At 70.6% G+C, this 57671-nt stretch carries 45 protein-coding genes and 1 pseudogene (1 of these 46 running past the window's edge); 12 read left to right on the plus strand and 34 right to left on the minus strand.

From position 1 onward, the window contains the following. Nucleotides 1-192: 192 nt before the first annotated feature. Both EV375_RS28415 and EV375_RS28420 read right to left on the minus strand, forming a co-directional pair. Nucleotides 193-1542, minus strand: coding sequence for a TRAM domain-containing protein (locus EV375_RS28415; protein WP_130302764.1), 1350 nt, complete (start codon nt 1540-1542; stop codon nt 193-195). Between the two features lie 181 nt (nt 1543-1723). Beyond that, entirely contained in the window at nt 1724-3811 is a 2088-nt protein-coding gene (locus tag EV375_RS28420; RefSeq protein WP_130302945.1) for an APC family permease, read from the minus strand. A gap of 78 nt (nt 3812-3889) precedes the next feature. On the opposite strand from EV375_RS28420, the gene EV375_RS28425 reads away from it, so the two are divergent. Then, on the plus strand, nt 3890-4558 hold the full coding sequence (locus tag EV375_RS28425; protein WP_130302765.1) for a potassium channel family protein: 669 nt from the start codon (nt 3890-3892) through the stop codon (nt 4556-4558). 34 nt (nt 4559-4592) lie between these two features. Continuing rightward, on the plus strand, nt 4593-5261 hold the full coding sequence (locus EV375_RS28430) for a potassium channel family protein (RefSeq protein ID WP_130302766.1): 669 nt from the start codon (nt 4593-4595) through the stop codon (nt 5259-5261). A 59-nt stretch (nt 5262-5320) separates the two neighbouring features. Here the strand turns inward: EV375_RS28430 and EV375_RS28435 are convergent, their stop codons facing one another. From EV375_RS28435 to EV375_RS28455, 5 genes are all read right to left on the minus strand, one after another. Beyond that, nucleotides 5321-6238, minus strand: coding sequence for a DUF3159 domain-containing protein (locus EV375_RS28435; RefSeq protein WP_130302767.1), 918 nt, complete (start codon nt 6236-6238; stop codon nt 5321-5323). Between the two features lie 3 nt (nt 6239-6241). Next, nucleotides 6242-6652, minus strand: a complete 411-nt coding sequence (locus EV375_RS28440) for an OB-fold nucleic acid binding domain-containing protein (RefSeq protein ID WP_130302768.1) — start codon at nt 6650-6652, stop codon at nt 6242-6244. Between the two features lie 210 nt (nt 6653-6862). Then, entirely contained in the window at nt 6863-7648 is a 786-nt protein-coding gene (locus EV375_RS28445) for a DUF3710 domain-containing protein (RefSeq protein WP_130302769.1), read from the minus strand. Nucleotide 7649: 1 nt separating this feature from the next. Beyond that, on the minus strand, nt 7650-8171 hold the full coding sequence (gene dut / locus EV375_RS28450; protein WP_207228497.1) for a dUTP diphosphatase: 522 nt from the start codon (nt 8169-8171) through the stop codon (nt 7650-7652). Beyond that, the gene (locus EV375_RS28455; RefSeq protein WP_130302947.1) at nt 8168-8782 is read right to left on the minus strand and encodes a PaaI family thioesterase; all 615 of its coding nucleotides are present in this window, start codon (nt 8780-8782) and stop codon (nt 8168-8170) included. Before EV375_RS28455 ends, dut begins: the two co-directional genes overlap by 4 nt. A 110-nt stretch (nt 8783-8892) precedes the next feature. Between EV375_RS28455 and EV375_RS28460 the strand changes: the two genes are divergently transcribed. Next, the gene (locus EV375_RS28460) at nt 8893-9372 is read left to right on the plus strand and encodes a DUF3093 domain-containing protein (RefSeq protein ID WP_130302770.1); all 480 of its coding nucleotides are present in this window, start codon (nt 8893-8895) and stop codon (nt 9370-9372) included. A gap of 71 nt (nt 9373-9443) precedes the next feature. On the opposite strand, the gene EV375_RS28465 is transcribed toward EV375_RS28460, so the two are convergent. The 4 genes from EV375_RS28465 to EV375_RS28480 form a co-directional block, all read right to left on the minus strand. Continuing rightward, nucleotides 9444-10244, minus strand: a complete 801-nt coding sequence (locus tag EV375_RS28465) for a hypothetical protein (protein ID WP_486588852.1) — start codon at nt 10242-10244, stop codon at nt 9444-9446. Between the two features lie 31 nt (nt 10245-10275). Further along, the gene (locus tag EV375_RS28470) at nt 10276-10575 is read right to left on the minus strand and encodes a DUF4193 domain-containing protein (RefSeq protein WP_016470291.1); all 300 of its coding nucleotides are present in this window, start codon (nt 10573-10575) and stop codon (nt 10276-10278) included. 451 nt (nt 10576-11026) lie between these two features. After that, on the minus strand, nt 11027-12310 hold the full coding sequence (locus EV375_RS28475) for a sensor histidine kinase (RefSeq protein ID WP_130302771.1): 1284 nt from the start codon (nt 12308-12310) through the stop codon (nt 11027-11029). A gap of 5 nt (nt 12311-12315) precedes the next feature. Beyond that, nucleotides 12316-12969, minus strand: a complete 654-nt coding sequence (locus EV375_RS28480; protein WP_055487927.1) for a response regulator transcription factor — start codon at nt 12967-12969, stop codon at nt 12316-12318. 337 nt (nt 12970-13306) lie between these two features. Between EV375_RS28480 and EV375_RS29305 the strand changes: the two genes are divergently transcribed. Beyond that, nucleotides 13307-13480: a hypothetical protein gene (locus EV375_RS29305; RefSeq protein WP_165434865.1), complete on the plus strand. Its 174-nt coding sequence runs from the start codon at nt 13307-13309 to the stop codon at nt 13478-13480. 158 nt (nt 13481-13638) lie between these two features. Here EV375_RS29305 and EV375_RS28485 read toward each other — a convergent pair whose 3' ends face one another. After that, on the minus strand, nt 13639-14448 hold the full coding sequence (locus tag EV375_RS28485) for an inositol monophosphatase family protein (RefSeq protein WP_130302772.1): 810 nt from the start codon (nt 14446-14448) through the stop codon (nt 13639-13641). 77 nt (nt 14449-14525) lie between these two features. Beyond that, the gene (locus tag EV375_RS28490) at nt 14526-15689 is read right to left on the minus strand and encodes a ferrochelatase (RefSeq protein ID WP_130302773.1); all 1164 of its coding nucleotides are present in this window, start codon (nt 15687-15689) and stop codon (nt 14526-14528) included. A 162-nt stretch (nt 15690-15851) separates the two neighbouring features. On the opposite strand from EV375_RS28490, the gene EV375_RS28495 reads away from it, so the two are divergent. Both EV375_RS28495 and sepH read left to right on the plus strand, forming a co-directional pair. Continuing rightward, complete coding sequence (locus EV375_RS28495) at nt 15852-17210, plus strand: D-arabinono-1,4-lactone oxidase (protein WP_130302774.1); 1359 nt, start codon at nt 15852-15854, stop codon at nt 17208-17210. Between the two features lie 682 nt (nt 17211-17892). Next, on the plus strand, nt 17893-18957 hold the full coding sequence (gene sepH / locus EV375_RS28500) for a septation protein SepH (RefSeq protein WP_130302775.1): 1065 nt from the start codon (nt 17893-17895) through the stop codon (nt 18955-18957). Between the two features lie 146 nt (nt 18958-19103). Here the strand turns inward: sepH and EV375_RS28505 are convergent, their stop codons facing one another. Further along, nucleotides 19104-19946: a sulfurtransferase gene (locus EV375_RS28505; RefSeq protein WP_130302776.1), complete on the minus strand. Its 843-nt coding sequence runs from the start codon at nt 19944-19946 to the stop codon at nt 19104-19106. Between the two features lie 243 nt (nt 19947-20189). On the opposite strand from EV375_RS28505, the gene EV375_RS28510 reads away from it, so the two are divergent. Next, entirely contained in the window at nt 20190-20975 is a 786-nt protein-coding gene (locus tag EV375_RS28510; RefSeq protein WP_486588853.1) for a VOC family protein, read from the plus strand. 259 nt (nt 20976-21234) lie between these two features. Here EV375_RS28510 and EV375_RS28515 read toward each other — a convergent pair whose 3' ends face one another. From EV375_RS28515 to EV375_RS28535, 5 genes are all read right to left on the minus strand, one after another. Then, on the minus strand, nt 21235-22776 hold the full coding sequence (locus EV375_RS28515; RefSeq protein WP_130301611.1) for an IS1182 family transposase: 1542 nt from the start codon (nt 22774-22776) through the stop codon (nt 21235-21237). Nucleotides 22777-22882: 106 nt separating this feature from the next. Further along, nucleotides 22883-23551: a thymidine kinase gene (locus tag EV375_RS28520; RefSeq protein ID WP_130302778.1), complete on the minus strand. Its 669-nt coding sequence runs from the start codon at nt 23549-23551 to the stop codon at nt 22883-22885. 81 nt (nt 23552-23632) lie between these two features. Further along, nucleotides 23633-24826, minus strand: a complete 1194-nt coding sequence (locus tag EV375_RS28525) for an alkaline phosphatase family protein (RefSeq protein WP_130302779.1) — start codon at nt 24824-24826, stop codon at nt 23633-23635. Next, the gene (locus tag EV375_RS28530) at nt 24826-25410 is read right to left on the minus strand and encodes a DUF5998 family protein (protein ID WP_028437403.1); all 585 of its coding nucleotides are present in this window, start codon (nt 25408-25410) and stop codon (nt 24826-24828) included. The genes EV375_RS28525 and EV375_RS28530 overlap by 1 nt, the downstream gene beginning before the upstream one ends. Nucleotides 25411-25438: 28 nt before the next feature. Continuing rightward, complete coding sequence (locus tag EV375_RS28535) at nt 25439-28447, minus strand: GNAT family N-acetyltransferase (protein ID WP_130302780.1); 3009 nt, start codon at nt 28445-28447, stop codon at nt 25439-25441. Nucleotides 28448-28583: 136 nt separating this feature from the next. Here EV375_RS28535 and EV375_RS28540 point away from each other — a divergent pair, with 136 nt between their 5' ends. After that, the gene (locus tag EV375_RS28540) at nt 28584-28868 is read left to right on the plus strand and encodes an HPr family phosphocarrier protein (protein WP_130302781.1); all 285 of its coding nucleotides are present in this window, start codon (nt 28584-28586) and stop codon (nt 28866-28868) included. Between the two features lie 279 nt (nt 28869-29147). On the opposite strand, the gene EV375_RS28545 is transcribed toward EV375_RS28540, so the two are convergent. The 3 genes from EV375_RS28545 to EV375_RS28555 form a co-directional block, all read right to left on the minus strand. Then, nucleotides 29148-29966, minus strand: coding sequence for a M23 family metallopeptidase (locus EV375_RS28545; RefSeq protein WP_130302782.1), 819 nt, complete (start codon nt 29964-29966; stop codon nt 29148-29150). A 613-nt stretch (nt 29967-30579) separates the two neighbouring features. Continuing rightward, a complete protein-coding gene (locus tag EV375_RS28550; RefSeq protein WP_130302948.1) occupies nt 30580-31950 on the minus strand; it encodes a M16 family metallopeptidase in 1371 nt (456 codons plus the stop codon). Nucleotides 31951-32009: 59 nt separating this feature from the next. Then, nucleotides 32010-33356, minus strand: a complete 1347-nt coding sequence (locus EV375_RS28555; RefSeq protein WP_130302783.1) for a M16 family metallopeptidase — start codon at nt 33354-33356, stop codon at nt 32010-32012. Between the two features lie 296 nt (nt 33357-33652). On the opposite strand from EV375_RS28555, the gene EV375_RS28560 reads away from it, so the two are divergent. Continuing rightward, a complete protein-coding gene (locus EV375_RS28560; protein WP_130302784.1) occupies nt 33653-36097 on the plus strand; it encodes a DNA topoisomerase IV subunit A in 2445 nt (814 codons plus the stop codon). Between the two features lie 100 nt (nt 36098-36197). On the opposite strand, the gene EV375_RS28565 is transcribed toward EV375_RS28560, so the two are convergent. Further along, nucleotides 36198-37460, minus strand: coding sequence for a CobW family GTP-binding protein (locus EV375_RS28565; RefSeq protein WP_486588854.1), 1263 nt, complete (start codon nt 37458-37460; stop codon nt 36198-36200). A gap of 441 nt (nt 37461-37901) precedes the next feature. On the opposite strand from EV375_RS28565, the gene EV375_RS28570 reads away from it, so the two are divergent. After that, on the plus strand, nt 37902-39536 hold the full coding sequence (locus EV375_RS28570; protein ID WP_486588884.1) for an ATP-binding protein: 1635 nt from the start codon (nt 37902-37904) through the stop codon (nt 39534-39536). Between the two features lie 71 nt (nt 39537-39607). Here the strand turns inward: EV375_RS28570 and EV375_RS28575 are convergent, their stop codons facing one another. From EV375_RS28575 to EV375_RS28590, 4 genes are all read right to left on the minus strand, one after another. Continuing rightward, entirely contained in the window at nt 39608-40468 is an 861-nt protein-coding gene (locus EV375_RS28575) for a glycoside hydrolase family 16 protein (protein ID WP_130302786.1), read from the minus strand. A 288-nt stretch (nt 40469-40756) separates the two neighbouring features. After that, nucleotides 40757-42343 (minus strand): sodium/solute symporter, encoded by a 1587-nt coding sequence (locus EV375_RS28580; protein WP_130302787.1) that lies wholly within the window; start codon nt 42341-42343, stop codon nt 40757-40759. Further along, nucleotides 42340-42885 (minus strand): DUF485 domain-containing protein, encoded by a 546-nt coding sequence (locus tag EV375_RS28585; RefSeq protein ID WP_130302788.1) that lies wholly within the window; start codon nt 42883-42885, stop codon nt 42340-42342. Before EV375_RS28585 ends, EV375_RS28580 begins: the two co-directional genes overlap by 4 nt. 146 nt (nt 42886-43031) lie before the next feature. Next, nucleotides 43032-45179, minus strand: a complete 2148-nt coding sequence (locus EV375_RS28590) for a DNA topoisomerase IV subunit B (protein WP_486588855.1) — start codon at nt 45177-45179, stop codon at nt 43032-43034. Between the two features lie 425 nt (nt 45180-45604). On the opposite strand from EV375_RS28590, the gene EV375_RS28595 reads away from it, so the two are divergent. After that, complete coding sequence (locus tag EV375_RS28595) at nt 45605-45832, plus strand: DUF7455 domain-containing protein (protein ID WP_055487912.1); 228 nt, start codon at nt 45605-45607, stop codon at nt 45830-45832. A gap of 221 nt (nt 45833-46053) precedes the next feature. On the opposite strand, the pseudogene EV375_RS28600 reads toward EV375_RS28595, so the two are convergent. The 7 genes and pseudogenes from EV375_RS28600 to EV375_RS28630 all read right to left on the minus strand — a co-directional run bounded on the left by EV375_RS28600 (nt 46054) and on the right by EV375_RS28630 (nt 57416). After that, nucleotides 46054-46886 (minus strand): annotated as a pseudogene (locus tag EV375_RS28600) (S1 family peptidase). Between the two features lie 170 nt (nt 46887-47056). Beyond that, nucleotides 47057-48679, minus strand: coding sequence for an RNA polymerase sigma factor (locus EV375_RS28605; RefSeq protein WP_207228501.1), 1623 nt, complete (start codon nt 48677-48679; stop codon nt 47057-47059). A gap of 403 nt (nt 48680-49082) precedes the next feature. After that, the gene (locus EV375_RS28610; protein ID WP_130302789.1) at nt 49083-50075 is read right to left on the minus strand and encodes a FadR/GntR family transcriptional regulator; all 993 of its coding nucleotides are present in this window, start codon (nt 50073-50075) and stop codon (nt 49083-49085) included. A 132-nt stretch (nt 50076-50207) separates the two neighbouring features. Beyond that, nucleotides 50208-52913 carry an ATP-binding cassette domain-containing protein gene (locus tag EV375_RS29475; protein ID WP_207228508.1) on the minus strand — a complete coding sequence of 902 codons (2706 nt, stop codon included), beginning with the start codon at nt 52911-52913 and terminating at the stop codon, nt 50208-50210. A 122-nt stretch (nt 52914-53035) separates the two neighbouring features. After that, nucleotides 53036-53788, minus strand: coding sequence for an NUDIX hydrolase (locus EV375_RS28620; RefSeq protein ID WP_130302790.1), 753 nt, complete (start codon nt 53786-53788; stop codon nt 53036-53038). 104 nt (nt 53789-53892) lie between these two features. After that, nucleotides 53893-55851, minus strand: coding sequence for a glycogen debranching N-terminal domain-containing protein (locus EV375_RS28625; protein WP_486588856.1), 1959 nt, complete (start codon nt 55849-55851; stop codon nt 53893-53895). A 317-nt stretch (nt 55852-56168) separates the two neighbouring features. Further along, nucleotides 56169-57416, minus strand: a complete 1248-nt coding sequence (locus EV375_RS28630) for a DUF4192 domain-containing protein (RefSeq protein ID WP_130302791.1) — start codon at nt 57414-57416, stop codon at nt 56169-56171. Nucleotides 57417-57556: 140 nt separating this feature from the next. Between EV375_RS28630 and EV375_RS28635 the strand changes: the two genes are divergently transcribed. Beyond that, nucleotides 57557-57671, plus strand: the 5' portion of a protein-coding gene (locus tag EV375_RS28635; RefSeq protein ID WP_130302792.1) for a RecQ family ATP-dependent DNA helicase. It continues 2078 nt past the right edge of the window; 115 of the gene's 2193 nt are visible here — the first part of the coding sequence; it begins with the start codon at nt 57557-57559; its stop codon lies beyond the right edge, outside the window.

Raw genomic sequence — 57671 nt, forward strand, 5'->3', positions numbered from 1 at the left:
CAGCACCTTGCGGACGCACCTTCACCGGCGACGGCCGCCCGTCCCCAGCGAGAGCTGCGGTGACACCGCTGTCCGCCCGACCGTTACCGCAACACAAAACTGCAGGTCACACCGTTTTCGTAGATGGACCGCCATCGGCTCATCGGGCTTCCGGAACCGGCCGATCGGCACACGCAGCCGCGAACTCGCAGGTCAGCGCGCCTTCCCCACCGGCTCCAGGATCGCCACGCACTCCATGTGGTGCGTCATCGGGAAGAGGTCGAAGGCGCGCAGGAAGCGCGGCACGTAGCCGGCGTCCTTGAAGTACGCCAAGTCCCTCGCCAGCGCCGCCGGATCACACGCCACGTAGCCGATCCGCCGCGGTCCGAGGCCCGCGATATGGCGCACGGTCTGTTTGCCCGCGCCCGCGCGCGGCGGGTCCAGCACGACCAGGTCGGCCTCCGTGATTCCCGTGCGCGGCAGCACGGACTCGACCTTGCCCTGCTCGATCCGGACCCGCGGGAAGTCCGCGAGGTTGTGCCGGGCGTCCTCGACGGCGCGCTTGGACGACTCGATGCCGAGGACGGCGCCGCTCTCGCCGATGCGGTCGGCGAGAGCGCCCGCGAAGAGGCCGACGCCGCAGTACAGGTCGAGCGCCATCTCGCCCTTGCGCGGGGTCAGTCCGCGCATCAGCGCGTCCACCAGCAGCTCCGGCGCCTGCGGGTGCACCTGCCAGAACCCGCCGGCACCGATGCGCCACGTGCGGTGGTCGGCCCGCTCGCGCACGAAGTCGCGGCCGTGCACGCGGTGCAGGCGGCCCTTGTCGCTGCCCCGCTCCCCCACCCTCAACACCGAGACGGGACGGTCCAGTTCGACGATGGGGAGCCGCCCGCCGGGCTTCGGTGCGAGGACCACCTGCCGGTCCTGCGAGCCGGTGGCGGCGGTCGCCTCGATGCCCGCGATCTGCGGCCACTCGCGTCGCTCGACGCCGAGTGCCTCGACTTCCGGAGCGGCGATCAGGCAGTGGTCGACGGGCTCGACCTCGTGAGAGCGGTGCCGGCGCAGCCCTACGCGCCCTTCGTCGTCGACGGCGAACTGCACGCGGGTCCGCCACCCCGGCACCTCGCCCGCGGGCACCTTGTCTCCCGGCGCCGGTTCGACGGTGCCGTCCCACGCGACGTCCTCCGGCGTCAACTGGGCCAGCCGCCACAGCTGTTCGGTCAGCACCTCGCCCTTCAGGCGCCGCTGCGCCCCCGGCTTCACGTGCTGCCAGTCGCAGCCGCCGCAGCGTCCCGGACCGGAGAAGGGGCAGGGGGCGGGGATGCGGTCCTTCGCGGCCTCCAGCACGCGCACGGCGTCCGCACGCAGGAAGCGGGAGTCCTCCCGGCCCTCGGTGACGCGGGCGACGACGCGCTCTCCGGGCAGTGTGTGCCGTACGAACAGCACCCGCCCCGCCTCCGTACGGGCCACGCAGTGGCCGCCGTGTGCGACGGGGCCGATCTCGACCTCGTACTCCTCACCGACCAGCGTGGGGGCGGGAGCGTCTGCGGGGGCATCGGGCATGGCGGGTGAACTCCAGAGGTGCGGAATCGCGGCGGCGGGCAGCGGATCGTGTGGTCGGGACGTCGGGCGGTCGGGAATTCCGTGCGGGCACGGCCCGAACGGTGGCCGCCCCGTAGGCGGGGCGGTCCTCGGCGAGGCCCTCGGCCGAGGCCGGCAGCCTGTCCGGTGCCGACCGTGCAGTCTACTTCCCGTTCCCGCCCGGCTTCCCGGCGCTCGGGCCCCCGCCGCTGCCCTTCTTGCCGCCGCGGCCCCCGCCCGGCCGTGCCGCCGGCCCTCTGCGCACGGCGCCCGGCGCGCTCCACTCCGCTCGCTTCCTGAGGCGCTTGCGCGCCAGTTCGGAGGACTCCAGCTGCCAGGGCACGGAGGTCACCATGACTCCGGGTGTGTAGAGCAGCCGGCCCTTCAAGCGCAACGCGCTCTGGTTGTGCAGCAGTTGCTCGTACCAGCGGCCGACGACGTACTCCGGGATGTAGACGCTGACGAGGTCCCGGGGGTTCTCCTTGCGCAGCCGCTTCACATAGTCGATGACGGGCCGCGTGATCTCGCGGTAGGGCGAGTCGAGGATCTTCAGCGGGACGTCGATGCCGGCGGCCTCCCACTCCTTGCGAAGGGCTGCGGTCTCCTGCGCGTCCACGCTGATGGTGAGGGCCTCGAGGGAGTCCGAGCGCATCAGCTTCGCGTACGCGAGCGCGCGCAGCGTCGGCTTGTGCGTCTTGGAGACGAGCACGATGGAGTGCACACGGGAGGGCCGGACACGCTCCTCCTTTGGATCGTCTGCCGCGAGTTCCTGGCCGACGAGGTCGTAGTGGCGGCGGATCGCGGTCATCACGCCGTAGAAGAGCACCATGCCCAGCAGCGAGACCCAGGCGCCGTGCGAGAACTTCGTCACCAGCACGACGACCAGGACGAGCCCGGTGAAGAAGGCCCCGAACGCATTGATGGTACGGGAGCGGTGCATGCGGCGGCGCGCTGCCGGGTCGGTCTCCTCGGCCAGCAGGCGGTTCCAGTGCCGGACCATGCCGGTCTGGCTGAGCGTGAAGGAGACGAAGACGCCGACGATGTAGAGCTGGATGAGGCGGGTCGAGTCGGCGTCGTAGATCACGACGAGTATGGCTGCGGCGCCCGCCAGCAGCACGATGCCGTTGGAGAAGGCGAGGCGGTCGCCGCGGGTGTGCAACTGCCGTGGCAGATAACGGTCCTGGGCGAGGATCGAACCGAGCAGCGGGAAGCCGTTGTACGCGGTGTTGGCGGCCAGGAAGAGCACGAGGGCCGTCGCGGCAGCGAGGAAGACGAACGGCAGGGTGCCGCTCCCGAAGACCGCGGCCGCCACCTGCGAGATGACGGGGTTCTGGTTGTAACCCGAGCCCGCCGGGTGGCCGTTGATGAGCAGATCCGACGCCGGGTTCTCCGCCATCTTCACGTCCGTGGCCAGCGCCAGGGCGATGATGCCGGCGAACATCACGGCCGCGATGAGGCCCATCATGGCGAGGGTGTTGGCCGCGTTGCGGGACTTGGGCTTGCGGAAGGCCGGTACGCCGTTGCTGATCGCCTCGACCCCCGTGAGGGCCGCACAGCCGGAGGAGAAGGCACGCAGCAGCAGGAAGGCGAGGGCGAACCCCGCGAGCCCGCCGGACTCTTCGGTCCTGATCTCGAAGTCGGCCGTGGGCGCCCGCATCTCCTCGTCCAGCACGGCCCCGCGTATGACGCCCCAGACGATCATCCCGAACACGCCGGCCACGAAACAGTAGGTGGGGACGGCGAAGAGCTTGCCCGACTCCCGTACGCCGCGCAGGTTCATCAGCGTCAGCAGCACGATGGTGAGTACGGCGACGAGGGTCTTGTGCTCGACGACGAACGGCACCGCGGAGCCGAGGTTCTCCACCCCGGAGGAGATCGACACGGCGACGGTCAGCACGTAGTCGACGAGCAGGGCGCTCGCGACGGTCAGGCCGGCCCGGCGCCCCAGGTTCGTCGTGGCGACCTCGTAGTCGCCGCCTCCGGACGGGTAGGCCCGGACGTTCTGCCGGTACGAGGCTACGACCGTGAACAGCAGAATCACCACGGCGAGGGCGATCCACGGGCTGAAGTGGTATGCGGAGATCCCCGCCACCGACAGCACGAGGAGAACCTCTCCGGGTGCATAGGCCACCGACGACAGCGGGTCGGAGGCGAACACGGGCAGCGCGATCCGCTTCGGCAGCAGTGTCTCCGCGAGCCGGTCGCTGCGAAGCGCACGCCCGAGCAGAAGTCGCTTCGGTAGATGGGTCATCCTTGGCACGGGGAGGATCGTATGCGGTCAGCCGTGCGATCCTGAGACGGCCCGCTGTATGTGACGAGAGGGACGGGCGTGCATGTTGTGATCATGGGCTGCGGCCGGGTTGGCGCTGAGCTCGCGCAGGCGTTGGAGCAGCAGGGCCACACCGTCGCGGTCGTGGACCAGGACCCGACGGCCTTCCGCCGGCTGGGCTCCGGCTTCGGCGGGCGCAGAGTCTCAGGGGTCGGCTTCGACCAGGACACCCTGCGCGAGGCCGGGATCGAGGAGGCCGGAGCGTTCGCCGCGGTCAGCAGCGGTGACAACTCCAACATCATCGCGGCGCGGGTGGCGCGGGAGATGTTCGGCATCGAGCACGTCGCGGCGCGCATCTACGACCCGAAGCGGGCCGAGGTCTACCAGCGCCTCGGCATCCCCACGGTGGCCACGGTGCGCTGGACGGCCGACCAGATGCTGCGCCGGCTGCTGCCCTCCGGTGCGGAGCCGCTGTGGCGGGACCCCAGCGGCGGCGTCCAGCTCGCGGAGGTGCACACGTCCCCGGACTGGGTGGGCCACCGGGTCAGCAGACTCCAGGAGGAGGCCGGGGTCCGCGTCGCCTTCCTCACCAGGGTGGGCGAAGCGATGCTGCCGACCTCGCAGACGGTGCTGCAGGAAGGCGATCTGGTGCATGTGATGATGCGCTGCGATCAGATCGACGAGGTGGAGGCCGTCTTCGCGACAGGCCCCGAGGAGGGGCGCTCGTGACCGGCGTACGCACAGCGAACAGGGGACTCGGCCGATGAGGGTAGCTATTGCGGGGGCCGGTGCCGTGGGCCGCTCCATCGCGGGCGAGCTGCTGGAGAACGGCCACGAAGTGCTGCTCATCGACAAGGCGCCGACGGCGATCTCGGTGGAGCGCGTGCCGCAGGCGGAGTGGCTGCTGGCCGACGCCTGCGAGATCACCTCGCTCGACGAGGCCGCGCTGGAGCGCTGCAACGTGGTGATCGCGGCCACCGGTGACGACAAGGTCAACCTGGTGGTCTCGCTTCTCGCCAAGACGGAGTACGGCGTTCCGAGGGTCGTCTCGCGGGTCAACAACCCGAAGAACGAATGGCTGTTCAACGAGTCGTGGGGTGTCGATGTCGCCGTCTCGACGCCGCGTCTGATGTCGGCCCTCGTCGAGGAGGCCGTGAGCGTCGGCGACCTGGTGCGGCTGCTGCGCTTCTCGCAGGGCGACGCGAACCTGGTGGAGCTGACGCTGCCGCCCGAGGCGGCGCTGGCCGGGACGCGTGTGGGCGATGTGACGTGGCCCGAGGACACCGCTCTGGTCACCATCATCCGGGGCAACCGGGTACTGGTGCCGGACGGCGACGACGCGCTGGAAGTGGGCGACGAGCTGCTGTTCGTGGCGGCTCCGGCGCGCGAGGAACAGCTGGAGGACCTGCTCTCCATGCGTGGCGGCGGGTAGCCGTCGCGCGGGTACGCCGCGCGACGGAGCCCCGCAGCGGGAGATGCCGCGAGCACGCCTCAGCGGCGGTGCCGTCCGCCCTGGCCGGGGCGGTGGCCGTCGGCGCCGGAGGGGTCGTCACGGAGCCGTTCGGAATCGGCGAGCAGCGCGCGTGACGCATCGTCGGCGAACTCCCCGCCGATCGTGTCGAGCGTCCTCCGCTGAGCCTGTTCCCGCTCGTCCCGCTGCTCGCGTTCCTGCTCGGCCTTCTCCTCCGCCTCCATCTCCGCGATGACGTTGATGGGGGCGGGCGCCTTGGCGAGGAAGATCCACGTCAGATAGACGGCGAGCAGGAACGGCGGGATCTTCAGCGCCATCGTCACCCAGCCGAACTTCGTCGTGTCCCCCCACAGATACAGCGGGAAGAGGACGGCGCACTTGCCGAGCAGGATGAGGCCCCATGCGTAACTGGCCTTTGTGTACGCCTTCTTGCGCCCCGGGTTCCTCTTGCGCCAGGAGAGGTTCTCCTTGAAGACCGGCCCCAGCACCAGGCCCAGCAGGGGCACACCGGCCGCGGCCGTGACGAGGTACGCGACCGCCAGCCCGAGCGTGTAGAACATGCCCGGCAGATAGAAGTCCTTGGCGTTGCCGGTCATCATCGCGAAGAGCACGCCGAAGGCGACGCCGAAGACTCCGCTGAAGGCGTGCTTGACCGTGTCACGGCGGACCAGCCGCGTCACGCCCAGCACGGCCGAGATCGCCAGGGCCGTCAGCGCCGCGGCGTGGATGTCCTTGTTGACCGTGTAGATCGTGATGAAGACCAGACCGGGAAGGGTCGTCTCCACCAGTCCGCGGAATCCGCCGAAGGCTTCGAAGAGCGCTGCTTCGGTGACGGCGCGCGAGGCAACCGCCTCTCCGTCGGCCCCGGTTCCGGAATCGGGACCTGTTCCGGTCCCTGCTCCGGTTCCGTCCGCGGTCGGCTTGTCGAGGGGGGTCACCCACTACTCCTGTCCGAGGGGTCGCAACTCGTACTTGGGGTTGAACATCACCGGTCGGCCGTGGTTCATCGAGATCCGCCCCCATGCGGTGAGGCCGCGGCCGGGTTCGATGCCGGCGATGGCACGGCGGCCCAGCCAGACCACGTCGAGAGGGGCGGACCCGTCGAACAGTTCCGCCTCCAGCGTCGGCACCCCGGCCCGTGGGCGCAGGGTGACGGTGCGCAGCGTACCTGTCACGCGCACGATCTGACGGTCACCGCAGGCAGCGATGCGGGTGCAGCCCGTGCTGTCGGCCTCCTGCTGCAGCTCCTGCGAGTGCAGTTCCTCCTCGGAGGAGGACAGCCGTTCCAGAAATCGCTTGAACCGCCCGCCTCCGCCGCGCTGTGCCTTGTCTGCTCGGGTGGCGCCAGTCATGTTGCCAGCGTACCGGTGAGGGCGCCCCGCGGCGGCGGCCGATCCGAGTACGGAGAAGGCGGGCAGGGGCTGCGCGGAGACGGCCGGGCGCGGCCTGGCCGGAACAGGAACGCCCGGGGCCCCGGAAGACGCCATGTGCGCGACGAGCCGCCGGCGGCCCGCTCCCGGCGGGCACGCACGGCGGCTCGTTGACGTCTGCGAACCGTAGCGTCAGCGCACCTCGGTGATCTCGGGGCCGCGCTGCAGCTTGTCGAGGCCGCCCGCGAAGCGCGAGCCCTCCTCGACGGTCTCCTGCTGGACCCCGTCCGGCACCATCTGCGCGTCCTCCGGGAGCTTGAGGACGATCGGGTCGCGGGGCGCCATCGGGGACTCGCCGCGGACGATGACCGTGTCCCGGAAGACCTGCTCCAGCAGTCCGCCCATCTGCGGCTGCACCGCGCCCTGGCCGGAGATCACCCCGCGCAGGAACCAGCGCGGGCCGTCGACGCCGACGAAGCGCACGACCTGCACTCCGTTCGTGCCGTCCGGCAGCTGCACCGGGACCTGGGCCCGCAGCTCCCAGCCCAGCGGGCCCTCGACCTCGTCGATCACGCCGCCCTGCTTGGTGATGCCGGTCGCGATCTCCTCGCGTACCTCTTCCCACAAACCCTCGCGCTTGGGAGCGGCGAAGGCCTGCAGCTGGAGGGCGCTGTCCTGGACGACGAGAGTGGCCGCGACGATCGACTCTCCCGCGACCTCGACCCGCAGTTCCATGCCCTCCACGCCCGGCACGTACATGCCGCCGAGGTTGACCCTGCCGTTGCCGGGGTCGGAGACCTCGCTCACGTCCCATGGGCCGTCGGGACGCGGCGCCGGCGGCAGCTTCACACGCGTCGCTTCGGCGTCCGCGACCGCATCGGCGGGAAGGGGCTCCTCTCCGTCCTGCGGGTACGAGCCGAAGTCGTCCGAGGTGCCCGTCTCAGGCTCTTCGCTCTTGTTGCGACGACGTCCGAACACGTCACTGTCCTCTCAGGTCGGAATGCCGGTCGGCTCCGACCGGAACGTTGTCATTCTGATGTGCGGCGGCCTGGCTGTGACCGCCTGTGGAGCCGAATCCCCCCGCGGCCCGCGCCGAGCCCGGCAACTCCGCCACCTCGTGGAAACGCACCTTCTCCACCTGCTGGACGACGAGTTGGGCAATGCGGTCGAGACGCTCGAACCGCACGGTCTCGCGCGGATCAAGATTGGCCACAACCACCTTGATCTCTCCACGGTACCCGGCGTCGACCGTTCCGGGTGCATTGACCAAGGAGATGCCCCGGCGAGCTGCGAGGCCCGAGCGGGGGTGCACGAACGCCGCGTAGCCCTCGGGCAGAGCGATGGAGATCCCCGTGGGCAGCACGGCGCGCTCCCCCGGCGCCAACTCGGCCGCTTCGGTGGTCACCAGGTCGCAGCCCGCGTCGCCGGGATGGGCGTACGCGGGGACCGGGACGTCGGGGTCCAGACGCCGCAGCATGACGTCGACGGGCGGGCGGCTCACGGGTTCACCTCGAACGCCCGGGCCCGCCGGACCTGGTCGGGGTCGGCCATGGCGGCCTGGATCTCCTCGTCGCGCCCGTGGTCGGTGAAGTGCTCCACCCGCACCTTGACGAAGAGGGCCTCGGCACGGACGGCGACGGGGCCGTCGGGGGCGCCGATCCTGCCCGTCGCCGTGGTGAAGACCTTCCGGCCCTGCACCGCGGCGGCGGATGCGCTGAGATGAAGCACGGTGCCGACCGGGACCGGGCGGACGAAGTCCGTCTCCAGGCGTCCCGTCACCATGATCGTGTGCATGAGCCAGCCGAGCGAGCCCATCGTCTCGTCGAGCGCCGTGGACAGGACACCGCCGTGCGCGAGGCCGGGAGCGCCCTGATGCACGGGACGGACTCTGAACTCGGCGGTGACGTCGACGCCTTCGCCCGCTCTGGCCTCCAGGTGCAGGCCGTGCCCCTGTTCGGCGCCGCAGCCGAAACAGTGCCCGTAGTGGGAGCCCAGCAGCTCCCCGGGCGCCGGAGCGTCGGGGTGTCGTACCGCTGCGCCGGCCTCGGGCGGCGGCGTCAGCGATGTCTTCGGCGGATCGGGCCGGCCCGGGGTCCCGGGGGCGTTCCGCAGTCGGGCTGTACTCACGTGTGCAGACCTTACCGCCGAGTTGCGCCCGGATGACGCCGAAGAGACGCGGATCCCCGGCCCCGGGCCCGCATCGCGCGTGACAGGCTTGGCGCATGGTTGCTCAGGAACGGCCCTACGACGAACGCCTCACAGCGCCCCGCTCCTGGTGGCTCATCGCCGGCCTCTTCGGCGTCGGGGGCGCGCTGACGATGCTTCCCCTGGGAGTTCTGCCGATGCTCGGCGGGCTGGCGGTGGCGGGCGTTCTCGCGGCGGTGGCGGTCAGTTCGTACGGCTCCGCGCGCATCCGCGTCGTCGCGGATTCGCTGGTCGCGGGCGACGCACGCGTACCGCTTTCCGCGCTGGGGACCGCGCACGTGCTGGACGAGGAGGAGGCCTTCGCCTGGCGCACGCACAAGTCGGACCCGCGCGCTCACATGCTGCTGCGCAGCTACATCAGGACCGCGGTGCGTGTGGAGGTGACGGACCCGTCCGATCCGACGCCGTACCTCTATCTCTCGACGCGCACCCCGCGGAAGCTGGCCGACGCGCTCGCGGCGGCCTCCGCGGGACCGCGGCAGACCACACCCGAGTGAGGATTCCGCAGGCCGGTGCGGCGACCGGGCGGGAGGACGGCTCGGTGTGAGGACGGCTCGGTGAGGACGGTTCAGCGGGGCGACGGAGGCAGTGCGGCCCGGCCGGCCGGTCCCAGGCCGTCGGGGTCTTCTCCGGCGCCGGGCGGCAGCGCTTCCCAGCCGTTTCCGGCGGCACGCAGGTCGGCGCGGATCTTCTCGGCGATCTTTCTGGTGTCCCGGCTGTTCATCACGGCGCCGACGGCCGCGCCGACCATGAAGGGCGTCAGGTTCGGCAGATTGCGCACGGTCCGCTTGAGCAGCTGCTGCCTCAGCTCGCGCTTCATCTGGCCGCCGAGGGCGGCGTTGAGCGTGGTGGGCCTGGTGATGTCGATACCGCGCTCGGACGTCCACGCTCCGATGCAGGCCGCCGCCCGCTGCTTCACGTTGCCTGGCAGGCGGTGTCCGTACACCTCGTGGAGCTCCGCGATGAGCTTCAGCTCGACGGAGGCGACGCCGACGATCTCGGCGGCCAGCTCGGCGGGCATCGCCGGCGGCACCGGCAGCATCGCCGCGGCGCCGACTCCGGCACCGACGGTCGCCGAGCTGCGCGCGGCCCCCGCGACCAGCTTGTCCGCGATCTCTTCCGGCCCGAGGCCGGGAAACTGCTTTCGCAGAGTCTCCAGGTCGCGCACCGGGATACGGGGCGCGACGTCGATGACACGGTCGGCGACGAGCCCCAGGAAGGCCCGCACCTTGCCGCGCTGCTCCGCGTCCTCTCCCGCGTCGCCGCCCCCCTTGCGCGGCCACGGGAGACGGGGCCGCTGACGGGACTTCGCGGGTACAGGCACGAGCGAGGTCCGCTGGTCAGGCTCGCCTCGCTCGTCGTCACGCATGTGGTCCGCCACTACGGCAGCCCCGCCCCACTCACGCCGCGCAGTCGCGGCAGATCGGCTGGCCGTTCTTCTCGGCGGCCAGCTGGGACCGGTGGTGGACGAGGAAGCAGCTCATGCACGTGAACTCGTCGGCCTGACGCGGAAGGACCCGTACGGACAGCTCCTCGTTGGAGAGGTCCGCGCCGGGCAGCTCCAGGCCCTCGGCCTGCTCGAACTCGTCCACGTCCACGTTGGACGCCGACTTGTCGTTCCGCCGGGCCTTCAGTTCCTCGATGCTGTCTTCGTTGACGTCGTCATCGGTCTTGCGTGGGGTGTCGTAGTCCGTAGCCATTTCGCTCTCCCCCTCTGGGTTTCTGTGGTGTCTCAGCGCACGTAACGCGTGAGAGGCCGGAGATGTGCCCGACCTGAGGCGGAGATTTTGCCTCACATCAAGGTCTGTTACTCAATCGACACCCAACCGCGCCCCTGAAGAGGTGATCGCGTCAGTTGCCGAGGAGACCTTAAACGGTCCCCTGCTCGCGCTGCGCGCACGCACCCCGGGTACTGCCCACGATCCCCACCTGCGGAAACCTGGATTTTCCGGTAATTCTTCCCTTACGAGGTCACCCAGGGTGGGGCCCAGGAAAATCGCGTGTGTGATCGATCACAGACGGGGCCGGTGCGCGCCACGGGACAAAATTCCACATATAGCGAACCCGAGGGGTTACCCTCCCGGATCCGCTCCCGGTCTGCGCCGGTACGGAACTCGGTCGCGCCTCCGGAGTGCCCAGGAGGACCGCCCCTCACACGGGGAGCACGACACGCAGCGCAAGACCGCCCTCCTCCCGCCGCTCCGCCGTCACCGTGCCCCCGTGGGCCCGAGCCACGGACCGCACGATCGAGAGGCCGAGGCCCACCCCTTTGTCGCTGCCCGTACGGTCGCTGCGCAGGCGCCGGAAGGGCTCGAAGAGGTTGTCGATCTCGTAGGCCGGCACGGCCGGGCCCGTGTTCTCGACGAGCAGCATCCCGTGACCGGGCAGCGCCTCGGTCGCGACGGAGACCCAGCCACCCTCCTGCTGGTTGTAGCGCACCGCGTTCTGCACGAGGTTCAGGGCGACGCGTTCGAGGAGCACGCCGTTGCCCTGCACGTACACCGGGTGCCGCACCCCGCGCAGCTCCACGCCCTTGCCCTCCGCCTCGGCACGCACCTGCTCCACGGCGTGAGCGGCGACCTCGGAGAGATCGACGGGCTTGCGGTCGACGATCTCGTTCTCGCTGCGTGCAAGCAGCAGCAGCCCCTCCACCAGCTGTTCGCTGCGCTCGTTGGTGGCGAGCAGGGTCTTGCCGAGCTGCTGCAGCTCCGGCGACGCCTCCGGGTCGGAGAGCTGGACCTCCAGCAGCGTGCGGTTGATCGCGAGCGGGGTGCGCAGCTCGTGGGAGGCGTTCGCGACAAAGCGCTGCTGGGCGGTGAAGGCCCGGTCGAGCCTGTCCAGCATGTCGTCGAAGGTGTCCGAGAGCTCCTTCAGCTCGTCGTCGGGGCCCTCCAGCTCGATCCGCTTGTGCAGGTCGGAGCTCGCGACCTGGCGGGCGGTGCGGGTGATGCGGCCCAGCGGCGAGAGCACCCGCCCCGCCATCACGTACCCGAAGGCGAAGGCGGCCACCGCGAGGCCGAGCAGAGCCATCAGGGAACGCTGAAGCAGCTCGTCCAGCGCGACCGCACGCTGCGCGTCGGTGCACTCGCCGAGCCGCTGCATGAACTGCTCGCTCGGCAGCGTGCCGGTGAGGCCGGGGCAGCTGTCGGAGGTGAGCTGGGCGTTGGCGTTGAGGATGCGGAAGGGCAGCTTGCTGCCCTCGTGAAGGGCCTGGGCGGCGAGCAGGTAGATCAGCGTGAGCAGCACCATTCCCGCGATGAGGAACATGCCGCCGTACAACAGCGTCAGCCGTATCCGGATCGTGGGACGCAGCCACGGGTACGGGCGCGAGGGCTCGCCCGGGTCCCACGTGGGCTTCGGCGGCGCGGCGGCCGGGTCGCCGGGCGGCTGCTGGCGGGGCTCGGCCGGGCCGAAGGGGGTCGTCGAGGCGGCCATCGCGATCAGATCCTGTATCCGGCGCCGGGGACCGTGAGGATCACCGGGGGCTCGCCGAGCTTCCGGCGCAGCGTCATCACAGTGACCCGCACGACATTGGTGAAGGGATCGGTGTTCTCGTCCCAGGCCTTCTCCAGCAGCTGCTCCGCGGAGACCACGGTGCCCTCGCCGCGCATCAGCACCTCCAGAACGGCGAACTCCTTCGGGGCGAGCTGGATCTGCGCACCGTTGCGGAAGACCTCCCGGCGGTTCGGGTCGAGCCTGATGCCGGCGCGCTCGAGCACGGGTGGCAGCGGGGAGGTCGCGCGGCGGCCCAGGGCCCGTACGCGTGCCACGAGTTCGGTGAAGGCGAACGGCTTGGGCAGATAGTCGTCCGCTCCGATCTCCAGGCCCTCGACGCGGTCGCTGACGTCGCCCGACGCGGTGAGCATCAACACCCTTGTGGGCAGGCCGAGATCGACGATGTTGCGGCAGACGTCGTCGCCGTGGACGAGGGGCAGGTCGCGGTCGAGGACGACGACGTCGTAGTCGTTGACGTCGATGCGCTCCTGGGCCGCCGCTCCGTCGTAGACCACGTCGACGGCCATGGCTTCCCGGCGCAGCCCGGTCGCGACCGCATCGGCGAGCAGCTGCTCGTCCTCGACGACGAGTACCCGCACGGCACCCTTCCTTCCTGGTACTGAACCCGCCCGCGATCGTGCCGCGGTGGGCCGGCTTGATGCTGCAATCCTGCCGCGTACCTCGGTAAATCGTCGGTAAGAGCCGCTTCGCGGAGGGCCCGCGAGATTTTTCCGGCCTTGAGGTTTCTCTGAGGTTGCAGACGGGGAGGACGAGGGGCACACCCCGCGATCACGCCCTGTAGGCGGCTAGCCACCCCGACCGGAGACCCGGACGACCCGGCTGCCGACCGTCCAGCCAGGGAGCACGTCGTGATCATGATCGACAGAACCCTCGGCACACATCCCCGTGCCACTGACCCATGACGAGGGGGCGCACATGGACGCGTTCACTGCCGGACTTCTGCAGCGCATACAGAACACCGAGACCGACCTCAGCCGCGCTCGTGAGTCGGGCGACGACTTCCTCGTGGACGTCGAGCAGTCGGAACTGGAAGACCTCCACCGCATCGCCGCCGAGCACGGCGTGCAGATCGGCGCCAGCACGGTCTGAGCGCCCCGGGCCGCGCGGAGAGCGCATCGCCCGCTCCAGGCCGCCGGCCGAATCCCGATCACGGAACTGTTGTGAGCCCCCGGGGCCCCGCCCCGGGGGCTCACTCGTGTGCTGCCCGTCCCACGCGCGCCGGCGGAGCGGGGCCACGGGCGGAACGGTCAGTCGTGCCAGGCGCCGAGACGGTCGAGCAGCGGCTGGAGGATCTCGAACACCCCGGGGGAAGCCGCGACGGCCAGTTCACCGTCCGGCGGCAGTCCGGGGCGCCCTCCCGTGCACGCTCCGGCCTCCCGCGCGATGAGGTCGCCCGCGGCCAGGTCCCAGGCGTGCAGGCCGCGCTCGTAAAAGGCGTCGAGCCGGCCGGCCGCGACGTCGCACAGGTCGACGGCGGCGGAACCGGAGCGGCGGATGTCGCGCACGCGCGGGATCAGCTGGCGCACCAGGTCGGCCTGCGCCGCGCGCCGTTCGGCCACGTAGTTGAAGCCGGTGGCGACCAGCGCCTGGTCGAGCGGCGGCGCGGGACGGCACCGGAGGGGCTGAGCGTTGCGGAAGGCACCGTGGCCGAGCGCCGCGCGGAAGGTCTCGCGGCGCGGCGGCGACTCGACGACGCCGACGACGGTCTCCCCCTCGAACTCCGCGGCGATGGAGACGGCCCAGCCGGGCAGCCCGTACAGGTAGTTGACGGTGCCGTCGAGGGGGTCGACGATCCAGCGGACACCGCTGGTGCCCGGCGAGGACGCGCCCTCCTCACCGAGGAAAGCGTCGTCGGGCCGGCGTTCCGAGAGGTACCCGGTGATCAGCTTCTCGGAGGCCAGGTCCATTTCCGTGACGACGTCGACGGAGCTGGACTTCGTCGCCGAGACCTCGAGGTCGGCGGGGCGTCCGTCGTTGAGGAGGGCACCGGCCCGGTGTGCGGCCTCCAGGGCGAGTTCGAGGAGTTCGGCCTTGAGCTGGTCGACCTGGGCGCTCACGTTTCTCCTTGCCTCGGGGCTCTCGTCTGCTTCGTCGCATGTTCTCCACGGGTGCTTCTGCTCGCGGCGCGCGGGCCCTACGCGTAGGGACTGTCCGCGCCCGCCGCGGCGGGCTTGGCAGTCCTGCCGGGGCAGCAGCCCACGGGGCACACGTCGTGGCTGGGTCCCAGACTGCCGACGGCGCACCGTTCGGGCCGCGCACCACGCTCGGTCGCTGCGCGCTCCAGGACCAGTTCCCGTACTGCCGCCGTGAAACGGGGGTCCGCACCGACGGTCGCGGAGCGGGCCAGAGGAAGCCCGAGCGAACCGGCCTTGGCGGTGGCCTCGGTGTCGAGGTCGTAGAGGACCTCCATGTGGTCGGAGACGAAGCCGATCGGCACCATCACGGCGGCGGGCGCGCCCTCCTCGTGGAGGGTCTCCAGGTGGTCGCAGATGTCCGGCTCCAGCCACGGCACCTGGGGCGGGCCGCTGCGGGACTGGTACACGAGCTGCCAGGGGCGCTCTGCGCCGGTCCGCTCCGCCACGTCCGCGGCCACGAGGCGGGCGGCATCCATATGCTGCGCGACGTACGCGCCTCCCGGGCCGTGGTCCGCGGGCGGCCCGGAGGTGTCGGCAGCGGCGGTGGGAATGGAGTGGGTGGTGAAGGCGAGGTGAGCGCCGTCGCGCACTCGGGCGGGAAGCGTCTCCAGCGCGGCGAGGACGCCGTCGGCCATGGGCCTGACGAAGCCCGGATGGTTGAAGAAGTGGCGCAGCTTGTCGACGCGGGGCGGCCGGAGGCCTTCCCCTTCGAGGGCGGCCAGCGCCTCGGCGAGGTTCTCGCGGTACTGGCGGCAGCCCGAGTACGAGGCGTAGGCGCTGGTGGCGAACGTCAGCACGCGGCGCCGGCCGTCGCGCGTCATCTCGCGCAGGGTGTCGGTCAGGTACGGCGCCCAGTTGCGGTTGCCCCAGTAGACGGGGAGGTCCACCCCCTGCTCTGCGAAGTCCTTGCGGAGGGCGTCCAGCAGGGCGCGGCACTGTGCGTTGATGGGGCTCACGCCGCCGAAGAGGAAGTAGTGCTCGCCGACCTCCGCGAGGCGTTCGCGCGGGATGCCGCGTCCCCTGGTGACGTTCTCCAGGAACGGAACGACGTCGTCGGGCCCTTCCGGACCCCCGAACGACAGCAACAGCAGGGCGTCGTAGGGGCGGGCGTCGGCGGGACGGGCGGAGCCGGCCGGGTCTGCGGCATCGAGCGCTTCGGACATGTCCCGATCCTCCCATCCGGGGAGTGCCCGGGGCCGTCCCGGCTCCCTCGCCCGGTGGCGGCACGGCGTCCCGGCCGCGGGCACGGGCGGAGGCGCCCCCGGAGGAACGGGCCGCGAACCGTGAGTATGATCCGATGTCACTGCGAGAGGGGGCACGGCCTGATGAGCGCGCAGCCGACGAGCAGCGGCCGGGGCGGCCGGACGGCACGCACGGACCGGGGCACCCGCACGACGTGGCGCAACTGGGCGGGGAACGTCGCCATGGCTCCCGCCCGCACCGTCGCTCCCTCCACCACCGAGGCGCTGGCGGAAGCGGTGCGCCGCGCCGCCGAGGACGGCCTGCGGGTCAAGGCCGTCGGCACGGGGCACTCCTTCACCGCCGCGGCCGTCACCGACGGGATGCTGATCCGGCCCGAACGCCTCGTCGGCATCCGCGGGTTGGACCGTGACGCCGGCACGGTGACCGTGGCCGCCGGCACCAGCCTCAAGCACCTCAACGAGACGCTGGCCGCGGCCGGTCTGTCGCTGACCAACATGGGCGACATCATGCAGCAGACGGTCTCCGGCGCCGTCAGCACGGGGACCCACGGCACCGGCCGCACGTCGGCCTCGCTGGCGGCACAGGTCACCGGGCTGGAGATGGTGTGCGCCGACGGCTCGGTGCTGCGCTGCTCGGAAGAGGAGAACGCGGAGGTCTTCGCCGCGGCCCGGCTCGGGCTGGGTGCGCTCGGGGTGATCAGTGAGCTGACCTTCTCCGTGGAACCGGAGTTCCTGCTCACCGCACGCGAGGAACCGATGCCCTTCGAGAAGGTGACAGGTGAGTTCGATCAACTCGTCGCCGAGAACGAGCACTTCGAGTTCTACTGGTTCCCGCACACGGACAACTGCAACACCAAGCGCAACAACCGCAGCGACGGTCCGGTACGGCCGCTGCCCCGAGTGCGCGGATGGATCGACGACGAACTGCTCTCCAACGGCGTCTTCCAGGGCATCTGTTCACTGGGGGCCGCCGCGCCCGTGGTCGTCCCGCCCATCGCCCGCGTCTCCAGCAAGGCACTCTCCGCGCGTACGTACACCGACATTCCGTACCGGGTCTTCACCAGCCCGCGGCGTGTGCGCTTCATCGAGATGGAGTACGCCCTGCCGCGCGAGGCGCTCGTGCCGGCCCTCTGGGAGCTGAGGCAGCTCGTCGAGCGTTCGCGCCTCCACATCAGCTTCCCCGTCGAGGTGCGCACGGCCCCCGCGGACGGCATCCCGCTCTCGACGGCGCAGGGGCGTGAGACGGGGTACATCGCGGTGCACATGTACCGGGGTTCGCCGCACGAGGCGTATTTCACGGAGGCCGAGCGGATCATGACCGCCCACGGCGGGCGTCCGCACTGGGGCAAGCTGCACTCGCGGGACGCCTCGTATCTCGCCTCGTCATATCCGCGTTTCGAAGAATTCACCCGCATCCGCGACAGGCTCGACCCGGGCCGCGTCTTCGGCAACGACTATCTGCGCCGGGTGCTCGGCGAGTGACTCTGCCCGGGGCGGGGCGGGGCGGATTCCGGCCGAGGTCGGCGCGCGGGACCCCGTGACCTGCGGCGGCTCGACACCGCCGGCCCTCGGCCGGGCGAGCGGAACACGGCGGTCCTGTTCAGGAGGGGGAGCACGGCCCGCTCCCGTTCGCCGGTGCTCTGCCTCTGTCCGCCCCCGGCGCACCCCCGTGCAGAAAGGAGCCTCGCCGATGCGTCCGAAGTCGTCGCCGGTCCGGGGGACTTGCTGTGCTGACCTGTCAATATGCGGCACTGCGCGATTCGTTCATAACGCGCGACCAAGTGGGCAGTATCCGAAAGGATTGGCTCAGTTCCGGGCGGTTCTGTGACTCTTGCCACCCGCGGACGGCCTTTCTAGGCTTGTCCGGACCTTCAAATCCCCTTCCCCGCGAGCAATTTGAACGGCGCGCCGGTCCACCCCCGTGGCCCTAATGGAGTAGTGTGACGAGCCCTGGCCTCGGCTCAGACCCGGCTCAGGCAGCACAGGTGACGAGGACGGTCACTATGCGTTGCGAAGTGATAACCGTGCCGCAGGCGGCTCCGGGAAGGTCCCGGTCGTCGGACAGGTCGGCAAGGTTGTGGCAGGCCGCACACGGGCAGGCCACATTCGTCCAGCGGGAGCAGCGACGCACGTGATGTCGGCAGGCACCACCCGGGAGGTTCACATGCCCGAACTGCGTGTCGTGGCCGTCAGCAACGACGGCACACGTCTGGTGCTCAAAGCTGCCGACAGCACGGAATACACGCTTCCGATTGACGAGCGGCTGCGGGCGGCCGTACGCAACGACCGCGCACGCCTCGGCCAGATCGAGATCGAGGTCGAGAGCCACCTGCGGCCCCGTGACATCCAGGCGCGCATACGGGCCGGTGCCTCCGCTGAGGAGGTCGCTCAGCTCGCGGGGATTCCCGTCGACCGGGTGCGCCGTTTCGAGGGCCCCGTGCTCGCCGAGCGCGCGTTCATGGCCGAGCGCGCACGCAAGACGCCGGTGCGCCGCCCCGGGGAGAACGCCGGTCCGCAGCTCGGAGAGGCCGTGGCCGAGCGGCTGCTGCTGCGCGGCGCCGACAAGGACGCCGTGCACTGGGATTCCTGGAGACGCGACGACGGCACGTGGGAAGTGCTGCTCGCCTACCGCGTGGCCGGCCAGCCTCACTCCGCGACGTGGACCTACGACCCGCCGCGGCGCCTTGTGCAGGCCGTCGACGACGAGGCGCGCTCGCTCATCGGCGAGACCGACGACACCCCGGAGCCCAGCACCCCCTTCGTTCCGCGGATCGCGAGGCTGCCCAGGGAGCGGAGCGACAAGAGCGACCGCGTGGACGCCGACACCAGCGCCTTCGCGGGCGATATCGACGCGGACGGCGAACCGGACTCCCTGACAAGCCTGTTGGAGGCCGTGCCCAACTTCCGCGGCGACCTGGTCGTGCCGGAGCAGCAGAGTGCGCCGGCGTCCGCCGTCCACGGCTCGTCCGCTTCGGAGACGGAGAACTCCTCCGACGACGACCGTGAGACCGACGAAGAGGAAGAGCCTGTCGAGCCTCCGGCCACGGCCGCCGGCGCCGGCTCGGCGTACGCGGACGTGCTGATGCCGCGTTCGGTCAGCGCACACCGGGACCGGCTGAAGGGGAACACCGACCGGCAGGCCGAGGCGGACGGCGTGCGTCCCGGTCGCCGTGCCGCGGTGCCCAGTTGGGACGAGATCGTCTTCGGCACCCGTCGCAAGAAGGACTGACGCGCGCGCCGTACCGGAGCGCCCGCTCGGCGGCCGCCGCACACGGCGGCGGCTGCCAGGCGCTCCGGCCGGTCCGCCCGCCTGCCCGTTAACGGGTCGCCTTCACGGGTCGCCTTCACCCGGCCCGTCGTGAACGCGCCCGCGGTTCAGCCCGGTTCGGCACCCGTGGCGACCGGGCGGCCCGGGTCCGCGGACCATTCGCTCCACGAACCCGGGTACAGGGCCGCGTCGATTCCCGCCACGGCCAGCGCGAGAATCTGGTGTGCCGCCGAGACGCCGGAACCGCAGTAGACGCCGGTCTCGGTTGCGTCCGTGACGCCCAACTCACCGAAGCGGCTGCGCAGTTCCCCGGAGTCGCGCAGCAGCGGGGCACCCTTCTCCCCTGCCTCCGTCACGTTCTCCGCCGTCGGCGCGGACACGGCACCGGGGATGTGCCCGGCGACCGGGTCGATCGGCTCCACCTCGCCCCGGTACCGCTCGGCGGCACGGGCGTCCAGGAGCACCCCGCGCCGCGCCAGTGCCGCCGCCCCGTCGGCGTCCAGCACTCGCAGCGCTCCGGGGCGCGGGACGAAGTCGCCCTTCTCCGGTTTCACTTCGCCGGTCTCCAGCGGCCCGTCCCACGCGGCGAGGCCGCCGTCCAGCACGCGGACGTCCCCGTGCCCGGCCCAGCGCAGCAGCCACCACGCACGGGCCGCGGCCCAGCCCGTTCCACCGTCGTAGACGACGACGGGGCGGGTATCAGAGACCCCGGCCCGCCGCATGGCCGCCCCGAACACCTCGGGGTCCGGCAGGGGATGGCGGCCGGAACCGCCGGGCGGGCCGGCCAGTTCGGAGTCCAGGTCGACGTAGGCCGCTCCGGGCAGGTGGCCGGCTTCGTAGTCCGGCCTGCCGTTCGGGCCGCCCAGCTGCCAGCGCACGTCGAGGAGCACAGGAGGTTCGTCGCCGGTGAGTTCGTGCGCGAGGGCTGATGCGGAAGTGATCGCTGTCATCCCGCCATTTTCACTCACGCGTGCGGAACAGACCGCTGCGAAAGGGGAATTACCGGCGGTGTCGGGGACTATGACGCCACAGGTGGTGGGAGCATCGGTAAGCGGCACGGAAGGGTACGCAATCCGAAGCGTTACATCGCTGCCAATAATCGCTGCCAATACACGACGTGACCACATCGACGATGGTCATGAGGGAGACAACGCATGACGGAATCAGTCACTCGGCACACACAGCCGAGACAGATGCCCGGCACACCATGCTGGGCGAGTCTGCTGGTGGAGGAGCTGGCCAGGAGCCAGGAGTTCTACCACCGGCTGTTCGGATGGGAGTTCTACTCCGGGCCGCGCCAACCGGGGCCTTATGTACGGGCGTTGGCGGACGGCCACGAAGTCGCCGGCCTCGGCGAGATCGTGCCCGGCCGGCGTCTGAACGTCGCCTGGCTGCCGTACATGGCGAGCGACGACGCCGACGTGACCGCCGGTCTGATCCGCGAACGGGGCGGCACGGTGGCCGTCGGACCGCTGGACGCGGACGACGCGGGCCGCATGGCGATCGCTGCCGACACCGCGGGGGCGGGTTTCGGCGTGTGGCAACAGGCGTCGCAGCCGGACAGCCTGGCCCCGGCCACCGCGGAGGTGGCGGGAGCACCCGTCTGGTACGAGCTGATCACTCGTGAGTCCTCGGCGGCCGGCAGCTTCTATCCGGCGGTATTCGGATACGAGCCCGCCGGCGGCTCGGGGAACGGCGACGGCGGCGAGCGGCACGACCCGGACGGCCGGGACTACGTGACGCTCCATGTGAACGGGGAGCCCGTGGCGGGCATCCACGGCGTCGGGCAGGCGCTCCCCCGCGACCGCGGACCGTACTGGAAGACCTACTTCGCCGTTGCCGACGCCGACGCCACCGCTCGGCGCATCGTCGAACTCGGAGGCTCCGTCGTGCACTTGCCGGCCAACACCCCGCACGGCCGCGTCGCCACTGCTGCCGACCCGGAAGGCGCACAGTTCAGCGTGATCGCGCACGTCTGACGGCCGGGCCGGGGCCGGGTGGCGCTAAGCCCTGTCGTTCGGATCTCCGCGGGCCCGCGACGACAGCTACGGCGCCTCTCTGCGTTGTCGGAGTCATCCGAGTACGCCCAGTACGAGGACGATCCTCCGCCTTGCGATGCGTCCCCTCGCTTTCGCGGGGGAAGCCCCATGCATCTGACGCCGCGGGCTGATCCACGAAGATCCAAACGACAGGACCTAGAAGACTGCTGAAGATCTTGGTTGATCCGGGTTGCCACCGTCAGGTGGTGGCCTGGATCTGCCAGGTGGTGCCGTTGTGATGGAGTCCGAGGTTGATGAGTCGGCGGAGATTGAGGGCGGCGGCTCGGGTGTGGATCCAGGTGTCGTTCTTGATGGTGCCGCGGTAGCGGAGTTTGCGGTTGCCGTGGTGGACGAGCCAGGCGACGGCGCGTTCGACGGGTGGTCTCCAGCGTCGGTAGTCGGCTTGCCAGTCCGTGTCAGCGGCGGCCTGGTGGCGGGCTTGAACGAGTAGATCGTGGTGCGGCCGGATGGTCAGGATGCGTCCGGTCTTGGCTTTGGTGCATCGCTGACGCAGAGGACATCCGGTGCACTCCTTGGCGAAGGTGGCCTTGCGCTGACGGTGCCGTCCGCTGGGATCGGTGAGGGGGACGGTGTGTCCCTGGGGGCAGGTCACCGTGCCCGCGAGGGTGTCGATGGCGAAGTCGTCGAGGGTGAAACCGCCCGGGACAGCAGGCCGCAGTGGCGCGGGCTTGAAGAACAGCCGGTGCCCCGATTGTTGGAGACTTTGACAGGCGGAACCGGTGGAGTAGGCAGTGTCGCCGAAGGCGTCCACCGGATCGTTTTCCTGGGCGAGCAGGTCGAGGCCGACAGCAGCTTCGTGGTGTTCGCTGCCGGTCGCGGGCCGGAGGGCGACTGCGGTGAATAAGCCGGTCTCGGGCTCGATGGCCAGATGGGCCTTGAAGCCGTCCTGCTGCTGGTGGCGGGTCTTGTGCGCGTGGCGGGACTCCGGGTCGACGGTGGAGATCATCCGGTCGTAAGCGGTGCCCTGGGTGATGCGCCAGCGCCCGTCACGCCCGTCGCTGTCATCGGCGGGTTCGACGTCCTGGCCGGCGACCAAGGCCAGGATGCCGACCGCATTCGCGGCCTTTTCACCGAGTTCCTGCTCGGGCAGATGACCCAGCAGCCGCAGTGCGTCACCGACCAGGGCGTCCACCAGCTCAGCTCGTGCCGCCTGGTCGTTCCAGGCGATACGGGGCTTGCCGGGATCGCTGTAGTCGTGAGCCCGACACTGCTGGTCGGCGACTGCCGGGGCGCCGGGGACCTCACGGATCACCGTCCGGATCGCGGCGACGATCTGGGTAACGGTGTCCTGGGTGGCCACCGCATCATCCAGCACCGTGGAGTCCAGTGCCCGACGGTGCTTGCCCTTGAGCACGCCGGTGGTCTTGATGACCTCGCGGACGGTCTCGAATACCCGGTTCGGCCGGGCCGAGCGGGCCAGCCTGCGGCGAAAGTAGGACAGCAACGACGGGTCGAAGGCCGTGTCGTGCAGGCCGAGTCCGCAGGCAGCCTTCCACCGCAGGTCACAGCGCAGTTCCTGAACCGTCTCGAAGTCCGACAGGCCATGAAGAGCCTGCAGCGTGACGGCCGCGGCCAGGATCTGCGGCGGCATGCTCGGCCGCCCGTTTGCCGAGGGGTACATGTCCGCGAACATTCCTGCCGGGAACAACCGTCCACGGTGCTCGGCCAGGAAAGCGAACACACTCCCAGCCGGGATCAACTCCCGGCAGGTCTCCCACACATCCGGACCGACCGTCTCCCCGACCCACTCCCCTTGAACCACACCAACGAGTCTGGCCCCACCGCTCAAACGACGAGGCCAGAACCCCAAGATCTTCAGCAGTCTTCTAGGTGACGTGCGGCGTGGCGGGGGCGTCGATGGGAAGCACGTCCGGGGACAGCGCCCCGGCCCCCGCTGCGGCGGCGGTGAGCCTGCGGCGGTGGTGACGGCGGCACAGGACCTCGTAGCCGACCTCGCCGGTGGGTTCGCCCACGTCGCCGACGACGACCTGTGCGCCCTCGACGACCATCTTCCCCCCGACCGTACGGGCGTTGTGGGTGGCGCGGGCTCCGCACCAGCACAGCGCCTCGACCTGAAGCACCTCGATGCGGTCGGCGAGTTCCATCAGCCGCTGCGAGCCGGGGAAGAGCCTGGTGCGGAAGTCCGTCGCGATTCCGAAGGCGAAGACATCCATGCCCAAGTCATCGACGATGCGGGCCAGTTGGTCGATCTGCTCGGGAGTGAGGAACTGCGCCTCGTCCACGATGACGTAGTCGGCACGGCCGCCGGCGGTCAGATGCTTCACGAGATGGACGTGGAAGTCGAAGCCGTCCCTCGCCTCGACGGCGTCGGTGACGAGCCCCAGCCGGGACGAGAGACGCCCCTCCCCCGCACGGTCGTTGCGAGTGAAGATCATGCCTTGAAGGCCGCGGGTGGAACGGTTGTGCTCGATCTGGAGAGCCAGTGTCGACTTGCCGCAGTCCATGGTTCCGGAGAAGAACACCAGCTCTGGCATGGAGACGTCGGCCTTTCTGCGCGGGCGGGCAGGTCGGTGTGTGCTCGTACGGGCCGGGGGCGAGCGTACGGGCGGCTTGGGTTACGTACGGACTTCGAGGAGCGGGACGAGCTGTTCGGCGGGGGTGGCGGAGCCGTGCATCCCGATGAGCGCGGACTCCTTCGGCTCGCGCTCAGTGGCCACGACGGCGGAGTCCCCGCTCATCGCGGCCACGACGTCGCCGATGCGGGCACGCACCCGATCGTCGATCCGCGGCCCGAACCAGCCCAGTTCCACGGCCTCTTCGCGGGTGGCAACCCACGCGTGCCCCGCGAGCACCTCGCGCCAGACCGACGCCACGTCGCGAGCGGCTCCGGGCACGGCGTAGAGGTGGCGCATCCTGCCCTCCCCGCCGAGCTCGGCGACGCCGGCGCTCAGCTCCCAGTCGTCGTCGACGTCGAACCGCGCCTGCGCAGTGAGCGGAACGTCGACCATGCCGTGGTCGGCGGTGATGTACAGCGCGGAACGGGACGGCAGTTGCTCGGCGAGCCGCTGGGCGAGCCTGTCCACGTACATCAGCTGGCCGCGCCAGGCGTCGGAGTCGATGCCGTAGCGGTGGCCGTGACCGTCGAGTTCGGCGTAGTAGGTGTAGACGAGCGTGCGGTCCGCGGCGGCCAGGCGCTCGGCCGCCCGGTCCATGCGTTCCTCGGCGCTGAGCACCCCGAGGAACGTGCCGCCCGACAGCGCGATGCGCGTGAGCGGCGTCTGCTCGAAGTGGGGTGCGGAGACCTGGCTGGCGGTGATTCCGCCGGCGTCGGCGAGCTGGAAGACCGTCGGGTACGGCTGCCAGGCGTGCGGGTCCGTCCAGGGCTGCCAGCGCAGCTGGTTCATCAGCCGGCCCGTGTCGGGGTCGAGAGCCGTGTACCCGGGCAGGCCGTGCACACCGGGCGGCAGACCGGTGCCGACGGAGGCCAGCGAGGTGGCGGTCGTGGAGGGGAACCCGGCGGTCAGCGCGGACCCGGTGCCCCCGAGGGAGGTGTGCAGCAGGGAGGTGAGGAACGGCGCCTCCTCGGGATGCGCACGCAGCACGTCCCAGCCGAGACCGTCGACGAGGAACACGCAGGCGCGGTCGGCCGGTTCGAGCCGCAGCCCCGTCTCCAGGCCCTCCAGGCCCTGTGCGGTGACGATGGCGGGCAGCAGATCCGACAGCGACGCCAGACCGTAACGCGGCACGGGTGCGGTGCGCGGGTCCAGCGGCAGTGGTTCCTGCGGGTTCTCGGTGGCGGCCTGTGCCATCAGGAGGGTGTCACCGTCGCCTCTGAGAGCGCCTGCGCAAAGGCGAGGGTCTGCCGCACGGTGTCGGGCCCGTCCGCCGCCTCGCTCACCCGGAGCGAGAGATCGTCGGCGGTCGACGAGCCCGTATAGCCGTGATCAGCCTCGCAGTTGGGGTCCCCGCAGGTGGCGGGCTCCATGTCGAGCCTGGAGACGGCACCCCAGCCGATGGTCAGCACCACCTCGCGCGGCAGCGTCCCGGGCGTGTAGGACTCCGGGTCGGCGACGACACGGGAGAGCACGACGGACGAGATGCGCTGGATCTTCACGGACTCCGTGGACGTCGTCGCGTACGGGGACGAGGACGTGCCGTCCGCGGGCTGCTCGTCGGTGTGGCTGACGAGGAACCGCGTACCGGTGAGGACGAGGACCGTGACATGGCGGCGCACCTCGTTGGAGTCGAACGTCGTCTCCTGGTGCACGAGGTAGGAAGTGACGGGCTCGCCGCCCACCGCCGCCTCGACGGCCTCGGCCACGAGGGTCGGGTAGTAGCCGCTGCGCTCGATCGCCTCACGCAGCCCCTGGGTCGTCGTACCGGTCTTCGCCATGCGGGCCATCCTACGGGCCGGTGGACTGTCAGTAAGCGGGCAGGCTGCGGCGGCCCAGGTCGGCCCTGGGCGACGGCTCGGCGACGCGCACGGTCGCACCGAGCACCGTGTGCCCCCGGGACGCGACGACGACGGGTTCCAGGTCCACCGCGACGACCCCGGGGTGGTCGTGGAGCAGACGCGACACCCGCAGCAGAAGCTCCTCCAGGGACGCGACGTCGACGGGCTGCGCGCCGCGCCATCCGAAGAGGATCGGGGCGCTGCGGATGGCCCGCACCAGTTCGGCGGCGTCCTTGTCGGTGACGGGGACGAGGCGGTGGGCCACGTCTTCGAGCAGCTCCGACGGCGTCCCCGCGAGTCCGAAGGAGAGCACCGCCCCGATCGTCGGATCGAAGGCCGCGCGGACGACGGTGTCGACGCCGCGCGGTGCCATGGTCTGCACGACGGGACGCATCCCCGCGGAGTCCCCGAAGGCTTCCGTCAACTCGGCGTGCGCACGGCGCAGTTCACTCTCCGAGGAGATGTCGAGGCGCACGCCGCCGAGGTCGGCGCGGTGGCGCAGGTGAGGGGCCGTGGTCTTGAGGGCCACGGGGTAGCCGAGACGTGCTGCCGCGGCCGCTGCCTCGTCCGGCCCGGGAGCCGGGACCGTGGGCTGGACGACGATGCCGTAGCAGGCGAGCAGCGCGGCGGTGTCCTCGGCGCCCAGAGTGACGCCCGGGCTCCTGTCCGGGGCGGGACCGGGGACGGGAGACGTGGTGAGGGCTGCGGCGGGGGCTGTGGTGGGGGCAGGGCGGGCCGCGCGGGCAGCCGGCCCGGAGGGGTCTTCGGACGAGCGTCCGGAGGTCTCCTCCGTGCCGGTGTCCTCGGTTCCGGTGCCCTCGGCCTCGCTGACGCCGGCAGCGGATTCCCCGCGCCGGGCGGCGGAGACGTCCGCGGTCCCGGCGGGTCCGGGCGACGCGGGCACTTCGCCGTCCCCGAGGGCCGTCGCCGGCTCTGCCGCCTCCGCATCCGCCTTCGCGGTCGCGTCCGGAGCACCTGCACCTTCCGCGTCCGCCGCCGCACGGGCGAGCAGTTCCGAGGCCGCGGCCTCGTCGGCCTCGAACTCCGGTACGCGTCCCGGGTTTTGCGCCTCGCGGCGCCAGCGCGCGTAGCGGGAGGCCTCCGAGAGGGCGCGCACCGCGCGCTCGGGCGCGGGGTAGGAAGGGATGCCGTGCCCGGCGAGGGCGGCGTCCAGGCCCTCGATGGCCAGATGCACGACGGTGACCGGTTTGTCGGCGCCCTCCGAGGCCTCGCGCAGCGAGTCCGCCAGCTCCGCCACCGGGGTGTCGCCGACCCAGGGGATGACGGTGACGACGACCGCGTCCGTCTCCGGGTCCTCAAGTGCCTCGCGCAGTGCCTGCCGGTACTCCCCGGGCGTCGCGGACGTCCCGAGGTCGCGCACGGGCTGCGGACGCAGCTCACAGGCGAGCGCCGCGTCGTACGAGAGCAGCCCGAGGGACTCCGCGTTCCCGAGGATCGCGGTGCGCGGCCCGGCCGGAAGCGGCTGCGAGACGAGCAGGGCGCCCGCGTCGAGCAGTTCGGTGACCGTGTCGACCATGACGACTCCGGCCTGCCTGAGCAGCGTGGTGACGGTGGCGACCGGCGTGGTGGAGACCGGAGCTGCGTGCCCCGGCGGGGGCGCGCTGCCGCTGTGCCGCGCGCCCTTGACCACGACGACCGGTTTGCGGGCGGCGATGCGCCTGGCGAGCCGGGTGAACTTCCGCGGGTTGCCGATCGATTCGAGGTAGAGGAGCGTGACGTCGGTGTCGGGATCGTCGTCCCAGTGCTGGAGGACGTCGTTGCCGGAGACGTCCGCCCGGTTGCCCGCGGAGACGAAGCTGGACAGCCCGATGCCGCGCTGATGCAGACCGGCCAGCAGAGCGATGCCGATGGCGCCGGACTGGGTGAACAGGCCGACCCTGCCGCGCGCGGGCATCTCCGGCGAGAGCGTCGCGTTGAGACGCACTTCCGCAGCCGTGTTCATCAGTCCGAAGGCGTTCGGACCGATGACGCGGGTGCCGTACGAGCGTGCCAGCCGGACGAGTTCGCGCTGCTCGTCACGGCTGAAGTCCGCGGTGAGCACGACGAGTCCCTGCACGCCCGCCTCACCGCACTCCCGCGCGAGCGCATGCACCTGGCTGGCCGGGACGGCCACCACGGCCAGGTCGAGGTCTTCGGGCACGTCCTTGACGGAACGGTAAGCGGGCACGCCGCCGAGTTCGCTCTCTCCACCGGGAAGCTCGCGGTTGACCGCGTACACCCGCCCGGTGAACCCGGAGGTGCGCAGGCTCTCCAGGACCCTGCGGCCGGCGCCTCGGGGCGAGCGGCTCGCGCCGATCACGGCGACCGAGCCGGGCGCGAGCAGCCGGCGCACGGAGCGGCCCTCGGCCCGCTGTTCACGTGCGCTCATGACGGCCAGGGACCGCTCGGTCGGTTCGAGATCGAAGGTGAGATGGACGGAGCCGTCCTCGAAGCTGCGGTGCTGCGAGTAACCCGCGTCCGTGAACACCTTGATCATCTTGTTGTTGGCGGGCATCACTTCGGCGATGAATCGCTGGATGCCGCGCTCACGCGCCACAGCGGCGATGTGCTCGAGGAGCGCGGAGGCCACGCCACGGCCCTGGTGGTCGTCACGTACCAGGAAGGCCACCTCGGCCTGCGCGGAGCCACCCGCACCGGAGTCGGCGGCCGCGCGTCCGGTTTCGTCGACCCTGTCGTAGCGGACGGTGGCGATGAACTCGCCCCCCACGGTCGCGGCGAGGCCCACCCGGTCGACGTAGTCGTGATGTGTGAAGCGCCGCACGTCACGGTCGGACAGACGCGGGTAGGGAGCGAAGAAGCGGTAGTACTTCGACTCGTCGGACACGAGTTCGTAGAAGGCGACAAGCCGCTCGGCATCGTCCGGGGTGATGGGCCTGATCAGTGCGGTGCCGCCGTCTCGGAGCACCACGTCGGCCTCCCAGTGCGCCGGGTACGCACGCTCCCGAGGGGTACGCATGGGACTCAGGGTAAGGCCGTAAGGGCAACTCCGGCCCCGGACGTCCGACAGCGCACGTCAAGGGGTGCGGCCGTCAGCCGAGAGAGGCATGCGAGACTTGTTCCCGGCCGAAAGCACGACTCGAAGGGCAACAACCATGGTAGAGCGCCGCGTCACCGTCGGGTGGGCCGAGGGTCTGCACGCCCGTCCCGCTTCGATCTTCTGCCGCGCGGCAGCTGCGGCAGGCGTCCCCGTCACGGTCAGGAAGGGCGACGACGGCGCTCCTGTCAACGCGGCGTCCATGCTCGGTGTCCTCGGGCTGGGCGCCGAGGCGGGCGAGGAGATCGTGCTGGCGTCCGACTCGATGGACGCGGAGGGCGCGCTGGAGCGTCTGGCCACGCTGGTCTCCGAGGGCTTGGAAGAACTGCCCGAGACCGTCTGACCGTCCGGAGCGGGCGGACAGCGCCTCCGGGCGGCTGCCCCTTGCGCCCGCTTCGGCGTCCGCGGACACGAACGCGGGCGCTCGCCCTCTCTCCGCCGGGGTCGTCGCGGCGGAATCGGCGGAATCACTGAAGAGTTCGATGCGCAGTTCACGGCGGCGCCCCCGCCGTACGGAGAGCCCCCGGTCGCCGGTGTGCGGCCGGGGGCTCCGTGGTGCATGCGCCCGGACGGGGGCAGGCGTACGGGACGCCTGCCCGTCGTCGGGCAGTCGCGGAACCGGTCAGAGAGCGACGCCGTGCTTCCTCAAGTAGGCGACCGGGTCCATGTCCGAGCCGTACTCGGAGCTCGTGCGGGCCTCGAAGTGCAGGTGCGGGCCCGTGGTGTTGCCCGTGGAGCCCGACAGTGCGATCTTCTGACCCGGCTTGACCTGCTGGCCCGCCGAGACGGCTACCGACGACAGATGGCCGTACTGGGTGTAGGTGCCGTCGCGGTGCTCGATGACGACGCTGTTGCCGAACGAGCCGTCGGCGCCTGCCTCGACGACCTCCCCGGCGGCGACGGAACGGACCTCGGTCCCCTCGTCCGCCTCGAAGTCGATGCCGGTGTGGGCGCCGGAGGACCACAGTCCGCCGGAGCTCTGGTACGACGTGGAGACCGACGCGCCCTCGACAGGGGCGACGTAGGCGTTGAGCTTCTTCCGATCGGCCGCCCTCGCGGCCTTCTCCCTGGCCTCGCGCTCGCGCTTCGCCTTCTCGGCGGCGGCCTTGCGCTTGGCCTCCTTGGCGGCCTTGGCCTGTGCGGCCGCGGCTTCCTGGAGCCGGGCCTGGTCGCTGACGCTGTCGGCGATCGCGTCGCCGAATCCGACGGCGTGGTGCAGGGTGGTCCGGGGAGTGCCCTGGCCGGTTCCGCCAGTGGTCTCCTCGACGGTCTTGTCGGCCCCGCTGCTCACCGCCTGCGGCTGTCCCCCGGTCTCGGCCAGGGCGGGCGACGCGAGCGATCCGACCACGCCGAAGGTCAGCCCGGCTATGCCTGCTGCCTTCGCGCGTCGGCTCATGGGGCGGGTACGGCGGTGCGTCCCGGTGGCACGGATGAACGCCATGCTGCGGCGTGACTCCTTTCCCTCCTTCTCGCCTACCGGGTCTGCCTCCTGCCTGTCTCGTTCCACGCGCGACCGCGCTCGGGGCTCCGTGCACGGTCGCAGCGGAACGCCCGGCGGAATCCTGCGGGAATCCGGGCAGAAGGGGCCCCCAGTCGGTTCGGAGCAGGAAGGTCTCCTACGGTCCGCTGGGCGGTCGGACCGATTCACCCCACCCCTCCTGCGCCTCGCCGTTTCCGGCTCGGACGGGGAGGGACCCTCTGCGCCTGGCGGCGCCGAGAGGGAAGGGCCCCCGGTTCTCCATGTGTACGTCGTCGTACGGGAGACTCGGCGATGCCGATCGTCGGCCGCGGTTCGCGGTCACTTCTGACGAACAGCCGGATCGACGCTAAATGGGGCATCTGGCAACAGCCAAACCAGACCGGCATTTTGTCGCGCACACCACATCGCAGAACGTGACAGAAATGCCAATTCAGACATAGCTCTCGCTCGGCACCGTCGCGGCCGGAGGCCGGACAGTGCAAAGAGCAGCGGTCCCGGTGGACTTCTTCCGTCCACCGGGACCGCCCGCGCGCTCTCCTCGTCCCTGCCGGCGGAATGTCCGCCGCGCGGCTCCTCAGCCGCCGGTCACCACCTTGACCTCGCCGATCCCCAACTCCCGTACCGGCTCGGCGATCTGGGAGGCGTCGCCGACGAGAATCGTCACCAGACGGTCCGGCGGGAAGGCCGCCACCACCGCGGCGGTCGCCTCGACCGTGCCGGTGCGCGCCAGCTCCGCGTAGACGCTCGCCTGGTAGTCGTCGGGGAGTTGCTGCTCGACCTGTTCCGCGAGGGTGTCCGCGACGGATGCCGCCGTCTCGTACTTCAGCGGCGCGACCCCGACCAGGTTCTGCACGGCCACGTCGCGTTCCTCGTCCGTGAGCCCCTCGGCCGCCAGTGTGCGCAGAACCTGCCACAGGTCGGCGAGAGCCGGGCCCGTGACGTCCGTGGCGACCGAGCCGGAGACGGCCAGCAGCGCCGCGCCGGTGCCGTCCGTGGTGGAGCGCAGCACCTGGCCGAAGGCGCGCACACCGTAGGTGTAGCCCTTCTCCTCGCGCAGCACACGGTCCAGCCGCGATGTGAGCGTGCCGCCGAGGCAGTACGTGCCCAGCACCTGGGCCGGCCAGACGCGGTCGTGCCTGTCGGGGCCGACGCGGCCGATCAGCAACTGCGTCTGCACCGCGCCGGGGCGGTCGACGATGACGACACGTCCGGAGTCGTCGGCGGTGATGGGCGGCGCCGTGCGCGGCTGCGTCGCGGCACCGGTCCAGACGCCGAGCGTTTCCGCCAGGACGGCGTCGAGGTCGACCCCTTCGAGGTCTCCGACCACGACGGCGGTTGCCGCAGAGGGCCGTACGTGCCTGTCGTAGAAGGAGCGGACGGCGGCCGCGTCGATGCGGGAGACCGTCTCCTCGGTGCCCTGGCGGGGACGGGACATGCGTGCCGACGCCGGGTACAGCTCCTTGGCGAGTTCCTTCGCGGCGCGACGCGTCGGGTTGGCCAGCTCGTGCGGGATCTCGTCCAGGCGGTTGCCCACCAGTCGCTCGACCTCGCTCTCCGGGAAGGCCGGAGCGCGCAGCGCGTCGGCGAGCAGCCCGAGCGCCTTGCGCAGACGGGAGGCGGGCACCTCCAGCGAGACGCGCACGGCCGCGTGATCGGCGTAAGCGTCGATCGAGGCGCCGCAGCTCTCCAGCTCGTCGGCGAACTGCTCCGCGTCGAGCTTGTCCGTGCCCTCCGAGAAGGCCCGGGCCATGATCGTCGCGACGCCGTCGAGCCCCGCAGGCTCGGCGTCCAGCGGCGCCTGCAGGGTGACTTCGACGGCGACGACCTGCTGGCCCGGGCGGTTGCAGCGCAGCACCGTGAGGCCGTTGCCGAGCACGCCGCGGTCCGGCGCGGGGAAGGCCCAGGGCCTGGGCTGCCCGCCGCGCGGCTGGGGGTGGAAGTCCATCTGCTTGCCCTGCGCCTCCGACGTACCTGCCGCGGCGGTCTGTGGGTTCGGGGCGTCGCTCACTGGCCGGGCTCCTCGGTCTCGTCGTTCTCGCCGTCTGCGGCGGCCTGTTCGGTGGGCTCGTAGACGAGCACTGCACGGTTGTCCGCACGGAGCCGTGCGGCGGCCACCGCCCGCACCTCTTCGGCGGTCACTTCGAGGACGCGCTGAACGGCGGTCAGCGCGAGCTGCGGGTCGCCGAACAGCACGGCATAGCGGCACAGTTCGTCGGCGCGGCCGCCCACGGTGGCGAGCCTGTCGAGCCACTCGCGCTCCAGCTGGGCCTGCGCGCGCTCCATCTCCTCCGGTGTGGGGCCCTCTTCCGCGAAGCGCCGCAGCTCGTCGTCGATGGCCTCCTCGATCTGCGACACCTCGACGCCGCCGGACGCCTTGACGTCCAGCCAGCCCAGGGACGGCGCGCCCGCGAGCCGCAGCAGCCCGAACCCGGCGCCGACCGCGAGCCGGTCGCGGCGCACGAGGCGCTTGTTGAGCCGCGAGGACTCGCCCCCGCCGAGCGCGGTGAGCGCCAGGTCCGCGGCGTCGCACTCACGGGTGCCGTCGTGCGGCAGCCGGTAGGCGGCCATCAACGCGCGTGAGGGCACCTCCTCTTCGAGCACGTGGCGCTGCTCGGCACCGATGACGTCCGGCAACTTCCCGTCCCGCGGGGGCTTCTTGCCCTCGTGGCCGGGCACGGAACCGAAGTACTTCTCGATCCAGCCGAGCGTCTGCTCCGGGTCGATGTCGCCGACGACGGTCAGCACCGCGTTGTTCGGCGCGTAGTACGTGCGGAAGAACTCGCGGGCGTCCTCGAGGGAAGCCGCGTCCAGGTCGGCCATGGACCCGATCGGGGTGTGGTGGTACGGGTGGCCCTCCGGGTAGGCCATGGCGGTCAGCTTCTCGAACGCCGTGCCGTAGGGCACGTTGTCGTAGCGCTGGCGCCGCTCGTTCTTGACCACGTCGCGCTGGTTCTCCATGGACTCGTCGTCCAGGGCGACCAGCAGGGAGCCCATGCGGTCCGCCTCCAGCCAGAGCGCGAGCTCCAACTCGTGGGCGGGCATGGTCTCGTAGTAGTTCGTGCGCTCGAAACTGGTCGAGCCGTTGAGCGATCCGCCCGCGCCCTGGATCAGTTCGAAGTGGCCGTTGCCCTGTACCTGCGCGGAACCCTGGAACATCAGGTGCTCGAAGAGGTGGGCGAGGCCGGTGCGGCCCGCGACCTCGTGGCGGGAACCGACGTCGTACCAGAGACAGACCGCGGCGACCGGGGTGAGATGGTCCTCGGAGAGCACCACGCGCAGGCCGTTGGCCAGCCGGTGCTCGGTCGCTGTCAGCCCGCCGGTGGCCGGCGGGGGCGTGGCAGTGTGACCCATGGGCATGGAGTCCCTTCGATCGCGTCAGTTGCGTGTACGTACGCAAGCGGTCCTGTCACCCTATGCAACCGAGCCGAGAGCGTGCGGAGTTCCCGTACCGTACGCCCCGGAACCGGGCTCGTCCCGTGGCGTTCACCGCAAGAGCGGCGGCGAGCACGGTGACGACATCCCCGACCGCCGGGTCGGGCGACCGGTTGTCAGCGGCGCGGTCCACAATGGTCCGCGTCAGACCCGCCTCCGCACAGGCCGGCCAACCGGCCGCCCGCACCGTGAGCACAGAAGGAGCCGCAGCCGCGATGGCCCCCCGCAGTACGAAGACACAGCCGGACGATTTCGAGGAACGCATCCTCGACATCGACGTCGTCGACGAGATGCAGGGCTCCTACCTGGAGTACGCGTACTCGGTCATCTACTCGAGGGCGCTGCCCGACGCGCGGGACGGGATGAAGCCCGTGCAGCGGCGCATCCTCTACCAGATGCACGAGATGGGTCTGCGTCCCGAACGCAGCCATGTGAAGTGCGCCCGCGTCGTCGGTGAGGTGATGGGTAAGCTCCACCCCCACGGCGACTCGGCGATCTACGACACGCTGGTGCGCATGGCCCAGCCGTTCACGATGCGGCTGCCGCTCGTCGACGGGCACGGCAACTTCGGCTCGCTGGGCAACGACGACCCGCCCGCCGCCATGCGGTACACGGAATGCCGGGCGACGCCCGCCGCGAACCTGATGGTCGAGTCGATCGACGAGGAGACGGTCGACTTCGCCTCCAACTACGACGGCAGCGAGCAGGAACCGGGCACCCTCCCGGCCGCGTACCCCAACCTGCTGGTCAACGGCTCCTCCGGCATCGCCGTCGGCATGGCGACGAACATGCCCCCGCACAACCTGGCCGAAGTCATCGCCGCCGCCCGGCACTTGATCAAGCACCCCGGCGCCGACCTCGAGACGCTGATGCGCCATGTGCCCGGCCCCGACCTGCCCACGGGCGGACGGATCGTCGGCCTGGACGGCATCAAGGACGCCTACGCGACCGGACGCGGGACCTTCAAGACGCGCGCGACCGTCACGGTCGAGCAGGTCACCGCCCGCCGCAAGGGCCTCGTCGTGACGGAGCTGCCGTTCTCGGTCGGTCCGGAGAAGGTCATCTCCAAGATCAAGGACCTGGTCAACTCCAAGCGCCTGCAAGGGATCGCGGACGTGAAGGACCTCACCGACCGCGCGAACGGCCTGCGTCTGGTCATCGAGGTGAAGAACGGGTTCAACCCGGAGGCCGTCCTGGAGCAGCTCTACAAGCTGACGCCCATGGAGGAGTCCTTCGGGATCAACAACGTGGCGCTGGTGGACGGTCAGCCGCTGACGCTGGGCCTCAAGGAGCTGCTGGAGGTCTACGTCGACCACCGGTTCACGGTGGTGCGCAGGCGCAGCGAGTTCCGGCGCGGTAAGCGGCAGGACCGGCTGCACCTGGTCGAGGGGCTTCTCGTGGCGCTCGTCGACATCGACGAGGTCATCAGGATCATCAGGTCGAGTGAGAACGCCGCGCAGGCCAAGGAGTCGCTCATCGGGCGGTTCGGCCTCAGCGACGTACAGACGCAGTACATCCTGGACACGCCGCTGCGCCGGCTGACCAAGTTCGACCGGATCGAGCTGGAGAGCGAACGCGACCGCCTGCGGGGTGAGATCGAGGAGCTGACCCGGATCCTCGATTCCGACGCGGAGCTGCGCAAGCTCGTCTCGAGCGAGCTCGCCCAGGTCGCGAAGAAGCACGGCACCCCGCGCCGCACCGAGCTGCTGGAGGCGACGGGCGCCCCCCTCGCGGCCGTCCCGCTCGAGGTCTCCGACGATCCGTGCCGGGTGCTGATGTCCTCGACGGGGCTGCTCGCCCGTACGGCCAACGGCGAGCCCGCCTTCGACCAGGAGGCCAAGCGCGCCAAGCACGACGTGATCGTCTCCGCCGTGCCCGCGACGACGCGCGGTGAGATCGGCGCCGTCACGTCGGCGGGCCGGCTGCTGCGCCTGTCCGTGGTGGATCTGCCGCAGCTTCCCGAGTCGGCGACGGCGCCGAACCTGTCGGGCGGCGCCCAGATCTCGGAGTTCCTGACCCTGGAGGACGACGAGAGCGTGGTCTGCCTGACCACGCTGGACGAGTCCTCCCCCGGCCTGGCGCTGGGCACCGAGGCGGGAGTGGTGAAGCGGGTCGTCCCCGACTACCCGTCGCACAAGGAGGAGTTGGAGGTCATCTCCCTCCGCGAGGGCGACCGTGTCGTGGGCGGCGCCGAGCTGCGCACCGGTGAGGAGGACCTCGTCTTCATCACGAGTGAGGCGCAGTTGCTGCGCTACGCCGCGAGTCAGGTCAGGCCGCAGGGGCGTGCGGCCGGTGGCATGACAGGTATCAAACTGGCTGAGGAGGCCAAGGTGGTCTCCTTCACCGCCGTCGATCCGGCCGTGGACGCGGTGGTCTTCACGCTCTCCGGTTCGCACGGAACGCTGGACGATTCGATCAGTACCGCCAAACTCACGCCGTTCGACCAGTTCCCCAGGAAGGGCCGGGCGACGGGCGGCGTCCGGTGCCAGCGGTTCCTGAAGGGTGAGGACTCACTGACGATGGCGTGGGCGGGGCCCGCTCCTGCGAAGGCGGCTTCGAAGAACGGCACTCCGGCGGAGCTGCCCGAACTGGATCCGCGCAGGGACGGATCGGGCGTGCCCCTGGCGAAGCCCGTCGCGGTGGTCGCGGGGCCCGTATAGAGGTTCTGCCCACGGCAGGTCGACGCCGGGCCGGCCGCGCACCGCGAGCGGGGCGGCCCGGCAGGACCCGAGGGCGGAGTCGGCGGAGCGTACGCGCGGCTCAGTCGTCCGCGTCCGGGTCGTACGTGAAGTCCTCGCCCTCGGCGGGTACTCGGGGTTCATCCCCGTTGCCGGGGCCGCCCGCGGCGCCCTCCGGTTCGTCGCCCGGTTCGTCGCCCGCCTCGTCGGCGGCGACGGGTTCCTCGGCCTCCTCGGCCGCCACGTACCCGTCGGCCTCGACGTCTGCCGCGTCGCCGGTCTCGTCAGCCTCGACGTAACGCAGTACGCCCCACATGGCCTGTGGGTCCGGCGGGACCGAGGCGTCGGCGACGCACGCCGCAAGCTCCTTGCGCAGCGCCTCGCCATCGGTGCCGGCGCCGATCATCACCAGCTGCGTGGGCGCCGCCTCCCCCGGTTCTCCCGGCTTACGGCGGGACGGTGCGAAGCGGAGGAACCCGCCGACAGCGTGCACGGAGTAGCTGTTCACGGGGTCGGCCGCGCCGAAGTCGACGAAGCCCTTGATCCGGTAGAGGCCGGGTGGACGGCTGTCGAGGAACGCGAGGAAACGCCTGGGGTCCAGTGCCGTCGCCGAAGTGAACTCGACGCTCTCGTACGCCGCGTGCAGATGACCGGAGTGGTCGTCGTCCGCTCCCCCGCCGGCGTCCCCGGGCTCGTCGCGCAACAGCGCGTCGAAGGAGAGCTGTTCGACGGGCGGGCGCGGCCGGTGCACCGGGTCGAACAGCAGCGCGGGGTCGATGCGGCCGTGCTCGGCCGGCACCACAGGAGTTCCGGGGGCGGTCTCCTCCAGCGTCTCGCGCAGCCGCCGCAGCTCCGTCTCGCCCACCCGGTCCGACTTGTTGAGCACCACGAGATCGGCGGCCCGCACGTGGCGGTCCAGCTCGGGATGGCGCACCCGCACGCTCTCGAACTCGGCGCCGTCGACGACCTCGACGAGCCCGCCGTAGACGCTGTGCTCGCTCCCGGAGGCGAGAATCATGCGGATCACGGTCTCCGGCTCGGCCAGACCGCTGGCCTCCACGATGATCACGTCCATCCCCGCCGACGGGCGGGCGAGCCTTTCCAGCACACCGTCCATGTCGCTCGTGTCCACGGCACAGCACAGACAGCCGTCGCCGAGCGGGACCATCGAGTCCACCTGTCCGGCCACCGTCATCGCGTCGATCTCGATGCTGCCGAAGTCGTTGACGATCGCGCCGATGCGGGTGCCGCCGCTGTGCCGCAGCAGATAGTTGAGCAGGGTGGTCTTGCCCGAGCCGAGGAATCCGGCGAGGACGATGACCGGTACGCGTCGTGGTCGCTCCACGAGTGCTTCCTCCGGGATGTGCGGGCCCGCGGGGCTGACGTCGCCCGCGGGATCTGCGGGTGCGGCGGCTGACGATCGTACGCGGCGATGCCGCATGTCACAGCGCGAGGCCGCGCGGAGCGGTTACGGTCCTCACACGCCTTCCCCGGCCCCTTGTCCCGTCAGCCGCCGGCCCCGCCCCGCGGCCTGCCCGGCGGCTCGCGGTCCAGGCCGCCGCCGCCACCGTTTCTCGACCCGTCCCCCGATCCGCCCGAGGTCCACGTGACCGCTCCATTCACCGCGTCCGGCTCAGAGCCCGTCACGGGTGCGGCACCGTCTCCGCAGCCGCCGGCCGCGCCACAGTCGCTGAGGCCGCCGGAAGCGCCCTCCGGCAGGCGCCGCCTGTCCGTGTCACTGGTGCGTCCGCGCTGGCCGCAGCGGGTCTTCGCCCAGGTTCTCCTGATGCAGCTGGCGATCGCGACCGGCGTCACGGCCCTGGTCACGGGCCTCTTCCTGGCACCGCTCAGCGGCGAGCTGGACGAGCGGGCGATGGACCGGGCCCTGGCCATCGCGCAGACGACTGCCGCACGGCCCGAGTTCGCCCGCCACCTCGCCGCCGGCGGGCCCGGCCCGTCCGCTCACGGTCCGGTGCAGCGGCAGGCCGAGCGGATACGCAGGTCCACCGGGGCCGGCTTCGTCGTGGTGATGGACACCCGCGGAATCCGCTGGTCCCATCCCGAACCGCGCCGAGTCGGCCGCCACGTCTCCACCGACCCCAGCGCTGCCCTCGCCGGGCACGAGGTGCGTCACATCGACGAGGGAACCCTGGGACGCTCCGCCCGTGGCAAGGTGCCGCTGCGCGACGGACGGGGCGAGGTGATCGGCGCCGTCTCCGTCGGCATCGCCTACGAGGGCGTGCGGGACAAGTTCCTCGGCGCGGTCCCCGAACTGCTCGCCTACGCCGGCGGTGCACTCGCCGTCGGCGTCCTCGCCTCCGTACTCGTCTCGCGGCGGCTCCAGCGGCAGACCCACGACCTGGCCTTCTCCGACATCTCCTCGCTGCTGGACGAGCGGGAAGCGATGCTGCACGGCATCCGCGAGGGAGTCGTCGCCCTCGATGCGGAGGGCCGGATCAGACTCGTCAACGACGAGGCACAGCGGCTGCTGGAACTGCGGCCCGAGCACACCGGCCGTCCGCTGGCGCAGGTGCTGGGGCCGGGACGCACGGCGGAGGTGCTGTGCGGCAACGTCACCGGAACAGATCTGCTCGCCGTCAGCGGCGGCCGGGTGCTCGTCGCGAACCGCATGCCCACGGGCGACGGCGGCGCGGTGGCCACCTTCCGCGACCGCACGGAGCTGGAGCTGCTCGGCCGCGAACTCGACGGCTCACGCGGCCTGATCGACGCCCTGCGCGCGCAGGACCACGAACACGCCAACCGGATGCACCTCCTGCTGGGGCTTCTGCAACTGGGGCAGCACGAGGAGGCGGTGGCCTATCTCAGCGAGGCCGTCGGTGTGCACAGGGCCACGGCGGAACAGATCGCGGAACGCGTCGAGGACCCGCTGCTCGCCGCGCTGCTGGTGGGGAAGGCGACGGTCGCGACCGAGCGGGGCGTCGCGCTGCGCCTCACCCCCGACACGCACCTGCCGGACCGGTTGGTCGAGCCGCGCGAGCTGGCCACGGTGCTGGGCAATCTCGTCGACAACGCACTGGACGCGGCTGCGGGTTCGGCCGACGCACTGGTGGAGGTGAAGCTGCACACGGGCCGCCGCACCCGGGAATGCGGAGACTGGGGCGACGCCAGGACGCAGGGACTCCGGGACGCCGCGCTCGCGGGGGACGGCACCGGCGTCGTCCTCCAAGTCACCGACAGCGGCCCGGGAGTCCCCGGCGAGCTGCGTGAACAGGTCTTCGCCGAGGGCTGGTCCACGAAGGACCCGCCTGCGCACCGTCAGCGCGGCCTGGGCCTTGCGCTGGTGCGCCGGCTGGCGGAACGTCACGGCGGCTCCGCGCGGGTGGGCGAAGGGGTCCGCGGAGGCGCCGAGTTCACGGTGGTGCTGCCGCAGGCGCTGCACCCGGCGGATTCCTCGGGCTGAAGCCGGCGGCGTCCGGACCGGCGCCCGGCAACGCCGGTCCGGACGGTTCGTGGGACGGCCGGGGACGGCCGTCAGTTGCCGCCCGTCACACGGACGTAGTCGACCACGAGCTGCTGGGGGAAGCTGGTGTTCCCGTCGGGGTCGCCCGGCCAGTCGCCGCCGACGGCGAGGTTGAGGATCATGAAGAAGGGGTGGTCGAAGACCCAGCGGTCGCCACCCAGATCGGCGGGAGTGCGGGTCTGGTACTCGTTGCCGTCGACCGACCAGACGATCTTTTCCGGTGACCAGTCGACGGCGAAGGTGTGGAAGTCGTCCGCGAATTTCTGCCCGTCCGGGAGGGAGTAGCCGGAACCGATGCCCTCGCCACCGGAGTATCCGGGCCCGTGGATGGTGCCGTGCACGGTGCTCGGCTCGGATCCGATGTTCTCCATGACGTCGATCTCGCCGCACGCGGGCCATCCCGCGCTGCCGATGTCCTCGCCGAGCATCCAGAACGCCGGCCACATGCCCTGCCCCTGCGGCACCTTCATGCGGGCTTCGGCATGCCCGTAGGTGGTGGTGAAGGTGCCCGCGGTGTTCAGCCGTGCCGAGGTGTATTCGCACGGACCGTACCAGCAGCTGTAGTTGCCCGGGTTCTCCTTCTTGGCGGTGATGACGAGGTTGCCGTTGCCGTCCAGCGCCGCGTTGTCGGTTCCCGATGTGTAGTACTGGCGCTCGTGGTTGCTGACGTTGTCGCCGGTCTCCAGTTTCCACTTGGAACCGTCCACGGCGCCGCCCGCCGGTCCGTCGAAGTCGTCGGTGAACTGCGCGGCCTTGGCGGAGTCCCGGTCCGCGGGCGGTGTCCCGGCGCTCGCCGGCACCGAGAGCAGCGGGGTCATCGCGAGGGCGACGGCGGCGAGCAGCCAAGCCGTCAGGGAGGTCTTCGGTCTCATCGAGCGGTGCCTTCCTGTGGGGAGGACCGGCTGTGCGGCCCAGAAGGTCCACGGCCGCGTGGCGCGGCCGGGTTCGCGCTCCGGCAGTCCGGCGGACGGGCCGCACCTCGGGTGAACAGGTGTGGGGCGCACGGCAGTTCACTCGGCGCACTCGGACCGCATCGACGGGCATGTCGTCATCTCTTGAAGACAATTTCCGGCGCCGAGACAGCGATGTCAATAGGTCTGGACCTAACTCTTCACAATGTGGCCGCACGCCGCCGCCTGCACCATGCTCCGCACCGCTCGTCAGACCGCTCCCGCACCCGTGAGCGAACGGACCTCCGTCTCCGCGTGCTTGGCGTCGTCGGGCGCCTCACGCGATGTGACGGTGCCGAGCCAGCCGAAGAGGAAGCCGAGCGGAATCGCGACCACGCCGGGGTTCTCCAACGGGAAGACCGCGAAGTCGAACCGCGGGAAGAGCGCACCGGGCGCGCCGGAGACGACCGGCGAAAGCAGCACCAGCACGATCGCCGGCACCAGCCCGCCGTAGACCGACCACACCGCTCCCCTCGTGGTGAACCGGCGCCAGAACAGGGCGTAGAGCAGCACCGGCAGGTTGGCGGCAGCCGCCACCGCGAACGCCAGACCGACGAGGAAGGCGACGTTGAGATGCTGCGCGAGGAGCCCGAGTCCGATCGCGACGGCGCCGACCCCGACCGCTGCGACGCGGGCGACGCCCACCTCACCTCGCGTGCCGCGCTTGCTCAGCGACGCGTACAGATCGTGAGCGACCGACGCGGACGACGCGAGGGTGATCCCCGCGACCACTGCGAGAATCGTCGCGAAGGCGACCGCCGCGACGACCGCGAACAGCACGGAGCCCCCGGTCGATCCGGCTCCCCCGCCCAGCTCCAAGGAGAGCAGGGGCACCGCCGTGTTCCCGGCCGGGTCGGAAGCGCGCACCGTCCCGCTGCCCAGCAGCGCGGCGGCCCCGAACCCGAGGACGATCGTCATCAGGTAGAACGCGCCGATCAGGCCGATCGACCAGACGACCGACCGGCGCGCGGCCCGCGCGGTGGGCACCGTGTAGAAGCGCGACAGGATGTGCGGCAGCCCGGCAGTGCCCAGTACGAGCGCCAGGCCGAGACTGATGAAGTCCAGCCGGTGTGTCCACTCGCCGCCGTAGCGCAGGCCGGGAGCGAGGAAGTCCCGCCCGTGGCCGCTGCGTTCGGCGGCAGCGCTGAGCAGTGCCCCGAGATCGCCGCCGAAACGCATCAGCACGAGCACGGTCAGCGTGACGGCCCCGCCCAGCAGGAGCACCGCCTTCACGATCTGAATCCACGTCGTCGCACGCATTCCACCGCAGGAGACGTAAACGATCATGAGGGCTCCGACGCCGATCACCGTCCAGGAACGCGCCGCCACGCTCGCACTCCCCAGCAGGAGCGCCACGAGACTGCCCGCACCGACCATCTGCGCGACGAGATAGAGCACCGAGACCGTCACGGACGAGATGCCCGAAGCGATGCGGACCGGGCGCGCGCGCAGCCTTGCGGTGACGACGTCCGCCAGCGTGTACCGCCCGCAGTTGCGCACGAGTTCGGCAACGAGAAGCAGCACCACCAGCCAGGCCACGAGGAACCCGACGGAGTAGAGGATTCCGTCGTAGCCGTACAGGGCGATGACGCCGGCGATCCCGAGGAAGGAGGCCGCCGACATGTAGTCGCCCGCGATGGCGAATCCGTTCTCCATCGGGCTGAAGAGCCGGCCGCCCGCGTAGAACTCCTCGGGTGAGCCGCGCCGTCTGCGGCTGGCCAGCGTGGTGATGGCCAGGGTGGTGGCGATGACGGCGCTGAAGAGCACCAGAGTCAGCGTCTGATGGTTGCCGGTCAACGCATGCCCTCCGAGGCGGTACGGGGGGCGGGGACGGCGTACGCGCGGGCCATGTCCTCGGTCTCCCAGCGCAGTTCGAGTGCGAGTTCGTCCCGGCGCAGCCGCGCGTGGCGCACATACGCCCACGTCAGCAGGAAAGTGCTGGCGAACTGCGCGAGACCGGCGGCCATGGCGACGTTGAACACCCCCGCGAGGGGACGGGCCATCAGCTCCGGTGCCGCGGTCGCGGTGACGAGGTAGGCGAGATACCAGGCCAGGAAGGCCACGCTGACGGGAGCCACGAAGCGCCGGTAGCGCCGCCGCACTTGCTGGAAGGCCTCACTTCGCTGAACGGCGATGTATACCGCGGCGGCATGAGCCTCGGGGGTCTCCGGACCGTCCCCGCGGTTCGCGGGCTGCCCGTCACCGGTGCGCGCACCCTCACCGGCCCCGGTGCGCGCGTCGCTGCGAGGAGGCAGGGTCGCGGCCGTCGCCGCGGGCAGGGCATCGTGAGCGCCCGGACCGGAGGCCAGGGCGTCGTACCAGGGATCGTCGGTGCGCATGCCCAAAGAATGGACAAGCACAGAAGATCACGGATGGGGCATCCTGGACTGTTCACCCCTTCAGGTGACTTACCAATCCAGCGGTCATGACCGCTGGACCGGCACCCGGCCGGCGCCCCGTACATGGCGCCGGCTGCGGGTGCGGCTCAGACGTCGATCCGCGAACGGTCCAGGGTCGCCGCGGAGGAGCTGATGAACTCCCTGCGCGGGGCCACGTCGCTGCCCATGAGCAGGTCGAAGGCGGTCTCCGCCGCCTCCAGGTCACTGATGTTGATCCTGCGCAGGGTGCGGTGACGCGGGTCCATCGTGGTCTCAGCGAGCTGGCCGGCGTCCATCTCACCGAGGCCCTTGTAACGCTGGATCGAATCCTTGTAGCGCACCTTGCCGCGCTCCAGCTCCATGAGCGTCTGCCGCAGCTCGTTGTCGGAGTAGGTGTAGATGTACTTCTCCTGCCCCTTCTTGGGGTTGACCAGCTCGATCCGGTGCAGCGGAGGCACCGCGGAGAAGACCCGTCCCTCCTCGACCATGGGCCTCATGTAGCGCTGGAAGAGCGTCAGCAGCAGGCACCGGATGTGCGCGCCGTCGACGTCCGCGTCGGCGAGGAAGATGACCTTGCCGTACCGCGCCTGGTCGATGTCGAAGGTCCGCCCGGACCCGGCCCCTATCACCTGGATGATCGAGCCGCACTCGGCGTTCTTGAGCATGTCGGCGACGGAGGACTTCTGAACATTGAGGATCTTGCCGCGGATCGGCAGCAGCGCCTGGAATTCGGAGTTCCGGGCCAGCTTCGCGGTACCGAGCGCCGAATCCCCTTCGACGATGAACAGTTCGCTGCGGTCGACGTCGTCACTACGGCAATCGGCGAGCTTGGCGGGCAGCGAGGACGATTCCAGTGCAGTCTTCCGCCGCTGCGCCTCCTTGTGCTGCCGGGCGGCGATGCGCGTGCGGGCAGCGGCGGCGATCTTCTCCAGCACGGCCCGTGCCTGCTGCTTGGCATCACGCTTGGTCGAGGTGAGGAAAGCCTTGAGCTCGTTGGCCACGACCTGTCCGACGATGCGGGAGGCCGCCGAGGTGCCGAGCACCTCCTTCGTCTGCCCCTCGAACTGCGGCTCGGCGAGGCGCACCGTCACCACGGCGGTGAGGCCTTCCATCGCGTCGTCCTTCGCGACGTCGTCCTCGGCCACACGAAGGATCTTCGTGGAGCGCAACGCCTCGTTGACGGTCTTGGTGACGGCCCGCTCGAATCCCGAGACGTGCGTGCCGCCCTTGGGGGTGGCGATGATGTTGACGAAGGACTTCAGCGTCGAGTCGTAGCCCGTGCCCCAGCGGAGCGCGATGTCGACGCCCAGCTCGCGCTGCACCTCTGTGGGGATCATGTGACCCCGGTCGTCGAGGACCGGCACCGTCTCCTTGAACTGACCCTTGCCCTGGAGGCGCACCACGTCGCTGACCGGCTTGTCCTGCGCCAGGTACTCGCAGAACTCACTGATCCCGCCGTCGTAGCGGAAGACCTCCTCGGAGACCTCCTGCCCGTCCAGTCCACGCTCGTCGCGCACGACCAGCGTGAGCCCGGGCACGAGGAAGGCGGTCTGCCGGGCGCGGGCGTGCAGGGTCTCCAGCGAGAGTCTGGCGTCCTTGAGGAAGATCTGCCGGTCCGCCCAGTAGCGCACGCGGGTACCGGTGCGGTTCTTCGGCAGCTTCTTGCCCTTGCGCAGTCCGCTCCCGGGATCGAAGGGGGCGTCCGGACCGGACTCCGTGAAGATGCCGGGAACGCCGCGGCGGAAGCTGATCGAATGCGTGCGGCTGCTGCGGTCGACCTCGATGTCGAGTCGGGAGGAGAGCGCGTTGACGACGGAGGCGCCGACGCCGTGCAGGCCGCCCGACGCCGCGTACGAGCCGCCGCCGAACTTCCCGCCGGCGTGCAGCTTGGTCATCACGACCTCGACGCCGGACAGGCCGGTCTTGGGCTCGACGTCGACCGGGATTCCGCGGCCGTTGTCGCGGACCTCGACGGAGCCGTCCTCGTACAGGACGACCTCGATGTGGTCGCAGTGGCCGCCGAGGGCCTCGTCGACGGAGTTGTCGATGATCTCCCACAGGCAGTGCATCAGGCCCCGGCTGTCGGTGGAGCCGATGTACATGCCGGGGCGCTTGCGCACCGCTTCGAGCCCCTCCAGGACGAGCAGGTGCCGCGCGGTGTAGTTCGCGCCGCCGTCCCTGTCTGCCCCGCTGAGCAACGCGGTGGACGGCTTGGTGTTCCCCCTGCCGGAGGCCAGGGAAGAGTCGGCGGTCACGCGGTTCGCTCCTCGCTGAATTCTGCTTGTGGTGGCTGGTTGCCGCGTCAGAGGGTACCGAGAGTGCAGGAGAGGGCGTTGCTCGCCACCCGGGAAGGGATTCATGGTAGCCCATGATCGTTCGTACGTTCGATAACTCGATGGGGTGACGCACACATCACGTTCCCTTTGGCGCATGAACCATTTAGGCTCCGGGCACGTCCCCTTCAACACGGGAACACTGAAGAGACAAACAACTGGACAACAGCCACCAAGCACCGTGATCACGAAGCAACCCACGTAATACGGCTCATTCGCCGCCACCCGGCAACATGCAGCCGCCCCCGGGGAGAAATCTTCGAGGATTCGCCGAGAGCGGGAACGTTTTCGGCCTGGTTGGATGTTGACCCTGGTACGACAGCTCGTCGAGCTAGAGAAGAGGCGACGTGACTACTGTTCTGACCCCCGCGACTCCGTTGACGGCCGCCGATCGCTGTGACCGCTGCAACGCTCAGGCCTACCTGCGCGTCGTACTGCTCAGCGGCGGAGAGCTGCTGTTCTGCGCACACCACGGGCGTAAGTTCGAGCCGGAGCTCAAGAAGATCGCCGCGGAGATACAGGACGAGACGGAGAAGCTCACCGCTCCTGCCGGCACAGAGGCGGGAGAGGGCTGAGCTGCCCTACTGACCAGACGTCCCGAGAACCGACGAGCTCGGACCGGCAACAGGCTGGTAGCGAAGGGCGGTCATCCGGTGATCACCGGATGACCGCCCTTCCGCGTCCCGGGACGGCCCACCTCCCGGGCTGAGCAAGCTCCAGAGGCACAGCCGCCCCCGGGTTCCGCTGCGGGCGAACAGCCCCGCGGGCGTCGGCCTTCCCCGCCCCGTGCCTCTCGTCACTCGCTGTGCTCACGGACGAGACCCGCCACGGACGAGACCCGGGTGTACACGCCGGGCCTGCCTTCCTCCCCGCAGCCCGCCCCCACGAGACCAGCCCGACGACTCTCCCGTTCACCACCAGCGGCCCGCCGCTGTCGCCCTGGCATGCGTCACGACCGCCCTCCGCCACACCCGCACACACCATCGAGGCCTCGTCGAAGACACCCTCGGAGCCGCTGGGGTAGGCGCGGGCACAGGCAGAGTCGTTCATCATGTCGACCTCGGCGACGCGCAACCGAGGGCCGTAGTCCCCGTTCCCGCTGATGTCGCCCCAGCCGTAGACCTCCGCAGCGGACCCGGCGGTGTAGCCGGCGTCGCTGCCGGCGGCCATCGGGATCGTGGAGCCCGCGGGCAGCGGCTCGCTGAGTGTGAGGACCGCGATGTCGCCCGCGTTCGTCGCCGCGTCGTACCGGGGGTTGATCCACTTCTTGCGGACCTTCACCTCACGTCCGGTGCTCGTACCGAGGTCGTTCCTGCCGGATATGACGTGCAGGTCGTCGACATCTCCGTGCGCCACCCCCAGCACCTCCCGGCTCAGACAGTGCGCGGCCGTGATCACCGTTCGGGAACCCACGAGCGCTCCCCCGCAGAACTGGCCGGAACGAGTGTTCCCGAAGCGGTCCCGGCTGGAGAGGGCCACGACCCACGGATGCTCGGCAGCGTCCACCGGACGCCCGCCGACCACTGCCCGGTCCCGCGCGTGGGCCTGCGGCGCCGGCACGAGGGCCAGCACGAGGCCGAGCAGCACAGGTATCAGCGAGGGCAGCGGGAGCGCGCGCAGCGGACGCATACAGCCTCCTGGCGGTGAGAGGGCCTCGGGAAAGGCCTTCCGGACCATCAAGAGTGAGCCGGATGGAGCAGCTCCGCATCCGGAGGGAGCACTGCATACACACGGCAAGGGCCGGTGACCCTTGGTAAGGTCACCGGCCCTTGCCGTAAGAGCTGCCGCGGCGGAGCCGCTCAGTCCAGGTAGTCCCGCAGAACCTGGGAACGGGAGGGGTGACGCAGCTTCGACATGGTCTTGGACTCGATCTGACGGATCCGCTCACGCGTGACGCCGTAGACCTTGCCGATCTCGTCGAGGGTCTTGGGCTGACCGTCCGTCAGGCCGAACCGCATGGACACCACACCCGCCTCGCGCTCGCTGAGCGTGTCCAGGACCGAGTGCAGCTGCTCCTGGAGAAGCGTGAAGCTGACCGCGTCGGCGGGGACGACGGCTTCCGAGTCCTCGATGAGGTCACCGAACTCACTGTCGCCGTCCTCACCCAGAGGCGTGTGCAGAGAGATCGGCTCACGCCCGTACTTCTGGACCTCGACGACCTTTTCCGGCGTCATGTCCAGTTCCTTGGCCAGCTCCTCCGGGGAGGGCTCGCGGCCCAGGTCCTGGAGCATCTGCCGCTGCACACGCGCGAGTTTGTTGATGACCTCGACCATGTGCACCGGAATGCGGATGGTGCGCGCCTGGTCGGCCATCGCACGCGTGATGGCCTGCCGGATCCACCACGTCGCATACGTCGAGAACTTGTAGCCCTTGGTGTAGTCGAACTTCTCGACCGCGCGGATGAGGCCGAGGTTGCCCTCCTGGATCAGGTCCAGGAAGAGCATGCCGCGGCCCGTGTAGCGCTTGGCCAGCGAGACCACGAGGCGGAGGTTGGCCTCCAGCAGGTGGTTCTTGGCCCGGCGGCCGTCCTCGGCGATGATCTCCAGCTCACGCTTGAGCTTGGGCGCGAGCTTGTCGGCGGCGGCCAGCTTGTCCTCGGCGAACAGGCCGGCCTCGATCCGCTTGGCGAGCTCCACCTCCTGCTCGGCGTTGAGCAGAGGAACCTTGCCGATCTGCTTGAGGTAGTCCTTGACCGGGTCCGCGGTGGCGCCTGCGGCGGCGACCTGCTGGGCCGGTGCGTCGTCCTCGTCGTCGTCGGAGAGAACGAAGCCCTCGTTCTCGTTCTTCACCTCAGCCGTGGGGCCGTCGTTGGCACCGGGCTTGTTCAAAGGCTTGGCCGGTGCCTCGTCGGTCGCCTCGTCGGCGTCCTCGAGGATCTCGTCGACCACGGACTTCTTGGTTGCGGTCTTCTTCGCCGTGGCCTTCTTCGCCGTGGCCGCCTTCTTGGCGGTCCTCTTCACCGTGGCCGCCTTCTTGGCGGTCTTCTTCACCGGCTCGGCAGACGGCTCGGCGACGGCCACCTCGACGGGATCCACGTCGACGACGCCCTCGGGCACTGCGACGTCGGGCTCCGCCGAAGCCGCCTCCGGCTTGGCTGCTGCCTTCTTCGTGGAAGCGGACCTGGCCGGGACCGTCTTCGTGGCGGTGCGCTTGGCGGAAGTCTTGGCCGCAACACTCTTACGGGTGCGCTTGGGGGCCTCTGCGGCACTCACCATCAGCGTCACACCCTCCTCGTCGAGGATCTGGTTGAGGCTGCGCAGTACGTTCTTCCACTGGGTTGGCGGAATCTGGTCAGCTTCGAAGGCCCGACGCACGTCGTCGCCGCCGATCTGCCCCTCAGCCTTTCCCCGCTCGATGAGCGCCACCACAGACTCGGATTCGGCGATCTCCGCAGGGAGCGTACGGGATGTGCTGGCCGACACGAACAACCTCTCGGAACGATGGAAACGGCAAACCGCCGGTGGGAATGAACCGACGGCGCGGGCTGAGCTGTGGGAGGAATACAGCGCCTGTACGAGCACCGGGCTCCTGGCCAGTATTCCCTCCGCGGCTGTCACCTCTTGAGTCATCGCGCTGCGACGCGAAGCGTTACGGGCAATACGCGTGGCCCGGGTCACATCCTTACTCGATGTATTCAGGAAGGATGCTGACGAAAAGGACATCACTCTGAGAAGTTGCCCCGTATGTACAAGGGCACACACGGCTGCGCCGCCCGGATTCCGGCGGTGCAGCCGTATGTGCCACGAGACGGGACATCCCCGGCCGCCGAGAGGGCCGGGGCCGGTGCCCGCGAGCGCGGCACGGGACTCCCGGCACCCGCGCCGGTCAGTGCTCGCGGGGCGGGGGCACCACGTGGTCGGAGCCGCCTGCACCGCTTGCACCGGGCTGGGGGACGGTGGCAGTCGCGTCGGGGCGGCCGCTGAGCACCTGCCGCATCGCCGACTCCGCGGCGCCGCCCTCACCGGAGGTGAGCGCGTCCACCACCCGCTGATGCCGGGCGACGGATGCCTCCGTGGCGACATCGCATCCCGTACCGGTGCCACCGGACACCTGGAGGGCCGCGGAGACGATGCCCGAGAGGTGCTCGATCATGCGGTTCCCGGCTGCCTGCAGCAGCTGCCCGTGGAACTCGGCGTCCGCGCGCGAGAAGGTCAGGGTGTCTCCCTGGCCCACGGCGTGCGTCATGATCTCGACCATGTCCGAAAGGCGCTGCCGCACCTCGTCACGTACCTGACCGGCGGCGAGGCGCGCGGCCAACGGCTCGATGGTGCTGCGAAGTTCACGCAACTCCCGGCGCTGGTCCTCGCGCTGCGGTCCGAAGGCCCGCCACTCGATGATGTCCGGGTCGAGCAGATTCCAGTCGCTGACGGGCCGTACCCGCGTACCCACATTGGGCCGGGCACTGACCAACCCCTTGGCTTCCAGGACGCGGAGAGACTCACGTACGACGGTGCGGGAGACCTCGAAGCGGTGACCGATCTCTTCGGGGACGAGAGGACGATCGGCCCCCAGATCTCCGGAGACGATCATCTGGCCGAGCTGCTGGACGAGTTGGCCGTGCAGCCCTCGCCCGCGGCTGCCGGCCGCCCGCCGCCCTGGTCGGTTGAGGTCGGCCTCGGAGCCTTGCCAGGCAGGGACGTTGCTGGAAGTACGTGCGGAGCCGGAGGACTCGGCGTATGCGTAGCGGTCGAGTTCGCCCGGGCCGGCCTGTCCCGAGTCGGCTGAGCGAGCGGCGGTCATCATGGAGTGCGCAAGGGTAGTCACGCATCCTTTGTCGGCGGCGCTCCGGGCGGCCTTGAGGGCTTTGGTGAAAAGCACACGAAAGGGTGATCACTGACTTCCTGTCAATTGACGCCTTATCGGAAAGAAAGCGTTGTGGCACCATCTGCCCTTTTTTCAGGGCAAGTTGACGCTTCAGGAAGCCCGGAGGGACGAGGACCAGGCCTGCGACTACCCTGCTCTGCTGTTCTGTGTGGAGACGAGATACCCGGCCAGCAGCGCCCCCACTGTCAACGCCAGCGCAAAGCCGACAGGTTGTGAGGCCAGTTCGATCAGCGCAGCCGCCCAGCGTTCGGTCCCCGGCGGCCAGGGCATCAGCAGCACCGCTTCCAGGCGCCCGGGGAGCCCCTCGGTCGTGTGCAGGCCATCGCCGAGAAAAGTCCGTACGAGCGGAGCGAGCAACAAGGGGACCGCCACCACCACTGCCGTGCCGACCGCACCTGACCGGAAGACGCCCGCGGCCAGAACTCCCGCCCAGGCGCAGCCGACAGCGAGGACGAACACTCCCGCGACGTGCATCTGCCACGGCCCGTCTGCGGCGGAAGTGACGCCGGAGGGAAGGGAGAGAGCTCCGGCACCGAAGAACAGCGTCACGCTTGCTGCGTTGACGGCCGCGACCGTGATGCCGAGCAGCACCGTCAGAGTCGCCGAGACGGCCAGTTTGGCTGCAAGAAGGCTGATGCGGCGCTGTACCGGGGAGCGGGCGGGGGCGAGAGCGGGATAGCGGAACTCCTCGCCGAACGCGAAGGCTCCCAGCAGGCCGGCCGCCACGGCGACCGGAGGCAGGATGCTGAGATCCCCCGAAGGCCAGCCGGTCAGGAGACGCACCACCGGTGTCAGCGAGTTGTCCGCCCCGGAGGGAAGTCCCAGACCCGTTCGTGCCATCACGAGCGAGACGCAGAGCGCCACACCCACGGTGACCGCCACGGCGATCCAGGTACTGCGGACGCTGACCAGGCGGCACACCTCGTAGCGCAGGGGCGCAGCCGGGCCGGGGCGGGCGAGGGCGTGCAGCTGCGGCGGTAGTTCGGCGGCCGCACGTGCGGGAGCGCGCTTCGGGGCCCAGAGGGGCTTGATCCTGCGAGGGGCGTCCGGGTCGACCAGCAGCTTCATCAGGACAGGACGGGGCGCAGCGGCTTCACCGGCGTCGCGCGCGGGGTCTGTGGCGGAGGCGGTGGCTTCAGCGGAGACGGGAACCGCGGAGGAGCCGGCAGCCTCGTCGGAGCCTGCGAAGTAGGCGGATTCGGTGGAGACGACGGATTCGATGGAGGGATCGACGAGAGGGCCGTCGCTGAGCTGAAGTGTCGGTTCCTCCGCGGAAGTTGCCGCCGCGTCGGCCGTCCCGTCCGGTGCGGGACCAATTGCGGCGTCTGCTCCGAGATCGCCCTCGGCGTCCGGCGTTGTGACGGATTCCCCTCCCGGGGACGTGTGTTCTGCGTGATCCGATCCGGCCACGAGGGCCGGAGAGTTGCCGGTGACCGCCCGGACCGACGAGGTGGACCCGTACGCAAAGCGGGTGGGCGAAGCGGCCGAAGCCGTGACGAGCACGGGCTCGTGCCCGGACGGGCGTTCCGAGCGCCGCTCGGACCCGGCCTCGGGATTTGGATCGGAGTGCGAGTCGGCGAGCGTGTCGGCATCGCCGTCCGGGGCCGCATCGGAGACGGCGCTGTGCGGCTCCGTGGATACGGACGATGCCTTCGGATCCGAACTCACCACGGCGGAGCGGGAGTCCGTAGTACTGACGTGCTCGGAGTCGCCGGGATCGGACGAGGCCTCAGCCGGGCGGTCGTCGGTCTCTCCGAGCTCCACCTCCAGTGCCAGCGGCGCCGGTTCGCTTCCGGACTCGGAGCCGGTGGTGCCCACGGGTACGGGGCGTGTCCCCTCCGCCTCCGAACTCGGCGTGACCGGACGAGGATCGGCACCTGTGCCTTCCCGTGGCGGGCGGCGGCCGTCGGCGCGGTCGAGCGGGGCCGGAGGATGAGCGTCTCCGGCAACCCCGCGCTCGTCGGTGAGTTGATGGACGAGAATGCCGTTGCGGTGGGCGTGCTCCCCGACTTCCGCGCAGCTGCTGCCGTACACCGAAACCTTGGTGCCGCCTTCACGCACGACTTTGATCGGACCGCTGTCGCGGTCCTTCCCCGCTCTCCTTGCCTCTTGGGTGAGTACGGCGACGAGCCGGTCGACGTGCGGCGTCCGGACGGCGACACGGGGACGCAGGCGCGTTCGCACGAAGTCCGCAGCGTGCTGGTCGGCAACGAGGCGGCCCGATTCGATACTGACGACACGGTCGCCGAGTTCGGCCGCCTCGTCGGAGATGTGCGACGTGACCAGAACGGTGCCGCCCTGATGCGCAAAGCCACGCAGCAGTGAGTACAGCCACGCGGTCTCACGTGGGGACAGGCCGTGGGCCGGCTCGTCGAGGACCAGGGTGTGCGGGTCTCCCAGCAAGGCGCAGGCCATGCCGAGGCGTCGGTCCATACCCCGGGAGTAGGTGCTCATCCGCTGGTCGGCCAGCCCGCTGAGGCCGACGACGTCGAGCACGTCGTCAGCTCTGGTGTGCGGAACGCCGGCAGCGGCGGAGAGCATCCGCAGATGGCTGCGGGCGGTGCGCCCGGGATGACCGTTCACTTCGCCCAGCAGCACACCGACTTCGCGCGCGAGGTGCTGGATCCGGTGGACCGCACGTCCGCGGAAGAGCGCCGTCCCGCGCCCCGCCTGAAGCTGGAGCATGAGGCGCAGGGCAGTTGTCTTGCCCGAGCCTTCCGTTCCGAGGAGCACGGTGACGCGACCGGGACGGGCCTCGAAGGTGAGGTCGTCGACAGCGGGCGTGAGTTGGTGGCGGCGAGGCAGACTGGTCAGCCCGATTGCCTGGATCATCGCTTCTCCCGCGCGACGCATGGAGGATGCACCCACGCAAGATAACGCGACATGTCGTGCTTTCACCGGCAATGAGTCTCGACCGGTCAAGTGCGTTGCGGACGAGCCTGCCGTGGCAGGGATCAGACTTCGGGGCGCAGCATCGGCGGGTTGAGCAGGTTGGCGCCCCCGGCGCGGAACAACTGTGCGGGACGGCCGCCCTGCCGTGTCGTCGTTCCGCCGCTCGGCACGAGGAAGCCGGGCGTCCCCGTCACCTTGCGATGGAAGTTGCGCGGGTCGAGCGCCACACCCCAGACCGCCTCATAGACCCTGCGCAGCTCGCCGACAGTGAACTCGGCTGGGCAGAAGGCAGTGGCGAGAGATGAGTACTCGATCTTGGAACGGGCCCGTTCCACCCCCGCCGCGAGGATCTGTTCGTGGTCGAAGGCGAGGGCCTTCTCGCCATCGGCCGACGGCCGGAGGGAGCCGTCGCCGGCCCCGAGCAGGTCCCCGACAGGCGCCCAGCGGGCTCCTCGAGCGTCCCCTCCTGGCGTGGGCGACGGCAGATCCGGCGCGAGCGCGAGATGGGCGACGCTGACCACCCGCATCCGCGGATCACGGTCGGGGTCGCCGTAGGTCGCCAGTTGTTCGAGGTGGGCACCGGGACTGTCCGTGCCGTGCGCACGCAGACCCGTCTCTTCCGCGAGCTCGCGTGCCGCTGCCGAGGCGAGGTCCTCGTCGGCCCGGACGAAGCCCCCGGGAAGCGCCCACTTCCCCTCGTACGGCGCCTCACCCCGGCGCACCACCAGCGCGCAGAGCGCGTCTCTGCGCACCGTGAGCACCACGAGGTCGACGGTGACGGCGAAGGGAGGGAAGGCCGACGGATCGTAGGGCATGAGGTGATCATAGTCGTCTGCCTGACGATAAACAGGCGGTCGCCGGCGTCCTCCGCAGCAGCGTTTCCTGCCCCGCGCTCGCGCTGTTGCCGCCCCAACTCCGTTCAGTCGAGGGTGACTCGCAAGCCGTCCGCCAGCTCCTCCACCTCTGTCTCACCGGCGTCGCTCACGCGGACCGAGAAGGGCCGGCCCGCGATGCGCAGTCCGGCGATCCGCACAGCACCGAACGGCGCATCCCTGAGCGGCCGGACGGAAACCGTTCCCGCCGGAACATCCGGACGTACCCCCACGAGCGTGGTGACCAGATGCACGGCACCGGCCGCGGCCACCGCCGCGGGACGGCACGCCGCAGGGTGCGGCAGCGGCACCCCGCCGTCGGCACGCTGCTCGGCCGCGTACATCTCCGGGAGCCGGAGGCCGAACGACGACGCCGCATCGAGCACGCCGCGCAGCAGTGAACCGGCCTCACCTCCGTGGCCCGCAGCGGCGAACCCCGCGACCGCCGCGACGGACTCCTGGACTCGCACCACGCCACCACGGTGCCCGAAAGGGTTGTGCCGCGGATCGTCTCGGCCGAGGCTGCGCAAGCCCCAACCGGAGTCGAGAGCCGGGTTCCGCAGGTGCCGGCAGAGCTTCTCGGTCTGCTCCGCGGTCAGCAACCCGGTGGCGGGCCGTCCCCCGCCGGCCAGCCCCGTGTCGAGCAACTCGGCCGCCGCGGCGCCGGAATGGGCAAGGGTGACCCCGCCCCGGGTGCGGACCATCACGGGCCCGGCCCCGGTTTCCTCCTCCAGCCAGAACTCGTTCCGGAAGCAGTGGCCCAACTCCTGCGCCCACTCCCGCAGCTCCGCTCCACCGTCGCGGCCGCAGGCGTCGAGCAACTCGGCACCGAGCAGGGCCGCGCGGTGCGCGCTTGCCTGGACCTCACACCGGTGGGGACCATCGGGCGCGGGGTCGGGGACAAAGCTTCCCCCTCCTGCAACGCCGGCCATCCAGCTGAGGCAGCGCTCGGCGGCAGGCAGAAGCTGCTCGATCTCGCATTCGGGCAGGCCCCACCGGCGTGCTTCTGCGAGGACTGCGGGAAACAGCAGCGTGGCTTCCGTCCCGCTGCAGCTCGGTGGAGCGTACGGCCCGGAATGGCGCAGGGAGCCGGGCAGCCTGCCCTCGTCGGGGCCGGGCGCGGTGAGCTGGCTGCGGGCGAGTGTGCGCAGGGTGCCTGCGGCAAGGCGCGTGCCGAGGGGCAGGAGGAGCCGGGCCGCCCGCAGGGATTCGGCCGGCGCGAACGCGCATCGCCATGGGGCGCCTGCGGCGAGATGGAGGTCGGACGGCGCTGCCGGATCGCTCAGCAGCAGCGCGTTGGCGTCATCGAGACCGGCGCGGAAGAGCGCAGCGATCCTTCTGTCGTCAGCGTTCGCTTCGGCGCCCCGCCAGAGTCTCGGCGGTCTGGTGGGACGGGGAGCGATGACGGAGACCGGGCCGGGGGCGCCTTTCCGCTTGCCTCTCCCCTTGCTCTTGCTCCTGTCCTCGCCCTTCCGGGAGCCCGTGTGCCCGGGGCCCATGCGGGCCAGATCGGTCCTGAGCACGACTGTGCGCTGGGCTCCGGGCGCCAACTCCCAGTCCCACCTGAGCAGTCCAAGGCGAGCCCAGCTGGTGCCGGGCTGCGGATCGGCAGCCACGGTGGCTCGCAGGTCGCCCGCCGACCAGGAAAGGCCCGAACCGTGAACGGAGGCCGGAAGCTCCTCGCCGGTGCGTCCGACGGCGATGGCGGCGATCTCTGCGAGGTCTGTCCCGAGGTGCAGTTCGAAGGGAAGTCTCAGCGGGCGGCGGCCCGTGTTGCGGACGGTGATGCGCTCGGTGCCGTTGGCCGACCGCAACCGGTCGACGAGGATCTCCGGGTCGGGTCCCGTCCCCGCCGTGGTCGGCGCCGTCGCTGTGAACCGGGCCTGCCTTGCACCGACCATCCGCCCATGGAGCGGCAGCGGTTCCTTGCCGCCGAGGAGGATGCGGCAGCGGGAGATCACTCGCCTCCCCGCGTAGTAGAAGCCCTCCATGCCCTCACCGTTCATCTGACCGTGCTCCGCGGACACCACGAGATGCGGTGCCGCGACGCAGATCAGTGCGTCGTGAGCCGACTGGTGTTCCGCCGTGGGCGGAGGCCCCGGAGGGATGCGTCCACGAGCCGGAGTCCCTCGTGGCCCGGCGGCACGGGCGGGCGAGGCTGCGCCCGCCGTCTGCCGACCGGAGGTGTGCGACTGCGGCGAAGCCGGCTGCGACATCGTGGACACGGGCGTCCCTCCGCTTCCTCTTGTTCGTGGTCCGGCGAGGGCCGGTGCTGGAGATGAGCGGCGTCTGCACTGAGATGAACGGCTCACGGCGATGCTGGTCACGGCAGAGTGCAGGTCGACGGGCCGGCGGGGCCGTGGTTTTCCTGCGCCTGGCGCAACGCCCGCTCCTTGCGCATGCAGCGACGCAGCGGCTCCGGGTCCACCCCGTCGTTGAAGGCGCGGTGGAGCAGCCGGGCGAAGACGTAGTCCGGGTCGCTGCGAAGAGCACGGTCGAGGGCGACCCTGGCCGAGGGCCCGTCGCCGGCTGACCAGGAGACCCATCCCGCCAGCGTCAAGGGGGCAGCGGCGTGCTCGTCGTACGGCCCGACGCAGCGCCGGGAGAGGGCTCGCCAGAGCCGCACGGCCGGTCCGCAGTCGGGGCCTTCCATCCACTCCGCCGCCCGGTCACGCGTCCTTCGGTCCTGGAGGCCGAGGATCATCGCCGCCGCCTCGTCATGGCTGAGCAGCTCGTCGTCGTGGGCGTCCGCGAGAACGGCGTCGCCCTCTCCCGGGAGGGCGTCCCGGAACCGGATGATCAGCGACCAGGCCAGCCGGAGCGTCTCGGCTCTCACCGCCGCGCATCCGTCGGGGTCCAGCATCCGGGGGACGAGGGCCGAGCTCGCCGAATCGAGAGCATGTTCCTGAGCCTGGGCCGCGTCCTCCCTGATCGCTGTGAGCCGCCGTTCCATCTCCCGCAGGGAGCCGCGCACTTGGATGCCCGCGTACGCGGCAGCGGCGGCCATCGCGGAGGTTCCGGCCTCCCCCTGCGGACGTCCCCCGGGCGGACAGCACTCGGAGTCCGGGCAGCAGTACGAAATGTGGAAGCCGCCGGACAGGCACAACGCCTCGTAGACCGGGATCTCCCTCTCCCCGCACGCTGTGCGCAGCGCCTGGGCCAGCGGGCGCAGCCCTTCCATGACCTCCTCCCTTTTCTGACCGGGACCCGGGTCCTGGCAGAGGAAGACGATGGCCCCCTCGGGCCTGCGGTCGCGGGAGCCGGCCTCGCTCTCCAGGCACGCGGCGACCTGTTCGCAGACCGCGGGCCATTCGTCGCGGTCGGCGGGAATGCCGATCCTGATGCGCCCGCCGAAGCGTCCGCGCGGACCGTGCAGGGCGACGACGACGATGGAGTCGTCGGGGTAGAAACCGAGCAGGTAGGGAAGTGCGTCGGCCAGCTCGGCGGGGCCGCGCAGCGCGATCTCGTTCCGGGATCCTGACGGCCTGGAAACGGGGGCGGGCACGGTGCCGTCCAGGCGGTCGCCGGTTTCCTCGTGGTGACCGTGGTGCGGGTTGTCTCGCTGTGTCATGAGGAAACCGTGCAGGAAGGAACTCGACACTTGCCCCGGGTTGTCCACAAGCTTCCCGGTTAGTACTTCTGTCGCACCAGCGGTCGGGTTGTCCACAGGCTCGTTGGCCGAATACGTCCGGCATCCGGTTGCATGGAGCCATGAACAACACGGAGCTTCGCCTCAAGGCCGACGCTGTTCTCGCCCGCCTCGTCGGTGACACCTCGGGCGAGGCCCGGCTGCGCGACGACCAGTGGCGCGCCATCGAAGCGCTGG

Source organism: Streptomyces sp. CNZ301 (assembly GCF_004217425.1).

Bases quoted from the DNA above. Each gene is read 5' to 3' on its own strand.
- EV375_RS28460 (WP_130302770.1), top strand. From the start codon at position 8,893: ATGGTTGCTCAGGAACGGCCCTACGACGAACGCCTCACAGCGCCCCGC.
- EV375_RS28420 (WP_130302945.1), bottom strand. From the start codon at position 3,811: ATGACCCATCTACCGAAGCGACTTCTGCTCGGGCGTGCGCTTCGCAGC.
- EV375_RS28560 (WP_130302784.1), top strand. From the start codon at position 33,653: ATGGCCCCCCGCAGTACGAAGACACAGCCGGACGATTTCGAGGAACGC.
- EV375_RS28510 (WP_486588853.1), top strand. From the start codon at position 20,190: ATGCCCGGCACACCATGCTGGGCGAGTCTGCTGGTGGAGGAGCTGGCC.
- EV375_RS28525 (WP_130302779.1), bottom strand. From the start codon at position 24,826: ATGGCACAGGCCGCCACCGAGAACCCGCAGGAACCACTGCCGCTGGAC.
- EV375_RS28545 (WP_130302782.1), bottom strand. From the start codon at position 29,966: ATGGCGTTCATCCGTGCCACCGGGACGCACCGCCGTACCCGCCCCATG.
- EV375_RS28585 (WP_130302788.1), bottom strand. From the start codon at position 42,885: ATGCGCACCGACGATCCCTGGTACGACGCCCTGGCCTCCGGTCCGGGC.
- EV375_RS28495 (WP_130302774.1), top strand. From the start codon at position 15,852: ATGAGCGCGCAGCCGACGAGCAGCGGCCGGGGCGGCCGGACGGCACGC.
- EV375_RS28570 (WP_486588884.1), top strand. From the start codon at position 37,902: ATGCAGCTGGCGATCGCGACCGGCGTCACGGCCCTGGTCACGGGCCTC.
- sepH (WP_130302775.1), top strand. From the start codon at position 17,893: ATGCCCGAACTGCGTGTCGTGGCCGTCAGCAACGACGGCACACGTCTG.
- EV375_RS28505 (WP_130302776.1), bottom strand. From the start codon at position 19,946: ATGACAGCGATCACTTCCGCATCAGCCCTCGCGCACGAACTCACCGGC.
- EV375_RS28440 (WP_130302768.1), bottom strand. From the start codon at position 6,652: ATGACTGGCGCCACCCGAGCAGACAAGGCACAGCGCGGCGGAGGCGGG.
- EV375_RS29305 (WP_165434865.1), top strand. From the start codon at position 13,307: ATGGACGCGTTCACTGCCGGACTTCTGCAGCGCATACAGAACACCGAG.
- EV375_RS28430 (WP_130302766.1), top strand. From the start codon at position 4,593: ATGAGGGTAGCTATTGCGGGGGCCGGTGCCGTGGGCCGCTCCATCGCG.
- EV375_RS28530 (WP_028437403.1), bottom strand. From the start codon at position 25,410: ATGGCGAAGACCGGTACGACGACCCAGGGGCTGCGTGAGGCGATCGAG.
- EV375_RS28630 (WP_130302791.1), bottom strand. From the start codon at position 57,416: ATGACACAGCGAGACAACCCGCACCACGGTCACCACGAGGAAACCGGC.
- EV375_RS28625 (WP_486588856.1), bottom strand. From the start codon at position 55,851: ATGAACGGTGAGGGCATGGAGGGCTTCTACTACGCGGGGAGGCGAGTG.
- EV375_RS28470 (WP_016470291.1), bottom strand. From the start codon at position 10,575: ATGGCTACGGACTACGACACCCCACGCAAGACCGATGACGACGTCAAC.
- EV375_RS28620 (WP_130302790.1), bottom strand. From the start codon at position 53,788: ATGCCCTACGATCCGTCGGCCTTCCCTCCCTTCGCCGTCACCGTCGAC.
- EV375_RS28520 (WP_130302778.1), bottom strand. From the start codon at position 23,551: ATGCCAGAGCTGGTGTTCTTCTCCGGAACCATGGACTGCGGCAAGTCG.
- EV375_RS28475 (WP_130302771.1), bottom strand. From the start codon at position 12,310: ATGGCCGCCTCGACGACCCCCTTCGGCCCGGCCGAGCCCCGCCAGCAG.
- EV375_RS28415 (WP_130302764.1), bottom strand. From the start codon at position 1,542: ATGCCCGATGCCCCCGCAGACGCTCCCGCCCCCACGCTGGTCGGTGAG.
- EV375_RS28490 (WP_130302773.1), bottom strand. From the start codon at position 15,689: ATGTCCGAAGCGCTCGATGCCGCAGACCCGGCCGGCTCCGCCCGTCCC.
- EV375_RS29475 (WP_207228508.1), bottom strand. From the start codon at position 52,913: ATGATCCAGGCAATCGGGCTGACCAGTCTGCCTCGCCGCCACCAACTC.
- EV375_RS28555 (WP_130302783.1), bottom strand. From the start codon at position 33,356: ATGGGTCACACTGCCACGCCCCCGCCGGCCACCGGCGGGCTGACAGCG.
- EV375_RS28550 (WP_130302948.1), bottom strand. From the start codon at position 31,950: ATGGACTTCCACCCCCAGCCGCGCGGCGGGCAGCCCAGGCCCTGGGCC.
- EV375_RS28540 (WP_130302781.1), top strand. From the start codon at position 28,584: ATGGTAGAGCGCCGCGTCACCGTCGGGTGGGCCGAGGGTCTGCACGCC.
- EV375_RS28465 (WP_486588852.1), bottom strand. From the start codon at position 10,244: ATGCGTGACGACGAGCGAGGCGAGCCTGACCAGCGGACCTCGCTCGTG.
- EV375_RS28535 (WP_130302780.1), bottom strand. From the start codon at position 28,447: ATGCGTACCCCTCGGGAGCGTGCGTACCCGGCGCACTGGGAGGCCGAC.
- EV375_RS28575 (WP_130302786.1), bottom strand. From the start codon at position 40,468: ATGAGACCGAAGACCTCCCTGACGGCTTGGCTGCTCGCCGCCGTCGCC.